We start from the raw sequence: 57,671 nt of genomic DNA on the forward strand, positions 1-57,671 counted from the left end.
GGTTAAGATAATCTCCTTTCCAAAGATCCTCTCGGTCACGAAGAAAGAGGACAGAATCACTGAACAGTTACAGGAGGACATTTTCACTGAACTACCACAGTCAGCAGCCCTCATTTGACCCCCTCACCGGCGACGCCGACGCCTCCGAGGCGTTCCGGAGTGCGTGGCTCCGATTTCTGACTCTGGTGAAGGAATAGATTTCGTCGGCTGCCTACAGCTTGAACCGGCTCATCCGCTGCATCAGTTCGGAGCCGAGCGCGGACAGAGTTCCCGCCTCCGTATTCAACTGCTGGAAGGCCGCGGCGCTCTCCTGGACCAGTTTGGAAATGGATGTGAGCGCGCCGGCTACCTCGTCGCTGGCCTTGGCCTGCTGATCCGTCGCAACGCGGATCTCCGCTGACAGTTTCGACGCCTGGGCCGTGCCGGACAGAATCTCATCGAGCGCCTTCCCCGCCTGCACCGTGAGCGTGGCCGTTTCATTGGTCACCTTCGATGTCCGCTCGACCGCCGCCAACGTCTTGTTCGCCCCCTCTCCGATGTTCTCGATGATGGACGTGATGTTTCCCGCCTCGGAGGCCGCCTTCTCGGCCAGCTTGCGCACTTCGTCCGCCACCACCGCAAAACCGCTGCCGGCCTCTCCCGCTCTCGCCGCCTCAATGGCCGCGTTGAGCGCCAGCATGTTGGTCTGAGCAGCGATCCCTTCAATCGTCTTCACGATCTCTCCCACGCGCCGGCAGTTCTGGTTGAGCTGCGTCATGTCCTGCACGGCATCACGCACGGCCATCTCGGTCGCCTCCAGTCCGCGCAGGCCTTCCGTCATGACATCCTTGCTCCGGCGCGCCAGTTCCGTGATCTCCTTCATTCGCGTGTCGGCGTGGCCGGAATTCGTGGCGACCTCCTGAACCGCCGTCGCCAATTGCGTCACGGCCGCCGCCACGTCCTCGATCCGCGCCTGATGCTCCTGCACCGTGCCGATGGTTCGGCCCGACACCGCCTTGATCTCGGCAGCCGCCGATTCCGTCTTGCGCACCGTCTCGTCCACGTGGGCCAGCAGTCCGCGCAAGTTCGTCTGCATGGTCGTAAACAGTCGTCCGATGTCCCCCGGAAGCGCGCCGTCCGTCCGGCTGAAATCCCCCTTCGAAAGCGTCTCCGTCTGCCGCGCGAGTTCACCCAGCACCCCGAGCACTTGGTTGAAGGAGCGACGCATCGCCGCGATCTCATCGCGCAGCTTGACCTCCAGCGGCTCCTGGTTGAGCTTCCCCCCCGCGAGGTCGTCCAGCACGCGCGTGACCTTCTGGACGGGTTGACTGATCGTCACCGTAAACACCAGCGCCAGGACCATACTCAACATCACCGCCCCCAGAGCCGCGCCTGATCCGACGAAGGCCGCAAATCGTTTCCGAAGGGTCGCCAGGTGCTTGAGTGAAAAACTCATGCTGACCGCCCCCATGACCTCGCCCTTCTTGACATCGTGACACTCCCCGCAAGACCCCCGGGCCACGATCGGCACCACGTAATCGAACATGTTTCCCCGCCCGTTCTTGACGACCATCGTTTGAGGGGCGCCCGAAGAGAGGGCCTCCCGCTCGATGTCATTCTTCGGCTGCTTCTCCGGACCGTGCGGAACGTCCTCATCCTCGTTCAGGACCTCCGCGTGGATGATCCGCAGCTCCGCAATCGTCGTGGATTCCAGTAGATGTTTGACGATCGATCCCGCACGCTCTCCTTCGTCGGCTTCCATAAGCTGGATGAGACCCTCCGTCACTGCCGTGCCCGTCATTTTCGCGGCGTTCAGCTCCTGCTCCAGCGAGAACTTTCCCTGCACCCACAGGGCGATGACGAGAATCGCCGCCATGACCAGCGCGAAATTGCCGACCAAGGTGACGATGACTCGTTGATTAAGCGACTTGAAGTTGAAAAGGCCGTCCACCCGGCGGACCCAACCGAGCACCATTTCCTTCATGCCTTCACCTCGCCGCCGGACGCCGTTCCTGGCCCGGTTTCAAGAGCTGGAAAAACGCCCCCTGTTCGCTCCGGACCAACTGGTAGAACTCGCAACCCATGCAACTCACCTCTTTCTCGGCAAAACTTCCCTGAACCTTCCCACCGCAAAATGTCCCCGCCACCGCCCAGCAAATCCGGCCGGCAAACTTTCCCCCATTGATGCCTCCACCGGATACGTCGCCGGACGCCGGACACACCCCCATCTCGGGAACCTTCAATCCTCCGGGCTCGCGCCCGCATTTCTTGAACTCCCAGCAGTTCGTCTTGGCCATTTCAGCCTCCTCTCGATTCGATGCGGAAGTCCTACGTTTCCGATGGAACCCTCGAAAACGGCTCTCGGTTCACCCCTTCATCGGCCATGCCCGTTGGGCCTATCGATAGCAGTTGCCACGGCGTCCTGAAATGACCCAAGTCATGAACGATTAGCTGATGTGGATCACCATTCAAACATGTCAGACCGATTCTTTGTTGATCGCACTCATGTTCTAAGGCGGATGTCGGTCTGTACCATGGGACTATGGAACAGATCACCGCGAATCCTCCGGCCACTTCCGTAGCTCCCCTTCCCGAGGCGGGAGCCGGCCGGTTCACCCGCGCCGAGCAGCGCATCCGAAAAGGCCTCTGGATCTATCTCGTTATTCGGTGGGTGATCGCCGGCACCCTCTCACTCATTCCCATCATCATCGTCCCCTTCGGCCTCTCCATGGGCAACGGCTTCCTGGTGGCCGCCTTCGCGTGCATTACGCTGAGCAATGTCCTCGTGCACTGGCAGTTCCGCCGGCTGATTCAGACGCCCAAACTCCTGCTCCTGTCCTTCATCTTCGATTCGGTCCTCGCGGAAATCGTGATCCACGTGGGAGGCGGCGACGCCTATGGCCTCCGTTACTTCGGTCTGATCGTAGTTCTCTTCGCAACCACATTGCTCCCCCCCCGCTTCTCGCTGGTCTCGGTCGGCTCGTTCCTACTGAGTCACGTCGCTCTCGAAACCTTGGAGTTCCTCGGTGGGTTGCCTCCCGGCCAAGGCATGAATGCGTCCGCCTTCACCCCCCTTGAGCGCCTGTTCTACGGAATCGTGCCCGACGCGTTTATCGTATGGGCGGTCTGGTGGGGCGTGGCGATGGTCACGGATCAGCTCACAAGGGAAATTCGATCCGGAGAAGAACGCGCGGACGAACTGGATGTGCTCGTCCGCTCCGCCACCGAGCGCATCGAACAGACCCAAAAGGCGCTGATACAGTCCGAGAAACTCTCGGCACTCGGACAGGTCATCTCCGGCGTGACGCACGAGCTCAACAACCCGCTCACCGGCGTCATCGGGTACGCTCAACTCCTGAAGGAGTCCGCATCGAGTCCCGATCAGCGGGCGATTCTGGACAAGCTCCTGCGCGAAGCCGAACGCTCGAAAAGGATCGTGAACAATCTTCTGGTCCACACCCGGCACTATCAGTCCGAGAAAGTCCCGATCGACCTGAATGCATTCGTGCGCGAGGTGCGGGAACTTCGCGAATACCAAGCGGGACTCCAGAACATTCGCTTCGAATGCGAATTGGATCCAAATCTTCCCAAGACGATGGGAGAGCCGGACCACCTCCGCCAAGCCCTCATCAACATCGTGCTCAATGCAGAACAGGCGTTGCAAGATAGACTGGAATCCGGCCGGAAAATTCGAATTTCCTCGCAGGTTGAACCGCCATCTTTGCCCGGAGCGAACGGGTTCGCACATGGACGAATCCGGATTGCCATCTGGAACAACGGCCCGGCGATCCCGCCCAATGTTTTGTCTCGTCTGTTCGAACCGTTCTTCACCACGAAACCCCCGGGCAAGGGGACGGGGCTCGGCCTCTACCTGGTGCACAATATTCTTGTCGATCACGGAGGATCCATTCGCGTTGAGAGTGATCCATCGCGGGGCACGACCTTCACTCTGGATCTACCTGTTATCCCGTCGCCGGCACCCGTTGCGGCTACGATACCGGTCCCCCCTCATGTCGAGACTCCGGCCCCAAAGCCGCCCAAGCTTGTCCTAGTGGTGGATGATGAGGACTTCATCCTTGACCTCCTGTCCCAGGCGCTGAAGTCGGACGGGCACCGCGTCCTTACCGCCCGAGATGGAGTCGAGGCGCTCGATGTGCTGAAGACCGCCGAGCCAGGCGTCATCTTGATGGACTTCCGAATGCCGCGTATGGACGGTGAGTCACTAGTGGGCGAAATCGAACGCTGTTATCCGGCCCTGATGAACCGTATGGTCATCATGTCCGGGAGCAGCGGACTCGGAGGGCTCGATCGCCTCCTCCGAGAGAAACCCCATCTGCGGCACATCCAGAAACCGTTCGACCTGAGGGCGGTGAAGGCATTGATCGGCTCGATGTAACCTATTGTCACCACGCTTATTGTTTGACTTGGGTCATACATGATTGATTGACTCGGGTGCACACTGCTCCTGAATGGCCACGAGGAGGCGTTTCACAGGAGCTGGAAAGGCCGCACCGGACGGGGATTCAACGCCGAAGTTATGCGACCTGTGCAAGGTGCGCACCCCATGTATCATCGGAAAACTTTCTGCGCTCCCGGATGCCCAGAAGAACTACTCGTTGCCCGGAGTGCCTCAGACCTTCCGCAAGCGGCAGATCATCTTTCAGACCGGCTCCAAGCCGTACGGCCTCTACGTCGTTTGTTCCGGCCGGGTGAAGGTGTACAAGAACACTCCGTCGGGTCGGCTCCTCACCACGCGTATCGCATCGACGGGCGAACTTCTCGGTTATCGAGCCTTCTTCGCCGATGAGACCTACGCGGCCAACGCCGAGACTCTGGAGGATACCAGCCTGCGTTTTCTGGACAGGGAAGTCGTTCGTAAGCTGATCCTGACGCAACCCCCGCTGGTTGAAGAAATCCTCCGCAAGGTCTGCCTGGAACTTCGCTATTCCGAGGACACGCAAGTAGAGCTCCTATACAAGCCGGCGCATGATCGGCTCCGTGGACTCCTGGTCCATCTGGGAAAAATCTATTCGTCCGACCTGGATCAGAAGGAAGTGGTCATTCCGCTCACCCGGGATGAAATCGCCGATCTGGCCGGTCTCACCTCGGAAACCACCATCCGACTTCTCCGAGAATTCCAACAGCAGGCCATTGTCGGTACCTCCGGCTACGGCCGACTTACCGTCCACCTCCAAGCCCTCCGCCAGGAAGCCGCGTAGCACCCCGCCCCGAATCGATATCCAACCGCATCCGCCTCGTTACCTCCACTCTCGACCCCTGGTAGGCGCACCCTTTACGGGTGCGTCCTCGGCAAAGCGCAACCTGAAGCTGACGGCTACCGCAACGATTGGGCACGGGTTCGTCTTTTTCCCTGATCTGGATCATAGTAGACATCCATGCGCCGCATCAGACTCCGGGGAAAAGGAGAGAGCCATGAAACGCAGAATTGTGAGCACAATGTTGACTGTCACGGTCGTATTATTGGGAGGGATTGCGACTGCGCGAGGCGATGCAAAGGTATCTCTCCAATATCGGCCGCGGATCGAGAACAAGGGGGCCGGGTACCGAACGCCGAAGACCGAAGGATCTTCCGGCTATCTCGAAGCCTCGCATCGGGCCCGTCTCGGAATCAAGGCCACCCACCCGGATGTTCCAAATGTCAGCGGCGCCGCCGAGATCCAGGACGTACGATTTTTCGGCGAGGAATCGGACACGCTCGCCGATTACACCGCCGACACCTTCGATCTCCATCAGGGATTCGTGGATGCGTTCGATGAAATCCGCCACATCGGGATCCGCGTCGGACGGCAGGAACTCAACTATGATGAGCACCGGCTGTTGGGTAACGTCGACTGGACGCAGCAAGGCCGATCCCACGACGCAGCGGTCCTTCGCTGGGAATCCGGTGCGTACGCCGCCCATCTCGGAGGTGCGAAACACCTGAGCGCCGCTCGACTCCAAGGGGGAACGTACAAGAAAGCCTATCCCTCTTACACGAACTACAACGAACTCCTCTTCCTGTGGGCGAAAGCGCCCGCCGGACCTGTCTCTGCGAGCTACTACGCGGTGTTTGACACGCCGCCGAAAATCTCGACTCGATTCACCACAGGTCCGCGCCTCGAATCCTCGGCGGGCGGTATCCAGTCGCGCGCCGAAGCCTACTACCAAATCACGAAACAGCGCGACATGGACCGGGCAAGCGGCTACCTGGTCGGCCTGTCCGCGGGGAAGTCCTTTTCGGCCGGTCCCACCGGTTACTCCACCACGGCGGCTTACGACTTCAGCTCGCCCGATTTCGGCAGCCTATACCCCACCGCCCACAAATGGTTCGGCACGATGGATCTGTTCCTCGCATTCCCCGCCGACACCAACAGCAAAGGCTTGCACGATCCCGCGCTGAAACTGTCGGCGACGGGCACCGACTGGAAATTGCTCCTCGACCTGCACTATTTCATGCTGGCTGAAGATGTGAACGGCGAAAAGAATCTCGGCCCGGAAGTGGACATCACACTGCCGGTGAAGTTCAACAACGTCCTGACGCTCACGGCCGGCGTGAGTGCCTTCTTCCCCGGTCCTGGCATGGAAAACCTGAAAGGAACGACACCGGAGGGTGGGACCTTCACACCGGCAAGTCTCGAAACCGGGTACTGGTCGTTCCTTATGTTGGACGCGAAGTTCTGAAAGCGCCGTGGTTCGACTCGCTCACCACGAGCGGTTTTCCAGGTTGCATCAGGGTCTGAACCGCTCAACCTGAGCTTGTCGAAGGGGGAGCGAGGGGAAAGGAATTCCGCGGGAATTCGGGCGAGTCTTCGTGTAGACTCCGCGCCATGCACTGGCTCTACGAGGCCTCCGTGTGGCTCCACATCGTCGCGGCAGCCGTGTGGCTCGGCGGGATGGTCTTCGTCGGCGCCGTAGTGGTTCCCGTCTCTCGCAAGCCCGACTTCCAGAAATCGGCCGCGTCCCTCGTGCACCACACCGGGATCCAGTTCCGGCCGGTCGGATGGATCTGCCTCGGCCTCATCGCCTTCACAGGCCTTTTCAATCTGTGGTACCGAGGCGTTCGCGCGGAGGACCTTGTGAGCCTCAACTTCTGGCGCATGCCGTTCTCACAGGCACTCGCTTACAAGCTCATTTTGTTCTATGTCATCCTCGTGATCAGCGCGGTGCATGACTTCTATCTCGGCCCGAAAGCCACCGCGTCCTGGATGGCAGACCCCAATTCCCCGAAAACGGCAAAGTATAGGAATCTGGCTTCCAAGCTCGGCCAAATCGGACTCCTGATCTCGCTCGCCATCGTGGCCTTCGCCGTGATGATGGTCCGCGGACTGCCGTGGTGATGGGGAGCAGGAAAGGTAGGCGCAGCCTTCAGGCTGCGTCCGGTTCGCGGGCTGAAGCCCCATGCCACGGAGGGTATGGGACCATGATATGTCGCCGCACCACGGATGGTGCGGCATGGAACATGGCCCGCGGCTACCGCCGCATGGGTCCAAGCGCCAAGAATCTCGTCTTCGCCAACGCCCTCCTGATTTTCTTCCTCGCCTGCACGAGCAAGAAAAAAGAATGCCCTCTCCCCGAACCGGCGCCCATCGCCACCGCCCCCGTCGGCGATCTCGGCGACGGCACGTACAAACTTTACACGGGTCGCCGGATCACTCCGATCGGCCGACACCTGGAAGTCGGGACATTCCCCCAAAACCTTGCGCTTTCCCCATCAGGAAAACTCCTCGCCATCAGCCACAGCGGCGAAAGCGACGAGAAAAATGAGGAGAAGGAGAAGCAGACGGTCTGGATCGTTGACGCGGCCACCATGACCACCCTGAAGATTATTCAAGCCGATGCCTTCTTCTACGGCCTCGCGTTCAGTCCCGATTCGAAGCTGCTCTACGCTTCCGGTGGTGGAGGCAACACGGTTCACGTGTACGACGTGACCTCGCCGACCTACCGCGAGGTCAATCCCTTGAAGGTGGAGGACTATCCCAGCGGCGTGGCCGCAACTCCCGACGGGAAACTCCTCCTCGTGGCCCGGCTTCACGAACACACACTGTCCGTCTTCAAGACCGGCACCTACGAGAAGCTCGCGGACCTGCCGACACAGGCGTATCCCTACGGAGTAGCCGTAACGCCGGACAGCACGAAGGCGTTCGTCTCCAACTGGGGTGACTCCTCGATCTCGGCGTTCGACCTGACCTCGCTGAAACCCCTCGGGCGCATCGAGGTTGGAAAGAATCCCGAAGGGCTCGCCGTTTCCCCGGATGGGAAGAGCCTCGTCTCCTCCAACGCCGACGCGGATTCCCTCAGTTTCATCGATACCGCCACGCTCGAAGTCACCCGCACTCTCTCCCTGAGGGCCCGTGCCGAGGACGCCCCCGGCGTCATGCCCGTGGATCTCACGTTTTCACCCGATGGCAGTCGGCTGCTCGTCGCGTGCAGCGGAGACAACATGATCGCCGTCGTCGATGTCGCCGATGGGAAAATCATCGGCAAGATCCCTTCCGGCGCCTATCCCACTTCGGTACGAACCGATGGAAAATCGCTCTACATTCTCAACGGCAAGGCGTTCGGAGCGCGACCCAATCTCAAGAACGAATTCATCACCTCCATCGTGTGGGGACATCTATCCAGCGTGGACATGCCGTCGGAAGCGGATCTCCCCTCGCTCACGGCCAAGGTGGACGAGAACAACGAAGATCGGCTGAAGCACTTCTTCGGGCTCGGTCCGGAATGCCAGGCGACTAACGGCCCGGTGCCCATCCGCCATGGTGATAAGTCCGCACAAATCAAACACGTGGTCTACGTAGTCCGCGAAAACAAGACGTATGACTCTCTGCTCGGGGATCTGGGCGGCGAGGCGCGGGGAGAGCCCAGCTTCGCCTTGTTCGGTGAAAAGATCACGCCGAACCTCCACTCGCTGGCCCGCCGCTACGCCAACCTCGACAATTGCTACTACGAGTCCGAGCAGTCCCTCCAAGGTCACATCTGGATCTCCGGGGGATGGACCAACGATTTCGCCGAACGAAACTGGACCGCCATGTGGGCGCAGAAAGGCGTGGGGCAGTTCTTCCTGCCCAACACCGAACCGGCGGCGCGCGGCGGCGAGCCGCTGTTCTATGACAATCTCATCAAGCACGACGTCTCGTTCCGGGTTTACGGAGACCCCACGGGGATTCTCACGGGACTGTTCGACACCTTCAGGAACAACATCGATTTCAAGTACCCCACGTGGTCCATCCAGATCCGTGATCAGGACAAGATCAAGGAGTTTTTCCGCGAATTGGATCTCGGCATCTTCCCTTCATTCGTATCGATCTGGCTTCCGAACGATCATACGCGCGGCACTTCTGCGGGGGCCCCAACGCCCGAGACGATGATTTCGGACAACGACTACGCCACCGGCCTCCTCATCGAGAAGCTGAGCAAGAGCCCCTACTGGAAAGAGACGGTCGTTTTCATCTTCGAAGACGATCCCCAGGGAGTGCCGGACCACATCGATGCCCACCGCGGCCCCTGTCTCGTCGTCGGTCCTCAGGTGAAGCGTGGCTACACATCCCACGTCCACTATTCGTTCCCTTCCTTCCACCGGACCGTGGAACTGATTCTTGGGATGCAGCCGCTCAGCCGATTCGATGCCCTTGCGGCGCCGATCCTCGACGTGTTCACCCAATCGCCTGAAAATTCAGAACCGTTCACTCCCGTCGCGCCGGACGTCCCCGTGAGGTACAACGCGCCCGACGCCTACGGCGCGGCGGAATCGGCGAAAATGGATTTCTCCACGGCGGACCAGGCACCCGGGCTTGGCCGTGTTCTGTGGCACCACATGAAAGGTCCGAAAGTTCCGTTCCCCTCCGCCTATGCGGATGAGGACGATGATTGATGGAGGTATCACCATGAAGAACGTCGTTGCCCTACTTGCGGTTGTTTTCTCCTTGGCCTCGTCGGGAAGTCCGGCGGGCGCATCGGAAGATTCCCCCTATCTCTATCACCCAGGAGAGACCCTCGGCCGCGGTGCCGCAGTCTTGGAAAGCGAAACCGCCATCGGGACCCGTGAGTCTCGTCCCTTCGGCGAAGAGGGTGTCGAGCAAGGCGTCCGGGTCCGATACGGCGCGTTGACTCCTCTCACTCTCGAAGCATGGGGCGCTACATTGTTCAACGGCTCAGGCCTCGATCATGCGGCGTGGGCCGTGGAATCCCGCCTCCGCCTGCTGGACCAAGGCCAGGCGCCAATGAGTCTCCAGCTCGGCGCCGGATGGCTTCAAGACTTTCAGGGGGTGTCCGTTCCACGGCTCCGGCTCACCGGAAGCCGATCCCTGGACGGACTGGACCTTCGCGCCACCTCGCTTGCGGAGATTCCCACGGGAGTCGCCGGGAGAGATGCCGTGGACCTCATCATCGGCGTGGCCGGTTCGACGGCAATGGCTTCCCACCTGCGGCTCGGGGCTGAAATCCTGGGAGAGGACTTGGAGGGCCTCTGGGACGAAGAGGAGGCCGAAGGAGGAGCCAAACTTCTCGCGGGACCGACCGTGGACTCAGCCCTTTCGCCACGGCTCGCCCTCAAGTTGAATGCCTCGGCCTACTATCCGGTGACCCGCAATACACCAACCCGCGTGCAACCGGGCATCGATGCCTCTTCCGGCCCCGGCTTTCTCGGCCGACTTGCCGTCAGCTATGCTTTCTGACGAGATGGCTTCGCAGTCGGCCCAAGGACCGACCCGCTCGCAATGACAACGCGGCTGTCATTGCGAAGGATATCCTCGCCGACAGGCGGGGATCCCGTGGCCATCTTCCCCCGTGGATCCCGCCCCTCTTTTGGCATCGTTTTCACCTGCCTGGTTGCAGTCGCGTTTCTCTCTTGCGAATCTACTGAATCTCCGAGGCCCTCGATCGACCGCGGCCTGCAATACCTCGCCGAAAACCTCCCCCAGTATGCGGACGAAGAATTCGGCGCGGTCATCGCGGAGAACCCTTCCGCCACCGAGGCCCGACTAGGGCTCGGTCTTTCCCGCGTTCAGGGTATCTTCCACCTCGTCGATTGGGTCCTATCCATCGCCGGCCAGAACGGAACGTACCCCAAGTCTGCTCCCCCGCTCCTGCTCTCTCCTGAACGGCCCGCCCCGGTTCAGGATGAAAATGTTTTCGTCCACGACCTCCTCGACAAGGTCCTCTCGGACATTCTCAAGCTTACGCAGGAAGCCAATGAGGGATTCGCGGCGGCATCCGGCTCCCCGACCTTCAAGCTCGTGATTCCAGCCGCCCCGCTCACAATCCGGGAGCGCACAGTGATGGATCTCGGTGGCACATGGACGTCCAACGACGCCCGACTCCTAAGCTCCCTCGGTCATTTCGTCGAGGCAACCCTCTACCTGCTCCTGTCCCAGGACACCCAATCCGACTACTTCGGAATATTTGCCCACGCCAAGCCGCTCCTGCTGAGCGGTGGCCTCGATCCGGGGGATCTCACCGGAGGAACGGGGACGGCGACCCTGATGAATGTCTTGGCCTTCGCCCTTACCCATCCGCAGTACCCCAACTTTTTCCGTCCGAGCACGCTCGACCTCGACGGCAACGGCAAAGCGGACGGTCAGGAGTTTCCCCAAAGAGCGCGGTCCCTCTACGCCTCGGCCTACAGCGACCTGTCCGCCGCTCTCGATGCCGTTCGCCAATCGCCCGGCGCCGAAAGCGCATGCCGTTTCAGAAGTTCATCTGGAAAATCGGGGAAGATCGAGTGCGGGAACGCCGAGAAACCCCTCTCCATCCCGATATCCAGTTCATTTGCCGCCTCGGTCGCGAGTCTGACAGGCCATCTCCAGAAACACGATCCCGCGGTCCTGTCCCTGAAGAACGATTTCGTATCCCCCTTGGCGGTTCTTGTTTCGGCGATCCTTCAATCCGGCCTCATCGACATACCGACGCTCTCCGCTCTAGGCTCCAATCCGGATCTCATCGAAGCCGCCATCCGGGGATTCGTTGCCATCGACATCGGGCTGGACTTCTACACGTTCTTCGACACGCCGTTCGCGCTGCGAGACGTCTTCCCCGCTGTGAGGACCGATCTTGAGGCGCGCGAGATGAATTTCTTATTTGAGTGGGAATGCGCCGGCGTCAATCAGCTCGCCGCCCCGTTGGGGAGCACCAGCGCGTATCCCAAGGGTGGACTCACTTGCCCGGAAGACGCCGCCTTGGTCGACTCCGCGCACTTCACCGATACCCTTTTCGCTTCCCTCGGAATTTCCTCCATCAACAAGGACGATACCGCCAGTCGATTTCCCTACATACCCTTCAAGGACTCCACGTTCAACGGCCTCCTCTACCTGGAGAAGGACGGCCAACTCCAGAAATCCACCCTCCAGTCCCTCAACGACCTCATCACCACCCTCGGCGGCCTCCTCTCCTCCGCGCTGTAGATCGCCTCAGCGGCTCTGGACTCAGTTTGAAAACGCGCTGGACCGGTAGCCGCAGGCTTCAGCCTGCGTCCGAGGACGCACCCATAAAGGGTGCGACTCCCAAGACATCCCTCCCCGCAACGATGGGGTTTTCAAACAGAGCCTAGGACAGCAATCCGTTCAGCCGGTCCTGAATGACCGCGTCAGCGCACTCAAGCCCGCTCTGCGCGGCGAGTTCCGTGCCGATGCCGCGACCGCCCGCGCCGTCGCCGCAGAAATAGAGTCCTCGGATCGGTGTCCGCACGGGTGGTCGGCGCTTCCCAACCTGACCCACTCTCTGACCTGTACTGATCGCCGGGCCGTACTGCTTGCCAATCCATCGCTCGATGAACCGAACGTCGAACGTCTGGACCCACTCGATGTGCGGCACGATCTCCGGCGCCATCGCCTTGATCGTCTCCACCATGTTGGCCGTCCATTCCTTCGGACCGTTCTCCAGTGTCACGTCCGTGGTCGGCGCCACCGCACACGCCGTAATGAGTTGCTTGCCTTTCGGTCCCAGCTGCGGGTCGAAGTTGGTCGGGATCGGAGCGTATATGGGCGTGGCCGCAGGCAACTGCCCTTTCTGCACCTGGCCGTACACACGTTTGAGATCGTCCACCTTCATCGTGCGAATCGTCATCTCGTCGCTCCATCCTCCAATCAGACACCCGGCCTTCAACACGGGACGGTCCAGGATGATCTTGGCCTGCACGGCGATGGAGCTCCCTCGAATCTCCTTTACACGACGAACGTACTCACGTGGAAAATGTTTCTCTCCCGCCAGGCCGAGAACGCTCGTCCGCAGGCTTGAAGTGCTGATCACGATGGGCGCGCAGAAGTCCCGACCGTCCCGTGCGACGACTCCCGTGACCCGGCCGTGAGAATTCAGCCTGATCCTCTCAACCCCGCAGTGAGTCACGACTTCAGCCCCGTGTCCCCTCGCCGCTTCCAGGAGCGCGCGGGGAACCGCCACCGATCCGCCGATCGGATAGCTGAGGCGGTTGTCCCACACCATCCGCTGAAAGCACCAGATCCCTTCTCCCGCGCTGACCTCTTCCAGCGGGAGCACAAAATAGAGCCCCAATAGGAAACCGAAGGCGGCGACGAGGCGCGGATCGCGCGTGTAGCGCAGGACGAAATCCATCATCGGTACATCGTCCAAAGCCTCGATCTCGTGCGGCCGCAGCCGCATCACGGCGGTGAAGAAGCGAACGATCGGCGGCACTTCCCACGGTTTCAGCCTCACCTGATACGCCGCGCGGAGGAGCGCCGCGGGCCAGCGGTGGGGGTCCCTGGGAAACGTGAGATCCAGCCCCGGCCCACGGGCCAGGACCATTTCCCGCGTTTGGACGAACCGAACCCTCTTCTTCACACCGGCGCGGCGCTGAGCCTCGCCCAACGGACCCCGATGGCCGCGGGAAAAGAGATGGGTACCGATATCGATGTGAAACCCCCGCTTCTCATAGTAGCTGCAACTGCCGCCGATCCGCGGATTTTTCTCAAGGATCAATACACGGAGGCCGGCCGCCGCGAGCGCCGATCCGACGGCGCAACCGCCGAGGCCCGTCCCAATGACGATGGCATCGTACTTCGAAGGGCTGTTTCTCATCGAGGCCCGAGATCCTTGAGGATCATTTCCGCCACGTTGAATCCGGAATCCACCGCCTGCGTCGTCCCAATCCCGCGGCCACCCGCATCGCACCCTACAAAATAAAGCCCCTTGAGCGGCGATCGCGGATTCGGCTTGGAGCGCCCGCACTGCCCGATGATCTGCCCCAGCCCGATGCACTCGCCCCCCTGACCGGCGAGGACCGCATCGCGCGTCGTGGCCGAAACCTGAGCTGCGCCAAAACTCTGACTGCGGATGACATGCTTTCTCAGATGCGGCCACAAACGGTCCGCCATCTCCTCCGCCTTGGCGATGGCCACCCGGCTCATCGGTGATCGGGGATCCGGGGACGATAGAACTCCAATCAAGGCCACTTGACGTATTCGCCCTGACACAAGCGACGGATCGTAAAGCGAAGGGACCGTTACGAACAGAAGCGGATTCCTCGGCCAGTTTCCCCGTTCCGCTTCCGCAAACCGATTCGTATCCCACCCACTCTCGGGCGAGAACACCACCGTCATGGGAACTTTGAATACCGGCGTGTCAAGATCATACCGGATCCCCACAAACGCCCATGAAGGAGCAAGCTCCTTGATCCGCTCAACGTAATCCTCCAGGAAGGCCGGCTCGCCGGCAAGCCGGAGCACGGTGGGCTGGATGCCCGCGTTGGATACCACCACGGGCGCGTGGAACTCACCGCCGCTGGTGGACACCCCGTACGCCGCGCCATCCCGCCTCAGGATGCGCTCGACCCGCGTCCCCCCCAACCACTGCCCTTCCCGGGCCTGGATAAACCGCGCCGCCTCTTCCGCAATCACTCCGTATCCTCCGCGGTGATAACGGCCCGCCCCGCCCTTTGAAATCTCACGCAGCGTCCGAATCGCCTCCGAGGCCGGCAGCCGATCCACCGGAACCACGAAAAACAAGTTCATCAGGCTCGCCATCCAGTCGAAGATCGGTTGCGGAAGGCGGAAGCGTTTCATCCAATCCAGCATCGGAACTCCATCGAAACGATCCAACATGATCGGCGGCATCGCGCTCGAAACGGCGTTCATGGCCATTATTCCGCCGAGTTGCCACGCGCGAACCCCCAGCCTCGAAGCCATCCGGATCATCTCCAAAGGGTTGCGGATGGGCCGGGCGGGAACGACCAAACTCCGCCGTTTCCCGTCAGGCGCCAAATACACAAACTCCGCCGCCGGATCGGGGGCGAGGAGAACGGACGGGTCCAAGCCGATCAAGCTCAGGAGATCATGAAAACGCGAATGGAGAGAGGGTCCGCCCGCAATCGGCCAAAGCTCGTGGACAACACCTCCGCGAACAACCCGCATGGCTTTTCCACCCGGCCTGGAGTTCTTCTCGATCACGAGGACACGCCTTCCCCGGCTTGCCAGAACAGCCCCCACCGTCACACCGCCATAGCCCGCGCCGATGACAATGGCATCGAAACGATGCGGTCCGGAGCCAGGCTCAAGCCGCAAGCGAGCGGTCATCAGTTCAGAAAAGCTTGCCTCTTGTTGTCGCGCGATCTGAGCAGCGAGGCCACCGGATCGACGGGGAGAAGTCGGCCCATTCGGTTGATCATCCGTGCCACACCCTGCAATTCGCGTTGATCGAGGTCCACTGAAAGCTTCTCCGGTCTCCCGATCTCCTTCAGGACGGCCTCCGCCGCCAGCCAGCCCGTTCGGCACGCGTTTTCCATGCACGAAGGCAGTCCCGTCTGGATCCAGTCGCCCGCGAGGAAGAGATTTCGTACCGGCGAGACGGTTCCCGGCCGCCGCTGCTCCATGCCGGGGTACGGGCAGTGGATGGCCATCGGAATGTGGTTGACCACCGAATGGAGAACCTTCGCCTGGGCCGCCTCGGGGAGATACTCGGCCAGCTCGCTCACCGCCTCCGCCACGATCTCCTCATCCGACATGTGCATCGCGCGGTCGCAATAAATACAGTTCGTCATGATCACGGAATTACGCTCCTCCCAGCCTCGGTTGATGTTGGACATGTCGTAGAAATCGCAGTTGAGATCGTTCGGGTTGAAGGCGCGCGCCCAGAACTTTCTCTTCGTCAGCTTCCGGTCGAACCAGATGTACGTGCTGTAGTACGGGGAAGCGTGGAAATGGACCAGCTCATGGAAGGTCCTGCGCGAACGAATCCACTCGCGAGGCGAGACCTGCCGAAGAGCCATCGGGGTAAGGGCTGAAATGATGTACTGGGCCCGAATCTGCCGCCCATCCTCGAGAAGCGCGCCCGTGGCCGAGGAGGCCGTTCCCGTGAAAGCCTTCACTTCGGCTCCCTTGAGAACCCGGATGCCCGACTTTTTCATGAGCGACTCCGACTGCGGGACATAGAGATCGCTCAGCCCGGTGTCGGCGAATCCGATGTCGAGGTCCGCTACACCGATCAGCCCGCAGTAGAAGCGGAGGAGAGCGCCCGCGGAGCAGAGATCGATCGGAACGTTCATGATCGCCATGCACGCGAAGGACCAGAACCGTTGGATGGCGTACTCCGAAACGCCGAAGCTGCGGAGAAAGGCAGAGGCGTTGATATTGTCGAGCTTCCGCACGTCGTCCTCCTGGAGATGGAGAGCGTAGAGCGAAACGGGAACCATCGTCATCACGTCGGACATCGGCATCGACTTGTCCGCGAGGAGACTCCATGTGAAATGGAATGGCGCGGGGAGGCGTCGGTCGGCGACCATGCTGATCTCCTTCCGACCATCCACCATCGTGATGAAATGCCCCGGCTCCTGCCAGACCACGCGGTCACGCGTTCCGCACAGATCCATCATCCGAAACATGTTGGGATACTTGTTCATGAAGATGTGCGGGCCGATGTGGACAGGGTCGCCCGTCTTCTTGTCGTTCCAACTGCGAGCGCGACCCCCGAGATGCGGCTCCTTCTCGACGAGGGTGATCTTGAGACCCGAATTCTTGAGCCCAAGAGCTGCCGTGATCCCGGCAAGCCCGCCGCCGACGATGAGGACATCCGTGCCTGTCGGCCGGCTGTTTTCCTTCGCCATGTTTACCTCCTTGCCAATATGCGGAGCTTCAAATCATGCTGTCCAACTGTTTAGTTAACTCATTCTCAAACCCAAGTCAAATGCATAGTCAAGGATAGCCCACATCAAACTCATGCGGAGAGCAACAGGCTACGCCTCCGCGCCACCGATGCCCCTCTCCGATGGACCGGGAACTAGTGCCCGGCGAGGCCCGGTATGAGTCTTTCAATCAACTTCGGAACTTGGCTGCGATCTTTTGAGGACTGTCCCGTCGACCGTTTGCTCCTCCATGAAACAAGTTTCACGATGCACCAGTATTCGAAATCGAAGAAGCCAAAAAACGTCGGGCTGGCGGTCCTGATCCCTTTCTTCCATCGCCACTCGATAATCATTTCGAAGGGCAGGATGAACAGCCGCCACCAACCGGGGAAATTCTGATGCGTCTTGTGGAACCGATTGTGATGGAAGCCGGCAACGAAATAGATGTTGTTGATCCACCTGGGGAGCTTGGGGTTGTAGGCGGCGGACATCTTCGTCCACTCCCCCATGGAATTCGGCAGGGGCCATCCGTTCTCTTTCGCGCGCTCGAACGCAATCGTTCCCGGCAGCGGCATGAGCACGTAGACCGTCGCGCGGCTTCTTCCTCTCGGATGGAGGGCGCGAATTTCATCGGATACTCGCAGGGTGTCCATGATCTGGGATGGAGTCTCGCCGGGATTCCCGATGATCCAGGTGTACACGCCCTCGATTCCATGCTTGGCCAGAAGCCTCGCCGCCACATAGTGGGCTTCAACCTTCTCGTTTTTTCGCATCGTCTTGAGGGTTTCGTCATTCCCCGATTCGGCGCCGATATGTATTCGCAGACAGCCCGTCTCGGCCAGTTTGGCGACCCGTTCCTCATTCTTGAGCTGATCGGAGCGGAGATGCAGATGGTACTTGACGCCTTTCCTCTTTAGATGCTCGGCGTATCGCCAATCCTTCAGGAACCAGGAGGAATTTTCGTCTTCGAGTTCAATGAAATCGAACGACTGGACGTTGTAGATATCATCCAAATCCTTCTCCCATATCTCGTACGGAATGTACCGGTACACCGACCTGGTTTTCCCGGTCTCCGGGTCCCACTGCGTGTATTGACCGCCAACCGAACAGAACTCGCATGAGGTGGGAGACCAGTTGCAGCCACGGGAACTTTGAAGGATGACTTCGTTTCGTCTTGCCGCCTCCCGAAACAGACGCTCTGTCTTCGGAGACATGACCGGCACGTACTCCTCCTTCAGGTTGAGCGCCAAACCCCTGCGATTCACCAGGATTCGGCCCCCTTCGTATTCATAGACCCCGTTCGGATCGTGAATCTCGATGATTTCCTTTTGCTGCCCGATGGGCCTCAATCGAAGTCCCGGCCTGTAGGAATCCTTGATTCCAAACCGTTCATCTTCCTCGGGTGATGGTTGATACCCCGCGCTTTCCCGTTTGTACGCGACGCCATCGATGTCTTTGTATCCCTTCCCGGCTTCGATGGCATGCAGAAGCTTTGGAAACCGCGCCTCCCCCTCTCCGATAACACAAAAGTCCACGTAGCTCTCTCGCATCGATTGGAGCGGTTGGAACGTGACGTGTACCCCTCCCCAGACAATGGGTTTCTCGGGAAACCTTTCCTTGCATCGGCCGGCGATCCGGATGGACTCACCGAGCTGAAATCCGGAGAGCGAGCTGAGGGCAACAACATCGGCCCTGCCCATGAGCTCCCACATCTGCTTCTCGCTGTCCAGGCGAGCATCCCAGAAATCCACCTCGTGACCGGCAATTTCCGCGGCGCGCCCCGGATAAATGATCGACAAAGCACAGTTCTTTTGGGGTGAGATCGGAGACGGCAATGGATAGATCATCGCCACTTTCAAGGACATTCGAATCCTCCCTTTCTTGCGTGCTCGATTACCAACAGTGAATCTCCGCCATTCTACGTCTTTCGAGTCATGATGGAAAGTGAGGGTGCCCCGCGCGCCGCCTGGCCGGGCGGGACCCCGAAAGCCCCTACAACACCCTCCAGATTCCCCGCCCCGGAAGATAGCACTCCTCCTGAACAAATTCGTCTTTCGCCGTGATCAAGAATCCCTCGGGGACATTCTCCCAATGCCGCAGATCGGGTCTCACCGCACTTTCCAGAACTTCCGGCGCCTTGGACATGATCGCCGAACCACCCTTCACGGAAACCTCGCATAGAGCGGCCGTTCCCCTGAGCTGGATATCATCCCCGCTGTCCAGCCCTACCGCTCCTTGGGCCGCACCCTGAAGGGACGCAATCGCGAGCCCCAGCGCCACGCCGCTTCCGCATCCGCCTACCATCACCGCCGAGCCCGCTGCAACGGTGGTAATGCTGTACGCCATCCCTATCGGCAACCGGATCCAACTCTTGGCAAACATGAGGGGGTGGTACCGGTGCTGGTGCCGCATCGCAATCTTGTTGAACCAAGCGGTTGTCGAAATTCTCACGCCTGTCGGCGATGCACACTCGGTCACAAACTCCTTGTTCGTCCACACCTTGAGGTACCCTTGCTTCGGATGGATAAACTGGAGATCCCACAGGACCTCCGGGAATTGCCCAAAGGCGAAGATCTTCCAATCGGATGTCGCATTCGGATGCAGGTCGATTTTCTCCACGCGCCCCGCGGCGTATGCACGAATGGTGTCCCCCACTTGATCGAACTCCCCCAGCCGGCTCCAGTCCACCCGCGCTTCCTCCGCATCCCCGTGTTTTTCCCACATGATCGCCTGGAGAAGAATGTTCACCGGATCTTCCCCTCGCGTGTAGAGAACCGCGCGCATCTCATCATTCATCCGGCGCAGCTCGACTTGTGAATCCTCGAACTCGTTCTTCTTCATGTAGCTCGCAGAAATCAGAAAAGACAGATAGGCTCTCTCGTAGCTTTCGAGCACATAGCCGGTCGCCATGTCCTCCGGGATGAAAATACTCGCCACCTCTCTCGACCAGAAATGCGTCTTGTGCGTGTACTTCCGCAGGGCCTTGCTTCCGTATTTGATCACCAAGTCGTAACACTGCGATCGATAGGCCGTCGAGATGAGATTCAACGCTTGAATCGGCCGGCGAAAGCTCAGACGGTCCTGAACATCCTCACATGAATAGACATCGGGGAGATCGTCGTCCGGCTCGACGTAGGGCACACAGCCGGCGAAGAGGAGCAAGAAGGCCCCCACACCGGAAAACCGCATCCTCTACCTCGCGGGGGCGGGGGGGGGGACCGACGGAAGCCGCTTCTGGTAGGGCATGCCGAGAATCTGCTTCATGATTTTCACCATGCGCCACAGAAGCCAGTTCTTGATGAACGGGAATACCGTTGCGGGCGCGAAATACGGATTTTTCGTTCCGCCGATCCCGGCAATGTAAAGCGCCTGCTCGGCGACCGATACGGGACATCCATACGCCCGCATGACCTGCTGTTTTCTCCGGAACAGGAGATTCCGGAATACCACCGCCATCTTGATGAAAATGTCCGTGAACTTTGCGTGGTACGGGTCCTTGTGCCGACGGTCCTTGTAAACGGAGCCGACTTCCACATCCTTTCCGGCAATCCTCCCCTTCCAGTTCGCGCAGTCGCCGATGAATACAACCTTCTCGCCCGGCTTCGCGTCGATCGGCCCCTTATAGGCGCCGAACACCACGTGAAATGGTTTCATCTTGGCGTCCGCCTTCTCGTCCAACTGCCGGATAATCTCGATCGCCTCCTCCATCGCACCGGGACAGCCCCCCCAACAGTAACTCGTCCTTTCCGGCTCGGGCGGCGGCCCTGCATACGCCCGAATCCGCGTACCCTCGAAATACTTCTCCACGCGCACGAGCCCCACTTTGAACCCCTTGGCTCGCGCACGGGCTTGGTCCAGGGTGACATCGCCCTCGACCGAAATCTCCTCTAACGCGATCGGTCCGAATCCACGCTCCGACACAATACGAATGTGATCCACCGTTTTCGGTTCGAGCCCGATGATTCGGCAGCACACGGCATCGACCGCCACGCTGTTGTTCCCCATGATGATCAGTTTGAGATCGAAGGGGATGGGCGTAAGCATCCGTCCCTGCCCGGCGATGATCGCGTCGATAGCGATGAATTTCGGCTGAATGATCGCCTGAAGGTCCGCAATCTTCTCGTCAAGCCGATGGTCGTGGTCGATCAGGCGATGGCGGTCGTCTTGAATCCCGATGTAGTTTTTCAGCGAGAACGTCACGGTCGTCCACGGGTGGGCCTTGAATTTGGGGCAGTTCACCAGGAAATCGCATTTCGCGATCGGCTCCGGCGTAAAGACGTAGTCCCGCATCCGCCCGGCATGGGTGTACCGCACCTCCGCTTGCGGCACTTCGTCGAAATGGTACACCTTCGCCCGGTGCTTCCTGGCGATCGGATAATACCCGGCCTGCGAAAAAGCCATTCGCGTCGGCATTGTAATTCCACACCGCTCCCCCACGGCCAGCTCCGCCATCTCTCCACCGTCCCGATCTCGAAGGGCGCCGAGAACGCCGTCGATGAATTCAGGCCGCGTGAAGGCGTGCGGGAAGATCTCCTTGTGCGCGATGACGACGTTCGGCTTGATCAGCGTCCGGCCGCGCGGCCTGAGATCCAAAGCCTCCAACCCCTCTCGAACGATGGCGTGAATCCGATCCGCGTCGTAAGATTCGCAGTGGCGGAGAATCACCCGGGGTTTTTCATTCGGCGCGGCCATGGTGAGTAGGGTATCATGCCGCGTGGATGCTTGAAAGAACGCGTTGGATCACCGGACCCCTGGCCTTGTTCGATCTCGGCCTGGGGGGGATCGCCGTCCTCTGGCCGGACGTATACGCGAGCCTCATGCACGGGCCCCTTCACCCTGACGCGTTCGCGCTCATCCACAGAACCGGCGTCCTTTGGCTCTTCTTTTCGCTCTGCGAGTTCGCCGCGTTCCTGAGGTGCGAAAGATGGCCGGCCACGATCCTCGCCGTTGCAATTCTTCGCCTGATGGACGTCCCGGCGGACACTGTCTACTTCGTGACCTCCACCACGCTCACCTTCCTGGGCCGATCCTCGCTCCTCATCGCGCCGTTCTTCAATCTCGCCGTCGGCGCCTATCTTTTCTCGGCTTGGAAACGCCGACCCACGGCGGCTGCGCCTGGACGCAACCGCCGCCCCGAATCCCGCTGATCCATGGACATTCACCAGCTCCGAACATTTCTCGCGGTTCTGGAACACGCCAGCTTTTCCGGTGCGGCGGAAGCCATCCACCTGACGCAATCCACCGTCAGTTTCCACATCAAGTCGCTGGAAACCGAGGTCGGAACGCGGTTGATTGATCGCCGCCGCGGAAAAGCGCGTCCCACCGCTGCCGGCCGCACCCTCCAGGAATACGCCGGCAAGATCGTCTCCCTCCGTGGGGAAGCCATGGCCCGAATGCAATCCGAGCAGCGCGGTGAAGTAGGAACCGTCACCGTCTCGGCCTCCACCATCCCGGGCGAATACCTTCTCCCCCCCTTTCTCGCCTCGTTCAACCGACTCCATCCAAAGGTCCAAATCGACCTCCGGATTTCGGATTCTCAGCAGGCCCTCCAGGAACTCCTCGGCGAGAAATGTGATGTCGCCCTGCTTGGATCGAGGCCGCCGGCCGCCCGGGTGACCTCCGAGCCCTTCGCCCCGGATGACCTCATCCTCGTTGCGCCTGCTCCCAACCCGTTCACCCCCTGGCCCCGCGTCACCCATGCCGAACTCATGCACGTTCCGCTGATTCTTCGGGAAACCGGCTCCGGAACTCAACGAGCCACCCTCGAATTCTTCAGGAAGGCTCATCTCGACCCGGGCCGATTCACCCACGCGCTCCGCGTGGGCAGCACCCAGGCCGCCAGGCAGAGCGTGATCGCGGGCGCCGGCATGACGTTCATTTCGCGATGCGCCGTAGAGACCGACCTACGGGCCGGCGTTCTCACTCGCATCGCGTGTCCCAGGACCCCCATCCGGCGGCACATCTTCCTCGCCCGGTTGAAGAACGCGACTCTGTCTCTGCCGGCCCGGGCACTCATCGATTTCCTCCGATCACACATTCGATAGTTGACATCGATAATATCGATATTACTTTCTTGACGGCGGATCTCCATCAAAGATCAAATACTCCCCATGTCTACTCGATGGACGACCCCCCGCCCCTGGACCCGCCCTTCGGGGGCTGGATGGCGGGTTGGGCTTGGGTTCCTCGCGGCCTTTTCCTTTGCGGCCGCGTCTGCCCGGGAGCCGGAAATCGAAACGCGCTTGGCCCCCCGGTCGCGCACATTCGAATTCCGTTACGAGGTCACCCTTCCCGCGCCGGCGGCAGGCACGGCCAAGCTGGAGGCATGGTTGCCTCTTCCCATGGAGGACGATTTCCAGAAGGTTGAGAAAATCCGAATCGAGGGGGCGGCGGCCGTCGTCGGACGCGACCCCAAGTACGGCAATTCCATGGCCTATATCCGTTTCGATTCAAAGAACGGCGCCGCATCCCCCGTCCAAGTCACCCTAACCGCCGACATCACCCGCCTCGAACAAAGGCCCCGTCGAGCCGAGCAAGATGGGGCCGGGCCGACCGCGGTTCCTGCGCTCTTTTTGCAACCTTCGGAAAAGATGGTTCTGACCGATCCCATCCGAGCCCTGGCGCGCAAGGTGACGCGAGGGAAGGCGTCGGACCTCGAAAAAGTGCGGGCGCTGTACGAATACGTCGCCGCCTTCATGCGATACGACAAGTCCGGCAAGGGCTGGGGCGAAGGCGATGTAAGATTCTGCCTCCGGGAAGCGCGCGGAAACTGCTCCGATTTCCATTCCCTCTTCGGTTCCCTCGCCCTAGCCCTCGGGATCCCCGTCCGATTCTCCATCGGCTTCCCCCTGCCGCCGGACAAACCGGAAGGCGTCATCGGCGGCTACCATTGCTGGGCCGAGGCCTACGTCGCCGGGACGGGCTGGCTTCCGGTGGACATCTCGGAGGCGGACAAACATCCGGAGAAACACGATTACTACTTCGGGGCACTGGACGAAAACCGGGTCAGATTCTCCGAAGGACGCGACATTCCCCTCGAACCACCTCCGGCCTCGGCCAAGGCGCTGAACTTCTTCATCTATCCCCACGTGGAGGCGGACGGCCGGCCGGTGAAGGACGTCACCACGCGGTTCTCCTTCCGGAATCTCTAGCGACGGGGCCGTAGCTGGGCTACCTCCCGACTGCAAATCGGGCAGCGGTTGACTTCAACGTCGCCGGGTGGGTTCGACTCCCATTCCCCGTCTGCACGTTCGATCCCGACCCCCACGATGGGGGAAGTGCCGCGGGAGGGCAGGATGCCCGGAGCGGCCCATCCCCCGTCTCCGCCGATTTACGCTTCTCCCTATTATCTGTAACATCTGATATATCTGATTACACAGATATATCAAAGGCCATGTTCCATGCCGCGCCGTCCATGGCGCGGCGACCGATCATGGCCCCTTACCATCCTATGAAAGGGGAGGTGTTCGATGAAACGGACACGATCGAAAACCGAAGGCGCGTGCTGCGCGCCGGGAACCGACATCACGGGTTGTTGCAAAGTGGAGGCCGTCGTCCCCATCGATGAGCGGGGACAAATGGTCCTCCCCAAAGAGGTCCGGGACAAAGCCGGGATCAAAGCGGGCGACAAGCTCGCCGTCATCAGTTGCGGGACCGGCAGTCCCATCGGCTGCCTCTGCGTCGTGCGGGCGGACGCCATGGGCGGGATCCTGAAATCCTTCCTCGGCCCCCTGCTCAAGGATCTGGTGTAGTCATGACGGCACCGGCCATGACGCACGGGATGATCGAGGCCCAAGCGCCGCCCCAGACCATCCGCAGGGTCTACAACTTCTGGAGCCTTTTCTACGGCACGCTGGCGGCCCCTCTCGAACGAAAGCCGCGGCTGCGAGGTCTGGACCTCGCAGCCGTCAAGCCCCGGGAAAAGATCCTCGAAGTCGCCGTGGGGCCCGGCGCCACGTTCTTGGAGATCCTCAAGCGTGTCGATCAATCCACAGTTGTATCCGGCGTGGATCTCTCTCCTCGGATGCTTGACACCACTCGGCGGGCGGCCACACGCGCGGGCTACGACAACGTCGACCTGCAATTGGCCGACGCACGCCGGCTCCCCTTCGCCGACGGGTCGTTCGATGTCCTGTACAACAGCTACATGCTGGACTTGATCCCGCTGGATGAACTTGGGGGCATCCTTTCCGAGTTCAAGAGGGTGCTGCGGCCGGGCGGTCGAATGGTCCTGGTCAACATGAGCAAGTCGAGCGGAGAAGACCGGACCTTCTGGGAGCGCCTCTATCTTGCCGCCCCGAAGAGCTGGGTACCCTATCTGTTCGGTGGATGCCGTCCCGTTCTCATGGAGGGTCCGTTGAAACACACGGGATTCCGCGAGGTGAAACGTGAATTCATCGCGGGACCGCTTCCCTCGGAAATCGTAGGCGCAAGAAAACCGGCGTCTTGAAGGGGTAAAAAAAAAGCGCGCGGGCCCCCTGCGAGGATACGGGGGAGCGAGGGGACCCGCGCTATGTGGGCTTCATTCCTATTGAGGTCGCCCGCTTTGAACCAGCCTCAATAGGGGCAACATACAATATCCCAATTACCTTGTCTAGTGCCTGTGAAAATGGCCGCCGAAATGTTACACCCATTCGGGGCGGTGTGTTTTCAGCCGACCGAGCCTCAGAACTGAATTTGCTTGACCCCATATCTCATCCTCGGGAACTACTTTGGACTAATCGGGTCCACTTGTCAAGCCCCCTTTCGATGGAATTGTTCCCCTGGAATGGTATAAGGGGGGCGGTCCCGAAAGGAGGGCCGTACACACAATTCCGCTGGATATCTTCATTAACCTGCTGGTCGGGTCAGCTTTCGCATTCGCCTGCGGCAGAGAGGGAATCAAGGACGGGTCGATTCGTTCCGCCGCCCTGCTCCGCGCCGTTGGGGTGGTCTTGGTCACGTTCGTTCCCTTCGCGGCCTACTACGTCGCCCGTTACCCCGACTGGAGCTGGATGTATCTTTTCCCCAGCGACACCCTTCCGGCCTACCTCACCTATGGGATGTTGTTCGCCTATGTGGCGGCGGTGTGGGTGGGATTTCAAATGAGCGCAGCGTTGCTCAAAAAAGGGTCGATTCTGCCTGCCCGGCTGAACATGGTGGGAGATGCACTATTCTTGGTTGTCATCACCGGCTGGGGTTGGCACCGGCTTCTATACGCCGGAACGTACGCCGACTACCAAGCCGGCACCGCGCCCATGATTTTTCGCACGCCGCTCTTCTGGGCGGTTATCGCGCTCGGCGCGGTCTTCCTTCCCGCGCTGGGGTTAATGCTCCGCCGGACTCGATCGAACCGGCCCGCCACCAGCTAGCCATCGATCAATCACCGCGGACGATTCGCGCTCTCACGTGGACTACGATTTCGCGATCGTCGGAAGCGGCTTCGGCGGGAGCGTCGCCGCGCTGCGCCTTGCGGAAAAAGGCTACTCCGTCGCCGTCATCGAACAGGGGCGCAACGTCGGCCCCGCCGAGATCGAGGCTGGGCGGACCCATCCCAGGAAACTTCTCTGGTCCCCCCGCTTCGGCCTTGATGGATACTTCTCGGTCAACCTCTTCCGCCATGTCGGCATTGTAGGCGGCGTAGGAGTGGGTGGCGGAAGCCTCGTGTACGCCGCGGTTCTCCTGGAACCGAAACCCGATTTCTTTCGAGATCCCGCCTGGAACGGCCTGGGCATCGATTGGCAGAAAGATCTCTCCCCACACTACGCCACCGCCAAGCGAATGCTCGGCCGGACGACCAATCCCCGTCTCGGCGAGATGGACGACTATCTGCGGCGAACGGCTCGATCCATGGGCGCGGAGGCATCGTTCGGACCTGTCCCGCTGGGCATCCATTTCGGCGAAGGGATCGAAGAAAGGCCGGATCCCTACTTCGGTGGAGAAGGCCCGCCCCGCAGACCCTGCCGCTTCTGCGGGGGGTGTATCTCAGGATGCCCCTACAACTCCAAGAACAGCCTCGACAAGAACTATCTTCATCTCGCACAGGCTCAGGGGGCGGTGATCATCCCCGAACGCAAAGTCATGTCGATCTCGCCCCGCGAGGGAGGCGGCTACTCCCTTGCGCTTGCAGGCCTCTCCCGTCACCATTCCACAGAATCACCGGTTGTGGCCCGCCAGGTCGTGCTCGCCGCCGGAGTCCTCGGCACACTCGAACTGCTCCTCCGGTCTCGGGACGAGCACCGGGCTCTGCCGAATCTCTCGGCCCAGCTCGGCACTGTGGTTCGAACGAACAGCGAAGCCATCGTTGGAATCCTCTCCAACGATCCCGACAAAGACCTCACCGAAGGCGTGACTGTATCGTCCCACTTCTTCCCGGACGACCACACGCACATCACGCAGAACCGGTTCCCCCCCGAGGACAAGATGTCCCGATGGCAGATGGGGCCGATGGTGGACGACCCGGTCCCCTGGCGGCGGAGCCTGCGCACGCTGGCCCAGTTTGTGATCCACCCCAAGCGATCGACGATCGCGTGGCGGGCAACACACTACGGGCGTCGAGTCAGCGTCCTTACGGTCATGCAGCACATGGACAACCAGATCGCGTTTCGGCTCGGCCGGTCCTGGATTCCGCCGTTCCGAAAGGGTCTCCGATCTCAGGGGGTGGAAGGCAAACGCGCACCCTCCTACCTCCCCGTCGCCAATCGCGCGGCCCGATCGTTCGCCGAGCACGCAGGAGGCACACCCCTCAACGTTATTCTGGAGAATGTGGCGAATCTCTCCGTAACAGCGCATATTCTGGGGGGCTGCCACATGGGAAAATCGGTCGCCGACGGCGTAATCGACGCGTCGCACCAAGTGTTCGGCTATCCCGGTCTGTACGTGGTGGATGGTTCCGCGGTTTCAGCCAACGTGGGGGTGAATCCCAGCCTCACCATCACGGCGATGGCCGAGCGTTGGGCCGGCCTCATCCCGCCCAAGTCCTGAGGCTGCCTTGATTCTGACGGAGGCCCTGCGCGCAAGACGGAGGGCGTCGTGGCCGCGACCGGCCCTCGATGCGTTCATTCAGAGGAAGGTTTCCGAAATTCTCGATTTCGCAAGAAGTCACTCACGCTATTACTCGCAACTCTACAAAGATGGGCCCCTGGGTGCGCCGTTGCATTCGTTGCCGTCGGTTCGCAAAAAGGACCTGATGGAGCACTTCGAAGAAGTGGTGACCGATTCCCGGGTTCGAGTGGAGGAAGTCCGGCGTTGGATTGCCGATCCAAAGCTGATCGGCCGCCTTTACCTCGACCGATACGTGGTGCTCAATACCTCCGGGACCACCGGTTCCGTCGGGATCTTCCTGTTCGACCACGCGAGTTGGACAACCATCCGCGCCGTGGCCTATGCCCGCGCGCCTCAGTCGCTCCCCAAAGCAGCCTTCTTCGCGCGGGCCTTCACGGGGGGAAACCGTATCGCCACGTTGTGCGCCACGCGGGGGCATTTTGCCCTCCGTACGATCTTCGATACGCGCCCCCCGTGGTGGGAAAAGCTCCTCGTCAGGCGCAAGGCGATTGAAATCACCGATCCCCTCCCCGCTCTCGTGCAACAACTCAATGATTTCCAACCCCACTATCTCAGCGGCTATTCCAGCATCCTCTCCGCGCTGGCCGCCGAGCAGGCCGAAGGCCGCTTGTCGATCCAGCCGGAGGCGGTCGGCGGCGGCGCAGAACCTCTCACCTCTGAAATGAGACGCCGAATCGGGCAGGCCTTCGGAGCGCGGGTCTTCGACCTCTATGGGGCCACGGAAGCGATGGCCATCGCGGTGGAAGGAGACTGCGGGGCACTTCACCTCACCGAAGATTTCTGTGTGCTCGAGCCGGCAGACGCGGACGGAAAACCCAGTCCCGAAGGCGAGTGGAGCGACAAGGTGTTCGTCACCAACTTCGCGAACCGCATCATGCCGATCATCCGCTACGAGCTGACCGATTCGGTCCGCGTGGTGCCCGGGGCCTGTTCCTGCGGGTCGCCGTTCAGGCGGATCGAGCTGCGGGGGAGAGCCGACGACACACTAACACTCAAAGGACCCGCCGGCATCGTCCGCGTGCCTCCCATCGCATTGATCGCGCTCCTCCTGGACGTCCCGGGAATCCGCCAATCGCAGATGGTCCAGGATTCTCCAACGCACATTCAAGTATTGATCGTCCCGGAGCCTTCAGCCGATTGGGGACGCCTCCAGAGCTCCCTCTCCACGATCCTCCGCCGGTACTTTTTGCAGTCGGGTGCCGGTGATGACCTCAGGCTGGACACGGTTCGTGCCGACACGATTGCCCGACTCCCCGGCGGCAAGATCCGGCAAGTCTGGAACCGCTCCAGTTCAGTTCTCTAAAACTCTCTGATTCGCCTCATAAGGCGAACCCCGTTTGAGGCCCGAACGGGCTCCCGCTGCCAGGGCCAAATGCATCATGGTCCTCTAACGGGGCGAATAGGGTGAAGGCCCTATTCCCCTCAAGCCTTCTGGGGTATTATCCTACCGGGGGAGATTGGGGCTCATGGGGGAGTCGTATCAGAATGACACAACCGTCGATGCCGACGTTAAGCCGGACAAAAGCGGTGTGCTTTTTCGCAATCTTGCCCGCCTGGCCGCCGATGCAATAATTCTTGCGAACGAGGACGGCGCGATTACCTTCTGGAATCAGGCCGCCGCCGCGATTTTCGGCTTCCAAGAAAACGAGATCATGGGCCGACCCCTCACGACCATCATGCCCGGACGCTATCGGGAACGCCATGTCCAAGGGCTGGCGCGCCACCGATCCACCGGCGAATCCCTCTACTTTGGCGCCGTACACGAATACCACGGCCTCCGGAAGGACGGTGCGGAATTCCCCGCTGAAATCGCCGTGTCCACTTGGCGCCACGACGGGGAAACCGTTTTCGCGGCCATTGTTCGAGACACCTCTCAAAGGAATGAGGCCGACCGGATCGCCCAGGAGAGCCGCGAGCGATACCGAAGCCTCGTCGATGCCTGCGCCGACGCGGTCTCCCTGATGGACCCCGCCTTCCGGATCCTGATCTGCAACGAGCAAAAGGTCCGGCTCTATGGATACGACCACGCGGGCGAGATCATCGGCATGAACGCCCTTGACTTGGTCGCCCCCGCGGATCGCGCCGGCGCGAACAAGATCGCCGAGCAGCTCGCGAGGAACGGTTTGGTCCGCAACTGTGAACTCACGATGGTTCGCAAGAACGGCAGCGTCTTCCCCGCGGAGCTCAGCGCGTCCCAGGTGACAGGCGCCGATGGCCGCCCCTCGGGGTTCACCGCGATCGTGCGGGATGTTTCGGATCGCAAGGCATCGGAGGACAGGCTTCGCGCCGGCGAACAGCACTACCAAAAGCTTTTCCATCAGTCGCGCGATATGGAGCGATCGATCCGCTCGCTCTCCCAGAGGGCCATCCACGCCCAGGAGGAAGAACGCCGGCGGATCAGCCGGGATCTGCACGACGAAGTCGGCCAGTCCCTGACCGCCATTACGGTCCTCCTGGAGTCGTCGAAGAAATCCTGTCGGTGCCCCGCGGCATCCAAGAGGCATCTCCTGGAAGCGCAAGATCTCGTGGAACAGTCCGTGGGGAACCTGCGGCGCGTGTGCCACGAACTGCACCCGGACATCTTGGAGCACCTGGGGCTCATCCCCGCCCTCCGCTGGTATGCCAAGAAGTTTGCCGAGAGGACATCCATCAAAGTTCAGTTTCGTGTGACCGGTGACCCGGGGCGCCTGAACCATAAACAACGATTGATGGTCTACCGTATCGTGCAGGAGGGCCTCACCAACACGTTGAAACACGCGAGCGCCAAACACGTGACTATCGAAATGGGTGGACGACCCGGCACGATTACCCTGGCCATCCATGACGACGGGAAAGGGTTCAGTGTAGGCCGCGGACTCAATCCTGCCCGGGATCGCGAGGGGGTCGGCGGGCAGGGTCTTCTCGGAATCCAGGAACGGGTGCGTCTGGCAGGAGGGGGATTCGAGGTCCAGTCGGCGCGGGGCAAGGGGACAACGATTCGGGTGAACATCGCCGTTCCCATGGCGCAACCGAAGCGCAAACGGTTGTCAAAGAAGAAGCCGCCATGAAGCAAATCACGGTTCTTCTGGCGGACGATCACACCATTGTACGACAGGGCCTCCGCGCACTCCTCCAGGCCGAACCGGATATCGACGTGGTCGGCGAGGCCGAAGACGGCCGGAGTGCCTTCAGGAGGGTGCAAGAGATTCAACCGGACGTGGTGGTCATGGATATCGCGATGCGCAAACTGGGCGGCATCGAGGCCGTTCGAAGAATACGGCGGCAGTCCCCCCGGATCAAGATCCTGATCCTATCCATGTATGCCGATGATGAATACGTGCGACAGGCGACGGAGGCCGGGGCCTCCGGGTACCTCGTCAAGGGCTCGCCCGCCGCCGAACTCGTGACCGCGATTCGGGAAGTCGTCAAGGGAAACGTTTTCTTCAGCCCGGCCATTTCGAGCCTCCTCGTGGAGGATCTGATCAACCATTCACACGAAGGCACGGATGATCCCACGCATCGGAAATTGACCCCCCGGGAGCGCGAGGTGCTCCAACTTATCGCGGAAGGTCTCAGCAACAAGGAGATCGCCAAGGAACTCTCGATCAGCGTGAAGACCGTGGAGAAGCACCGCCAGCGCATCATGGACAAGCTCAACATTCATTCGGTGGTTGGCCTCACAAGGCACGCGATCCAGGTGGGAATCATCCGCGTCTGACTCCCACCAGGATCTGGGGTCTCTCCCCGGGCCTTCAGTGGGTATCTACCCTATTGCGGAACCGGTTCCCCTGATCTATGGAGAAGGTTAGGAGTCAAACCGGGGTCGCAGGGTCAGTTGAGGGATGTGAGGTGCGAAGTGGCAGAGATGACGGGGCTGAGCAGTCATTCCGATTCCCATCCTCCCGTGCCGGGTCGTATCAGGAGTTCTCAGGGCGAACTTTTCCGATTGAGAGACGACGAATGGGTCTTCCGAGCGATGGTCCGCACGGCGTGGGTGGGATTCCTTGGTGAGATGGCCAACGGTCTGGAGAACATGCGCGAGCGAGCGCACAGCGGCCACGAGATTTACCACTCGGACGAGTAGCTCTCGCCTTTCCTACTGGAGCCTGAGCACCGGCCGGCGGGTGCTGGCTAGTTCTTCCAGGAGATCCGCCGCGCTCCGTGGGGCATCGTACCGTTTCATGCTCTCCGCCACCTGACCTGCGCGGTCCTTGTATCCGGGATTGCTCAACACCTGCCGTATCGCTTCGGCCAGCTTTGTGGAGGTGAGTCCTTTGCGCCGGAGCACAATTCCCAAGCCCCTGTCCTGAACCCGCCGCGCGTTGTCCGGTTGGTCCCAGTTGAACGGCACCACCACCTGTGGGACGCCCGCGACGACTGCCCCAAGGGTGCTCGAGTTCCCACCATGATGGACGATCACGTCCACCTTCGGAAGAAGCTTGCTGTTAGGAACGAAGCGGCGCACATGCACATTCGGCGGAATCGCACCCAATTCCTCAGGCTGCCAAGCAAACCCGATGGTGACCACTCCCGATCCAGGAATCGATCCCAAGGCATCGAGCCCCGTGCGAAAGAAGTCTTTTCGGATCTGGCTGACCGACGTACCCTGAGTAAAATAGACGACCGGCTTTCGCAAATCGTCGGGAACCGCTTCCCCATCAAGAAGGCCGTCCCACAACGAAGGACCGACCATGTGGAACTGCCCCGGCAGATCCGTGCGAGGAAACTCAAACTCGAAGCCCGTGTAGCAGATGCAGAGCCAGGGCGAGATGAAGCTCTCCAGCATCGCCCGCTTCTGGGACGGCAAGCCGAACTTCACTCTGGCGCGGTTGAGCTCCCGGTTCCACTTGCCCCCCATGGCGACGATGAGGTCCCAGAAACGACGATAGAAAAATCGGGTGGCTCCGTTCCTGGCCGGTCCCCAGCCCAGCGTCGGGGGGATGGCCTCCGGACCTGGGATGAAATTCATGAAGAGCACGAGCGATGCCCACGGGATGTTGTGTTTCTCGCAGGCCAAGGGAAGAACGGTCATCATGTCGGTTGCAACGATATCGGGTTTCACCGCCGGCAGCATCGCATCCACCTCTTCGAGGATCCGATCCATCCACTTGAGGTAGATGCCTTCGACCATGAACCGCGTCTGCTTCAGGCCGTCCAACCGTGTCATCTCAGGGTAGTTCCGGCCGATGCTGTCCTTGATGCCCATCACCGGCCCTGCGGTGACAAAGGGAAAGTTAAGGCCGCGCAATTGAGACTCGATCTCCGGATCGCCCGCATAGATCACTTCGTGGCCTCGTCGGCGCATTTCAAGAGCCAGTGGCACGGTCGGGGTGAAGTGCCCGGTGGCGCTGGTCACTCCGATCAAAAGGCGCATGGGACGGCACGCTACCACCGCTCCGGGATGTCGAGCAAGCTTGACCCCAAGCCGATCCCCGGTGCACCTAATCGGTGACAGTATACTCTATTGGATCGAATTAGAGTATACTGTCACCGATTAGGTTGGGCGAACGGATCCGGCAAATCCGTTTGACAGGCCGAGTTCTCAGGCGGAGAATGCGGATTACATGATTGGGGGGAGTCGCCGGCATCGAGGGATCGACGTTCAAACATGGATCCGGTCTGCGCTCTTGCGGGCGCTCGTTTGCTTCATCGCATGCTTGTCGACTTCCTGCGGATCGTCCGAGAGCGAATCAACCGTCCCGGCGCCTTCGACCGGCGGGGCCGGAAGCCCCACGCCATCCGACGGCACCCGCGGCGGCGTCCGCGGGGACGAAATCGGCTTGAGCGGCAAGATCGAAACGTCCTTCGACGCGAGCGGGTCCGCAGCCACCGCCGCCGGCCCCTCCCCGGAAGCCGCCGGAGCAACCGCCACCGTCATCCAGCCGCCTGCCCCGGAGTTCAAGATCGCCTCCGCCCGCGGGAGCAGCCTTTTCGTCTTCGTCATCAGCCCGGAGAGCGACAATATCATCCGGATCGAGGCCGATTCTCTTGGCGTCAGCACAATCCACGTCGAGGGCAAGCCCGAAGAAATCGAAGTCACGCCGGACAACAAAACCGCCGTCGTCCTCTCCCCCTCCGCAAATACGGTGTCCCTGATCGACGTAGAATCCGCGGCAGTCACCCCGATCAAAGTCCGCCCGGGCCTCAATCGCATGGTCCTCTCCCCCGGCGGACGGTTTGCCATCGCCTTCTTCGATTTCGCCAAAACCGGGGGCAAGATCGCCGTCTCCGGGATCAAGACGTTCAACGAAATCTCCATCGTGGACGTGCAAAAGAAGTCCGTTTCGAGCATGGCCATCGGCTTCAATCCGAAAAGAATTACGTTCAGCAAGGATTCGCAGCAGGCCTTCGCCATCACGGATTTCAATATCGCCATTGTCACCCTCGAAACATCGTCGGTCCGATCGGTGGACTTCAGCACGGACCCCCTCGTTACGATTCAGCCCTTGCAGGTGGAAGTGAACTCGACCGGAACGTATGCGTTCATCCTCCCCCGGGACAAGAACCAGGTTCGCGCGATGGACCTCGCAACGGGAGCGGTCACCATCATCGTGCCGGAACCCAAACCGGCGGGCATCCGCCTCTCGCCCGATGACAGCATCGTCCTGGTGACCCACCCGACCACTCTCTCCACCTTCTCCCAGATTGACGCTGCGCCACCGTTCACGTTGACCAAATTCGTTGTCCCCGGCCAGATCTCCATCGACACATTCGAATTTGCACCGGACGGGAAAAAGGCCGTCCTCTTCGGCCAGTCCACCAACACGGAGCTTCTCAGCGTTTACAACACCAAGGCCGGCACCTCGGAAACTTATCCCACGGTCAAACCCGTCCGGTCGGTACGCTTCTCGCCGAACTCGCGATACGCGGTGCTCACGACATCCGGCGGCGACGGAAAGCCCAACAGCGACATCGACGACTATTTCGATCGCGTTCCCGCCTTCATATCACTCGACCTGGACACGGTAGCCCAGAATGCGGTGCAGCTCGAATCCAATGTGCAGGACATATCCTTCGATACGGCAGGCCGTTTTGCCGAGATCTCGCTCACGGGGATCAAATCCGTCGTCGTGCTGAACCTGGAACGCCAAGTGGCCGACTCCGTCTTACTCCCGAATGTGCCGAAGATCATCGGAACCCTGCCAAACCGGGTGATGGGGTTCTCCGTCTTCGCGCATGAACTGGGGCAAGTCTCCTTCATCAATTTCGATTCGAGGGCCGTGCTCACCGTGACGGGCTTCGAACTCAACTCCCGGATCAAGCCCATGCCGTGAAAAATACCGGGGCTCGGATCTACACCCACCTCGTTGCCGCCGCGCTGGTCGCTTCCTGTGGCTCGGCATCTTGGAACCCCACGCTGGGCCAGTTCAGCCTCACTCCGGCGGGCGGAGGCGCGCTCATTTCCAATACCGCCTGGGACCACGTCGTGTTTGCTTCACCGGAGCGCACCAGGAAGTTCCCGTTGTCCCTCAAAACACTCGGCTGGGTCAGTTTCAGCAGCCCGTCGACCCGATATGCCGCGTGGATTTCCCCCCACGCATCCACTCTCTATTTGTTTGACGCCGAGAGCCTGACCCTGACGGCCATTCCCTCCCGCCCGCTTCAAACCACCGCCGTGTTCTCACCCGATGAACGTTGGGTGCTGGCCTATGTCGATCCCGTCCGCCTGCCGGCCGATATCACAATCGAGGGGGCGGTCGGTTTTGCCGATGTAACGCTGGTTCAACTTGAAACCGGCGACCACCGCACGTTCAGCATCGGCGAAAATCCAAACCTCGTCACGTTCTCGCAGGATGGAAACTATTTTGTATTCGCCACCGCTTCACGGCTGGTTCGGTGGGACGTACACGAACTGGTCGAGCCGAACGAAATGACATCGGTCGACGTTCCCATCCGTCTGACCGCCTCCTCCGTCATCCTCCCCACGGCCATGGCCCTAAGCCCGGACAACCAGACCGGCTTTCTCGCCGTGAAAGGCCGTTCCGACCTCTTCATCATTGAATTCGACAAACCCAACGTGCGCATCGAATCGCTCGGCTCGGAGCCGTCAGGCATCTTTGTCGCGGTAGACCAAACATCGGCCCGGAAATTCGCCGTTATTCAGGACAAACCGGGATCGAACCGATGGTTCCGCTTGAATCTCGACTCCTTCGAGTTGGTCGGCTTCAATACGGCCGTCTTCCCCAAGACATTTCGATTTTCAGCGGACGGTACGTCCTTCCTGATCGTGCCTCCCGATTCGAACAGCGTCCTCTCACGCGTCACGATCAGAGATGGCACGGAAACCGTGGCCACGCTTGTCAAGAACATCACGGACGCGGCGATCTCCGCCAACGGCGAGTTCGGCTTCGCCCTCCACAACCAGCAAGGCTCCGGCACGGGGGACACCCAGGGCGTCTGGAAATCGCGCCTGGCCGTGAGCATCATCAACTTCGATACGCCCACGCAAGTCGCCACGCCCCTCCTGGTTGAAAAAGCGACGACGTCGGCTTTCCTCACGCCGAGCGGTGGAGGCATCAGCCTGTTCCTCTCGGGTGTGCCGCGGGCCGTCCACCTCCCTTTCAACCCCGGCACGCCCACCACCCTGCAATTGCCCTTCGTTCCCGAGACGACCACCCGACTGCCGGACGGGCAACTGGTGTTTCTCACAAGCGCGTCACCGGGCGCCGTCGGATTCGTCAACCCCGAAACCGGAGAGACTCGTGTCGTGCACGGGATCGAACTGGTTGGAGTCCTCGACCCATGAAACGTTGGATCGGCATTTTCTGCGCGGCGGCGCTAACCGTTTGGGCGGGACGAACCCCGGCGCAAGCTCAATCTCTCCTCTCGGCCGAAGGGACTCTCGTGCTGCAACGCGTTTCCGACCAAGGCTACCTGGCGTTCGACAACGACCGGTACCTCAGCGCCTATGGTGCGCGACTCAATGTTGCCCTACCCGGCCTCCCGAAGGACCTGAAGCTGAACCTGGAATACGCTCGCGCCGATCAAAGGGGATCCCTCTTCGGTTCAATCCAAACCCGGATCCGTATGCATCAGGCCGACGCGGGGCTTCAGTATTCGCTGCGATGGACGCAATTTCTCCCGGAAACCCCCGAGTGGTTGGCGCCCGTCCATCGCCTCGGAAGGATTCTCGAACTCTCTGCGCTGGCCGACGCCCAACTCGCCCGCGCGGAAGCAACATTTTCCGGGAACATCTCGCGATTTGAAGGGTCCGATCTTGGCGTGGCTTTCCGGCTTGCGGCAGGACCCTCGCTCGTCCTTCCCAAGGATCTCGTTCCTCTTTCCGTCAGCGCGCTCCTGCGCTATCACGCCGGTTACCGAAGCCAGAGCGACTTGAAACTGGGCCGGCCCGGAACCCTCTCCATCGGTGGTCTCTTCCACTCCCTCAGCCTCGGGATTTACTACTGACTCTCCCATCCCCGCGAACGCAGTCAGCCATGGCCAGCCCCCTCTCAGCCGATTCAGCATCACGAGCCTTGCGAAAGCACGCGAGTCGCCGGAAATCCATCGTGCTGCAAAGCTTCTTCAAAACAGCCCCCGGCGAGTATGGCGAGGGAGATGTGTTCCTCGGTGTCACGGTACCGGGCACGCGTTCCGTCGCGAAGCCATTCCGCGATCTTCCGCTCGCCGAAATCCGGAAACTCCTCCGCTCGAAGATTCACGAGGAACGGCTTCTCGCCCTCTTGATCCTCGTCGATCAATTCGCCCGAGCGGAAGCGCCGCTCCGCGAGAAGCTCTTTGATTTCTATGTCGCGAATCTCTCCCGCGTGAACAATTGGGATCTCGTAGATCTTTCCGCCGAGAGAATCATCGGTCCATGGCTCGCGGGAAGGAGCAAAACCCTTCTCTACACACTCGCCCGATCGCCTCGGCTCTGGGACAGGCGCGTGGCGATCCTATCCACGTTTCACTTCATCCGGAACCGCGATTTCAAAGACACACTCAAACTTGCGGAGGTGCTGCTCCGCGACAAAGAAGATCTCATGCACAAGGCGGTCGGCTGGATGCTCCGTGAGGTCGGAAACCGCAATCTCCCCACACTCGAACGATTTCTCCGCAGATACGCCCCCCGCATGCCCCGCACCATGCTCCGCTACGCCATCGAAAAGCTCCCCCCTTCCAAGCGGAAGCGCTACATGTCTATGCGGACCCCACATAATCGGTGACAGTATACTCTAATAGGAGTCATTAGAGTATACTGTCACCGATTATGCTGGAGGTTTCTCAGAATACTCGGATTCCGGATGTAGCCGTTTCTCGCAAACCAGACAAGAGAATCACGGATAGCGGTTTCGAGAGGGGTTTGAGGAAGGCCGAGTTCGCGAACGGCCTTGGAGCAATCGGCACGAAGCCCCATCGCGTTGACTTTCACTCCCGCGGGCGTGATGCGCGGCGGTTTGCGGGTCACATACTCGCTCATGATAAGGTCAAGGTGCGCCGCGGCCATTGCCACCGTCCGCGGAATCCGAATCACCGGCTTTCGAACTCCCGTGATGTTCATGACGATCTCCGAAAATTCGCTGAGGCTCAGGTTCTTCGATCCAAGTAGATAGCTCTCGCCCTTCCTCCCCTTCTTTGCCGCGAGAATGTGTCCCGCCGCTATGTCCCGTACGTCGCCCCAATTCGTATTGTTCTCAATGAGCGGGACGAAAGGCATCTCCACGGTCGCCAGAATCAGTTTACCCGTCGGCGTCGGACCCACGTCGCCGGGTCCCACCGGTCCCGTGGGGGCAACAATGGAGACGTCAAGACCGTTCTTTGCAAATTCCCTCGCCACGAGGGTTCCCTCGTATTTGGAGATGGCGTACGCCTCTCCGGTGGCCGCGTAGGCAAAAGGGCTGTCTTCCGTCGCATCCTCGTCGATCCCCTGCCCACCGAACGCCGCTATCGAGCTGGTGTAGACAACCTTCTTTGCTCCCGCTTCACCCGCCGCGCGAAGGACGTTGCGGGCACCCTCCACGTTCACCTTACGCATGAGTTCCGGTTTCGGAAGCCAAAGGGCATAGATCGCGGCGAGATGGAAAACCCAATCGCATCCCCGCACCGCATTCGCGACCGCGGCCGGATCGGTGATGTCCCCCACAATCCGCTCGACGTCCATGCCCGCGATATTCCGCAAGTCCTCCTTGAGCAGATGGAGCACGCGCACATCTACTCCCTCGGCAAGAAGCAGGCGCACCACGTGCGAGCCGATGAACCCCCCACCACCGGTTACGAGTGCTCTCACAAAACCTTCACCCCCACCTTCTCCCTTCTCACTGAAGAACTTCCGTCATGGCGAGCGACCGAAGGGAGCGCGGCAATCCCAGACCCAGATTGCTTCGTCGCTGACGCTCCTCGCAATGACATCTGCGGTGCAGCCCGCGTTTGGAAGAATTCCCTACGCATTCACCAACATCAGCTTCCTGTAGTAGAAATGGAACACGCCCCACCGGCTGATCCCGAGAGCGTAGATCACCATGATCGCAACGGCTCCCCCCAGAATCCATCCCAACCAATGGATGAGGAGGCTCGACACAATCGCCGCGCCGAGCGAAGCGAGAAACATCGCGCCGGAGACAATCCGGATCACGCGCCCCTGACTCATCCGCGCCGCCCGGGCCTGATCCACGGAGGAATCGAGCTTGTAGCCGGACCTCTGCCACTTCGCCATCCAGCCGAAGAGCAGCGGCATCATGATGACGCCCATCACGGCCAGCGTGATCGCCACGTCCGACGTGAACCAGTCCGTCACGTTCGACCCCTGCCAATTCAGGAATTTCTCGTGATTGGACGAGAAGAACCGTTTGTAACCTGCCCCGTCCCATCCGTGCACGAGGATGAAGAACATGCAGAAGTACCCCGCGATGAGTTGGAGGAACGCCGCGTAGAGTTTCCGCTTCATGATGAGCGTATACGCCACGAAGAATCCAAGAATACCCTGCGTCACGTTCGTGGTGGTGAACAGGGTGACAAGCCAAGCGGGGAGGTCATCCCGGCTCCTCGCGACCTGCATCGTTTCCCAATCGGGAAACGCCCAGAGCAAATAGGCACCGGACGGAACGAAGAACACCGCAAGAAAAAACAAGGTCTTCATGAAAAATGCGTTCCGGAACGGCGTGCCGTTGTTTTCCTCCCGTTCTTTCAACAGTTGTCGCGAGGCGGCAACGGCGAACCCCGCGCCGAGCGCGTAGGACCAAAAGACGTCTACCTGGACCATGTCAACCTCCTTCGATTGTGTTATGCGGCGATTTTCGCATTGACTTGGGGATCGTAGCAGTCGACCGGGTGAACTCCCGCTCGGGCGATACATTCATTGCAGAATGAGCACGCCTGGATCGGCCTGCCGTCGCGAATCTTCTCCGGCAGCGCGGGGTCCGCAATCAGCGCCCGACCCATACTGACCATGTCGCACTCGCCGTTGCCGATCGCCCGCTCCATGGCGTCACCGTGCTGAAAACCGCCTACGCAGAGGATGGGGACATTCAACTTCTGTTTGAACACGCGGCTGTATTTCAGGTTGAAGCCTTCGTAATACGCGAACATCCGGTTCGCGAAGGGGACCAGCAGCGGGGCGCCGACCCTGAACAACGCCGGGAGATGCCGTCCCAGTCCTTCACGGACCAGCGAACGCAGCGGCGCCTTGCCGCGGATCATGGGCTGACCGGATTGGTAGTGCCCACACGTCACTTCAATCCCATCGACCCCCTCCTCCTGCATGATTCGGGCCACTTCGAGCGACTCCTCCAGCGTGAAGACCTTCCGGTATGGCAAACAATCCTCGGCGTTCAGCTTGAGGATGAGCGCGAAGCCCGGGCCGGCGCGCTTCCGCGTTTCCCGGCACGTTTCGAGAAGAAGCCTCATCCTGTTTTCCAGACTGCCTCCGTACTCGTCCGTGCGGCGATTCGTATACGGGGAGAGGAACTGCGAAATCAGATAGCCGTGCCCCGCGTGGATCTGAACGCCGTCAAAACCCGCCTCTCGCGCCCGTCGGGCGCCCTCGGCAAAATCCGCCACGATGCCCCGGATCTCATCGGTCCGCAGCGGGCGCGGTTTCGTGCGCATGAGCAACTCGCGGACGTCGCTTGCGGACACGGCCTCCTTGAGACCGACCGCGCTGGGAAACACCTGCCTTCCGCAGTGATTGACCTGCATGAGGGAGCGGACGTCGTGTTTCCGGAGCAAATCGGTGAATCGACGCCAGCCCGGAATGCGCTCATCGCGGTCGATTCCGCCCTGTTTCGGCGTGGATTGCCCTTCCCGGCCGGCATAGACGTTCCCCGTAATAATCAGCCCCACGCCCCCTTTTACGAGCGGCTCATACCACTCCAGATAGGAATCGGTCACCTCCCCGGCGTCGGATGCCCTCGTCTCGGAGGTGGCCGTCTTCGCGACCCGGTTCTTGACTCGCATCGGCCCGATCGATACCGGCTCAAACAATTTCGACATGCCGCTACACCTCCATCTCCCAGAGCAGACAATCGCGCTTCGGCCACGGCGGCCTCGCGACGTCGAACGGGTAGAACTCCCCGCCAATGATCTTCCCACCCGCGCAAGCCAGATCATGGAGGTGGTGGCAGTCCACACCGTTCGCCGAGATCCGGCCCAGCACATCAACTTTCGCCGAGGCCGGATCGATGCGGACAAGATCGACTTTCCCCACGCCCGTGGCCGCGTACACTTCCCCCTTTGCCCCAACGCACAGACCGCTCGCCCGCGTCGAGGCATGCCCGGACGGCAGCAACCGCAATGTTCGCCGTTCGAGATCCACCACGAACAGCCGCGCGCGGTTTCTCGTCCCACCCACCAGGTAATGCGGCGGAGCGAAAACCAAGCCGTCGATCCCGGGAGCCGCGCTCTCTCCGACGAAGCCGTCTTCCAAGGAGCCAAGACGCTCCGACCGACCCGACGAATCCATCAGGAATGCGTCGCCTCTCGTATCGGATAGGAGAACATCGCCCTGCGGCCCCGCGCACGCCTGGTGGACGAAGCCCTTCAAAGATGGAATCGACCCCGCGCTCCGCCCCTGATCATCGATGAACAGAATCCCATCCGGCGAGAGGCGGACGAATCGTTTTCTCGGGGCATCCCACGAGAGATCAATTTGCAGAAAAGGGTACTTGCCGACCAGTTCCCACTGGCCCGCGGCATCGCGCTTGATCAGGCAGGCCGACATGAAACGTCGACCGAACCATCTCGCCGATGCGAAGAGGGTGAGGAAGGAACGAGTGGAAAATGGGCCACGGTGCGCACGAGCCATGTACAGACCCCCACCCATCATCCTCGTCGCCGCCACGTAGGTCTCCCCATCCGGCGTTTCCACGATGGATCGGTGAATGTAAATGGCGCCTTTTAGAAGGCCGCCGGCGGCGTCGTGTTCGAATGATCCAGAGTTGGGATCGAACCGCCAAAGATGTCGAGGTGTATTGGAGAGGGAAACCCAAACGTGGCCGGATTTCGAGGCGGCCACGCCGCCGATCATCGCCCGCTTCTCAGGGAGGGGATGCGCTTTGACCTTCACGACCTTTTCCCCTCACCTTCCTTCTTCGGCATGACCACTTTGTAGGAGAGCGATCCGTCCGCAACGAGTTTCCCGTCCGGCGTTCGAACCTCGACATACAGAAAAATGATGCTGCGGCCTCGTCGCCGCACCTCCGCCTCGGCGATGCAGTCCTGCCGGATCACGGCGTCCATGAAATGCGTATGGAGATCGATGGTGAGCAGCCGCTCCGGCGGTTCGGGCAGTCCCGAGATGATGGCCATGACGACCACCGTGTCGATCAGGCTGACGATCGCTCCCCCGTGCATGATGCCCGCCGGCTGATTCAGTTCCGGACGATAAGGGAGCCGCATTCGCGCATAGTCGCGCCGCACCTCCTCCGTCTTGAGGCCGAGAAACGCCGGGAACGGGGCCAACCCCATTCGTTCCTTGATCACCGCCTCTACCTCAGAGGGCAGAGCTTCGTGTTCGGCTGCGCTAATCCGCATGCTTCGACTCCTTCTTCCGACCTGCCCCCGCCGCTCCTCTGAGCACGTTGTAGACGCCCTGCCCGGTGTAGTGTGGGTTCATGCCGCCACTCCTTCGAACATCAGCGGGATGACGGCCCGCATCCATTCCTGCGCCGCGCGCGGTCGGTCCGCCGAAACCGCAATGCGCCTCACGGCCTCGAAGATGATGGCGTTCAGCGCCAGCGCCGTCGTCTTCGTATCAAGGCCGGACTTCAAGAACCCCTTCTCCTTCCCGTTCCGCAAATACCGCTCCGTGAATTCGCCGAAGAGGTCCATCGCGTTCTGAATTTTCCGGTTCAGCGACTCATCGATTCCCAGCGCCTCATAGAAGATCAGTTTGGACAGATAAGGATCCTCCATGAAAAGCGTAAACAGCTTGCCCCCAAGGCGTTCGACCTGGGCGCGGTACTCCGACACCGTGTTTGTAGCCGACGGATCTTCGCTCGCCACCACTTTCGCAATTCTTTGAATGACCTCTTCGATGACGTGATTGAAAATATCGAGCTTGTTCCGGAAGTAACGGTAGAACGTGCCGTGCCCCATTCGCAGTTTCGACGCGATGGTCGCGATGTTCGCCGCGTGATAGCCCTTCTCCGCGAAAATCTTTTCCGCCGCCGAGAGGATCTGAGTCCTTCTTTTATCCACTATTTCATTTCTCATAATAGTACCTTACACGATAATGATACGTCATTCTACACATAGACAGGTTGCTGTCAAGCAGAATGTTTCAGGACCGCGCCTCAGTTGACACCATACACCGAACATAATACCCTCACACCATGGCAGGGAGGGCACCCACCAAGGCGAAGCCTGCCGGAAAACCGGCGGAGGCCCCGCTCAAGTCCTTCACCACCACCTACCGCGCCCCACGTCCATCCAAAAAGAAAGAAGCGGAGTCAAAGATCCCCCGCTTCTGGCCCGTCCTCGCCTACCTCGGCTCCGCCGTCATTTTTCTTTCGGTCTACGCCAAGACACTCTCGAAGATTCGCTAGACCAGCCTTCGCACCCTCCACAGGTGGCAGATCGTTTACTTCCCGCCCGAAGCGATCTACACTCACAACGTGGGAAAACCTATCCGGGAAGTTGTCATCAGTACCCCTGATCGCAAGAAGAGGTCGGTTCCCGCACTGTTCGATTCAGGCGCCTTCCACACGATCCTGCGTTCGGATTGCCTGCCCTCGCCCGAGGCGCTCATCCGCTACCGCCCGGCTCGCAAGCTGGGCACAGCTCGGAAAGGCGCACGGGTCACCATCCTCGGCACCACTTATCTCGTGATTCAGATCGGCGACAAAATGATCGAAACAAGCGCCCTAGTTTCACCGGACCTCAGTCGCGAAATGGTCATCGGAGCCGAAGCGATGCAGGCGTGGGATATTTCCATCCGAAACTCGAACGGCAAGAGATCCATTTTCGTCCGCCACGACATGCGCGACCCGGACATCACCGAAGTCGCGTAGCCCCCGCCTCGATCAATAGCACTTCCTCCAATCGTCGCCTTTCGAGGCCCACGAGGGGCCCGGGTCGAGAAAGCATACGGACATTCGACCCAGGCTGTGCATTATGGGTCTGAATTTGAACGCCCACCGTTCTCCGGCCTGCCATGGCTGGTAATTGCCGTTGGCCATCATGACTCGACCCTTTTCATCTACCGCGATCGAAGCCACACTCGAACTCGCGAAGTCATCCGGCTCGATGTAGCCCACGGCAACATCATCTCCTGAATCCACGGAAGTGCCCTTGTGGTCCAGGTAAACGAGGACTCCGACTCTATTCTCGTTCCCATCCAGGACTTCGCCGCCATAAGAACCTGTGCCGATCAGCAGTTCGTGATCGGACAACACCTGGATTGCGGTGATCCAATCCGACACGTCTTTCCTCCCCGGAAAATACGAGGAGGGACGGATGTGGGACCATCGGTCGTCCTCGCTGACAAAAGGCGTGCCCGCCGGATCGAGCACAAAGATTCCGACGTCCGACCCCACCCACACGACTCCCTTGGAATCCACGGAAATGCGCGTGAGCAGATCCGTGCTGAGCAGTGAATTTCCCGGGTTGAACGAATAGGATTCCTCGACCCTCAAACCGCCGGTCGACGACCGCCCGAGCCTCAGCGCGGCGAACCCATCCACTCCACCCGCCGGATCCTTCTTCTCGTCTGTCGAGGCGACCCAAACCGTGCCGTCCGGCCCGACATCGGCATCGACCACATCCGGATCGCTGGGGTGTTCAACGTGCGAGGACCTGTCTTCTGCCGTCACCGCCGGATCGCCGTATTCAAGGAGGGTCGCCCCCTGCTGAAAACCGCCGATCAGCATGGCTCCGGGCGCGTAGGGACGGATGGACGCAATCGGCAAGACGATATTGCCACCCCTCAGGAGCTTCCTACCGGCAGCGTCGATCGCCGCGTAGCCCTGAGCCAGAGTCCCGACCCACACGGAATCCTGCTCCCCGGCGGTAAGCACCGTAACGGACTCTCCCAGCGAGACTTCCGAGAACAACCCCCCGCCGCTGCTCGCCATCAGATCCCTCAGTGAAAACTCTTTTCGCGTCCCCCAATCGAGCTGTCCGAATTCCGGCATGGGCACACGCGCAACCCCGCGCGTCGCCGTTCCCATCCAAACGTCGCTCTTGGAACCAAAGATCGCGGCCGTCACGGGGAAATAGGTGCCTACCTTGATATCCAGCGGAAAAACCGCATCAGACGCCTGTTCCCGGAACTCCAATCGCAGGAGGTGTGCTCCCGTCGGAAACCGGTCGCCATTCACATCCATGCCGAGAAACATCACCGTTCGCACCCCGGCCTTAGCCCGGTCCGGACGAATCCATACGCGCATGTCCAGCCCGGATAGCCCCACCGATTCCTCTCCCGCGGACACCGCCCAGCCGTCCTCAATCGGAACGGGACTGAACGGCAACTCGCGACCGTCAAGGAACATCCCGACCGATTCCACTCCGCTGGGCCAAATCGCGAGGTCCACTCCCGTTCTCCTCCACATGGGAAACCCGATCTCATTGGGACATGACACGCACCAATGCAGATCGGGAGTCCGGACGCCCACAAAGAGACCCGCCTCATCGATCCGGCTTGATTCTCGTTCTCCACCGCTGACGTAGAAGGGTTCCGCCGACGGCTCCGTTGAGGCGCGGTTCGAGCAAGACCCTTGCAACAGCAGAGTAAGCGCGACCGCTGAATGCACCCAGACTCCGCGCTGCCGTTGACCACCTCTCCCCACGCCGGCCACTCTACCATGCGAATGCCCTGCGTGACAGGGAACTGCGTATCGGCGATAATCGATCCATGACGCGAGCCGAAGAGAATCCTCTCAGGACCCTTCCGCAGGTTGAGACGCTAGCCAATGAAGTGCTGGAGTCCTACCCGGCGCTGCTGAAGAGCGTGGCCGTGGATGTGGCCCGTGAGGTGATCGAAGACGCGCGCACACAACTCCGAAAGGGGCGCAACGGGCTGACGGAAGGCGTATTGCTCCGTCGAGCCGGGGACCACGTTCGCAATCTTCTCTCCGGCGGGCTCCGGCCCGTGATCAACGCCACCGGAATCATCATTCATACGAATTTGGGCCGGGCGCCGCTTTCTGCAGAAGCCGTCCAGGAGGTCGTGCAGACCGCCGGGAGTTACTCGAACCTGGAATTCGATCTCACGCGCGGTGAACGCGGGGAACGCATCAACGCGGTCCGCTCTCTACTGCATGCCGTGTGCGGAGGCGAGGATTCGCTTGTCGTCAACAACAATGCGGCGGCCGTCCTCCTCGTTCTCGCAGCGCTGGCCAAAGGAAAAGAAGTCGTCGTCTCGCGCGGCGAACTCGTCGAGATCGGTGGCTCCTTCAGAGTTCCGGAAGTCATGGAGCAAAGCGGGGCAATCCTTCGTGAGGTCGGCACAACCAACAAGACCCGATTGAAAGACTACGAACAAGCAATCTCCCCGGCTACGGCCCTCATGATGAAAGCCCACCGGAGCAATTTTCAGGTGGTCGGCTTCACGGAGGAGACTTCGCTTGAGGAACTGGTCGAGCTGGGCCGCAAGAAGAATGTTCCGGTCTACATGGACCTCGGGAGTGGTGCAGTCCAGCCCTTCACCTTTCCGGGCGTCTCCCGGCGGGAACCGCTGGTCCGTGAGATCGTTTCACAGGGCACGGATCTCGTGAGCTTCAGCGGCGACAAGATGCTAGGCGGCCCCCAAGCCGGCATCATCATCGGCACGTCCAAGCTGATCCAACAAATCGCTCACCACCCGCTGTACCGAGCGCTCCGACCCGACAAAATGACCCTCGCCGCATTGGCCGGCACCCTCCGGCTCTGCCTCACGGGCGGGGAGGCCGCATCCCAAATTCCTGTCACCGCCATGTTGAACGCTCCTTTGGACGAGCTCCGCCGTCACGCCGAGCAGGTCCGACGAACGGTTCTCAAATCGCGGAAAGACTTGGACTTGGAAATCGTCGAAGACACTTCCTATGCCGGCGGGGGCGCCCTCCCGATGGAGGCTCTCCCGACCCTTGCCTTGCACCTCAAGCACCCCTCGCTCTCGCCCAATTCAATCTCCGATGCACTTCGGATATCCGATCCCCCCGTGATCGGCCGGATCTCGGATAACCGCTTTCTCCTCGACCTCCGGACCGTGTTCCCACGGGAGATTCCCGATCTCGCGCGGGCAATCATCGCGCTTTCGTAGTAGCATCCCTCCCCATGGCCGTGCCCCCTCCTGACAAATCTGAAATCTCAAATCTCAAATCCCAGTCCGGACCTGCCGGGGTCACCCTCGATACCATCGTGTCCCTCTGCAAACGCCGCGGATTCGTTTTCCAATCCAGTGAAATATACGGCGGGATCGGGAGCACGTGGGATTGGGGACCGCTCGGCGTCGAGTTCAAACGCAACATCAAAGATGCGTGGTGGAAAGCCATGGTGCATGATCGCGACGACATGGAGGGGATCGACGCCGCTATCATCATGAATCCGAAAGTCTGGGAAGCCAGCGGCCACATCGCGGGTTTTCACGATCCCATGGTCGAGTGCAAGGCATGCCATCACCGATTTCGAGAGGATCATCTCAAGGAAAAGGGGAAATGCCCGGATTGTGGCGGCGAAGTCACCCCCCCCCGTCAGTTCAGCCTCATGTTCAAGACCAACGTGGGACCCGTGGAGGACACCTCGGCCATCGCCTACCTCCGCCCTGAAACGGCCCAGGGAATTTTCGTCAATTTTGACAACGTGCTCACCACCTCGCGCCGCAAGCTCCCTTTCGGCATCGCCCAGATCGGCAAGGCCTTCCGCAATGAAATCACCCCCGGCAATTTTGTTTTCCGCTCGCGCGAATTCGAGCAAATGGAGATCGAATTCTTCGTCCGTCCCGGCACGGATGAGGATTGGCACCGAAGATGGGTGGAGGACCGGCTCCGATGGTATACCGACCTCGGCATCCGTCCCGAAAGCCTTCGCAAGCGCGAGCACGGCAAGGACGAGCTGGCCCACTACGCCAAAGCCTGCGTGGACCTTGAATTCGAGTTTCCCATGGGCTGGTCCGAACTCGAGGGCATTGCCAACCGGACGGACTTCGATCTCAAGCAACACACGAAGTTTTCGGGCAAGACCCTCAGCTTCTTCGATGAAGAAAAGAAGGACCACGTGGTCCCCTTCGTGATCGAACCGAGCGCAGGGGTTGACCGGAGCGCCCTCGCCTTCCTCGTCCATGCCTACACGGAAGAAAAAGTGAAGGATGAAAAGCGCGTCTCGCTCAAGCTCCACCCCACCCTCGCACCCATCCAGGCCGCGATCCTTCCTCTCCTCCGGAATCGGCCGGACGTGGTCGAGACGGCCCGGAAACTCTACACCGATCTGAAGCGCCGCATTCGAGCACGGTATGACGACACCGGCTCCATCGGCCGCCTCTATCGGCGGCAGGACGAAATCGGCACACCCTTTTGCATCACCGTGGATGTGCAGACCCTCACCGACCAGAAAGTCACCGTGCGGGACCGCGACACCATGTTACAAGATCGCATCGGATTGGACTCGGTCGGTTCCTACTTGGAAACGAAACTCGGCGTCCCAAAAGTCTGATCCATCCTCATGAGCAAGACCTGGATTCTCCCCATCGCAGGGCTGCTCGCCCTCGTCATCGCGGTCGTGGCGCTTGTCGCCCGGTTCACCAGCCAATCCCTCGAGCCGCCCGCTTCGGTCTCCTCCTTGCCCGAAGACACTTCCCCCCCCCCTGCGAACCCTCCACCCGCGACTCTCACTCCGCCGCAACCCGTCGCTCCCCCGGCTCCCCCTCCGACGCGCACGGAGATCAGGTTGGAGGACCTGGAAAATTTCAAAACACTCTCCGCCTCTCCTTTCCCCTCCAAGTCGGAATGGCCGGACTTCGTGGCCAGGGCAGAAGCCGTTGCAAAGGAACATTTGGAAAAGACCGGGGACCTGTCCCGACCGATCGACCTCGCCCCGCTCAAGGAAGCCGAAAAACAGGGATTGCCCGCCGCGGCCGCCATGCGCGCCGCGTTCCAGGCCCGGAAAATCAAGGCCCAACAGGACTACGATGAGTTCACGAAAAAAGTGGATGAGGTCTACCAAAGCTGGGGTGACAAGAAACCCGAAGTCCCCCAGGAAACGATGGCGGCGTTGGTTACCGACCTCGTCAACCACCGCGCCCGGCTTCTGTTCATCGACGACCGTTTGAGCCGTCTTCAGTAAGTTGGAGAGGCTCTCCCTCGCCTTCCATCCGGTGCTGCCCGCGTGGGGCCTGTGGCTCGCAGCCGGCGTTCTCGCCGCCGCCCTCGCCGTCTACGGGTGGTATCTGCTCCCCATCCTGAAGACACCCAAAACACTCGCGCTCCTCGCCCTCCGCCTCCTCTTCCTCACGGGCCTCTTCGGGCTCCTGCTTCGCCCTTCCGTCGTTTTTTCCAGGATGAAGCCGGTTCAAGGCACGCTCATTCTCGCGGTGGACCGCTCCCTCAGCATGCTCCTCTCCCCACCCGGCTCCCCATCGCCGCCCGCCCCGGTGCGCGTCAACTCCGGGAAGGAGGCTCCCAGGCCGGGCGCCACGTCGCGGTGGGCCTGGGCATGGTCGCGCCTATCGAGCCCGGCCTTTCGGGAACGACTTTCACAATACCGCGTGCGCGTTCTTTCTTTTGGCGCGTCCACAACAGAGGTGGAAGCCCTCACGTCGGACGCCTTGGCGCCCCGCGAGGAAACCACCGACTTCAGCGATCTGGCGACCACGCTGGACCGATGGACCCGCCAGGAACCGGTCTCAGGCATCCTCATCGTAAGCGACGGCATCGACCACTCCGGCTTCCGGCAACGGCTCGATCAGACCGGTCCCTCCTCCCTCGCCCTCCTCAAACAGGAAGTCCCCATCACCGCCTTGGGATTCGGCACCTCCAAGCGCGTGCGGGATCTCGCCGTTGAATCCGTCGAAAACAGCGAATACGCCTTCGTCCGCTCCACCGTGCGCGTGAAGGCCGTGCTTCGCGTCCGCGGCTACGATTTCAAGGAACTCCCCGTCACGCTCAAACGCGAAGGAGAGTTGTACTCGGCCCAGTCCGCGCGGGTGGATCGAAAGACCGGCCTCGCCACGGCGGAGTTCGACATCCAGCCGTTCCAGGTGGGCGAGTCCATCTATTCCGTGTCCGTTCCCATCCAGGAGGGAGAGATGCTCACGGAGAACAATGAGCGGCACTTCGTCCTCCGGGTGCTGCGAGACAAAACCCGGATGCTGCTCATCAGCGGCCGCCCCTCCTGGGAACTCCGCTTCTTCCGGGAGATGGTGAAGCGACACCCACATTTCGACCTCGTCAATTTCAACATTCTCCGAACGCCGAGCGACATCTTCGCCGTACCGGAAAAAGAACTCAGCCTGATACCCTTCCCCGGCGACGATCTCTTCTTCAAAGACATCCAGGATTTCGATCTCCTGGTCTTCCTGGATTTCACCCACGAAACACTCCCCAATTTCGCGCCGTACATCCGGCCCGAAGCGCTCGTGAAGATCCGCGACCAGGTGAATCAGCACGGCATGGGTGTGCTCGTCATCGGAGGCGAACAGACCTTCTCCGGCTCGGCTCTGCGCAATTCCCCGCTCGAAGAGATCATGCCCGTCCAGATGCCCATGATGAACCGGGGGTTCGACTCCGAGGAGTTCCGCCCGATGATCACCGAGGCCGGCCGGAGCCATTTCATCACGACGGACAGGGAAGGCGCATCGATTCCTTGGAACTCCCTCCCCCCGCTCTCGGGCAGCGCCTTGATCGGCCCGCCGAAGGCCGGGGCTATCACGCTGCTGGCCCACCCCCGGGCCCGCGCGGGAGGACAGCCCGTCCCGGTGGCCGCCGTATGGGAAAAAGGAAAAGGACGGGTGATGTTGCTGTCCACCGACTCCTCGTGGAGGTGGGCCTTCTCCGATCCGTCCTCCGCGGAGGCGGTTTCCGCCTATCACCAATTCTGGTATCGAGCCATCCGCTGGCTCACGCGCGATCCTGAAACGAACCGCATCACCGTCACTTCGGAGCGATCCGCCAAGGGCGGCTACTCCGTTTCCGCCCGCGTGGTGGACGATCAATACCGGAAAGCCCGCGGGGTGAACGTTACGATGACGCTCCGCGATCCCCGCGGCCCCAAACTGGAACAAGCGGCCCGCGAAATCTCGGAAGGTCAGTACGAGTCTGAATTCCAAACGCCCGCCATGGGCCTCTACTCCATCGAGGTTCACGGCGCGAAAGGGGATGCTTCGCTGGGGGATGCCAAGGCCGTGTTCACGGACCCCGCCGCTTTCGCGGAAGCCTTCGACTACGTCCCGGACCAGCCGCTCATGGAGCGCCTCGCCGACCTCTCCGGAGGATCCTGGGTCGACCTCACCCGCACCGACCCCGCCGAAATCGATTGGCCGCCTCCCGAGAAACAAGTGGAAGAAGGTTCACGCGAAAAACCCCTCTGGAACACCGCCGTGATGCTCCTGATCCTGTTCGCCGCCGCCGCCTCCGAGTGGACCCTCCGCCGCCGCTGGGGCCTGATGTAGCATTCTCGGTGACAGTATACTCTAATTGGACCGAATAAAGTATACTGTCACCGATTATATAGGCTCACGCCGCTCCCCTCGCGCGAAGGACCTCCTCCACCCATTCGTTGGGAACTTTCTCCGACACCGCCGCCTTTCCGATTCGCTCCAAGAGCACGAATCGCCGTGCCGCCCCGGAAAACTTCTTGTCGAACTTCATGTGATGCAGAATCGGCCCTAGCGCCGGAGGAAGCATCCCATCGCCACCCTTGAGTTCAGGCAATCGTACCGGCAAATGGAACCTCCGCAGCGCGTTTTCCGTGCGTTCCACGGCCATCGCTTCCACCAAGCCCATCCGCCTGGAAAGATCCGCCGCGCACGCCATTCCAACGCTGATGGCCTCGCCGTGCGTGATGACATCGTAGCCCGCCGCCGCCTCGATGGCGTGACCGATGGTGTGACCGAAGTTCAGTCTTGCGCGGATCCCCTTCACGGCCACCTGGTCGTACGGGTCCAAGCCCACCACCTCCGCCTTAATCTTTACGCAGCGGAATACCGTTTCCACCAGAGTGTCCGCGTCCAGCGCCAGCAACGACTCGGCTTTCCCCTCGAGAAATCCGAGAAACTCCGCGTCGGCAATGAGGGCATACTTCACCACCTCGGCGAGACCCGATGAAACCTGCCGCGGGCTCAAGGATTTCAGAAAGGCCACATCGCTGAGGACGAAGGCCGGCTGATAGAAAAGCCCCACAAGATTCTTCCCTTCCCTCAGATTGATCGCCACCTTCCCGCCAATGGAAGAATCAACCTGGCTGAGGAGCGTCGTCGGCAGAATTCCGTAGGGAACACCCCTCCGCAGGGTTCCCGCCACGAATCCGGCCAAGTCCCCCAGCGCCCCGCCGCCCAGCGCAAGGATCCCTGCCTCGCCCGACCGCCCCGTTTTCGCAATCTGTTCCAGCACACGGACGTAGGTGTCCGACGATTTCGCCGCATCTCCTTCGGGCACAAAGCAGGGTGCCGCCGACCGCCCCGCCTCGCTGAGTGCCCGGCCCACCGCGGGAAAAATCGTCCGGTGAAGCGCCTCCGTCGTGATCAGGACAACGTGTTTGGGAAACCGCACCGAATCGAGTACAGACCGGAGCTGTCCGAGAATGTTGTACCCCACGTGCACGGGATATTCGATCGTCGGCGAATGGATTCGAACTTCCGTCTGCAGCATCATGCCATCATAGCCGAATCTGCCGCCGATGCGGAGCGGACGGAGCCGCGAGACTCAAACCCGGGATATCGGCGGCCGCCCCCCGAGCACGGCCACCACGTTTTGGACCGCTTCCATGGACATGCGGGCTCGCGTCTCGATCGTGGCGCTGCCCACGTGAGGCAGAAGCACGGCGTTGGGTATTCGCCGCAGCTCGCGTCCGACCGCCGGTTCGAATTCGTACACGTCGAGTCCCGCACCGGCGATCCACTCCTTCCGCAGCGCCTTCACGAGTGCCCGCTCCTCCACGATCGGCCCCCGGCCGACATTGATCAGATACGCGTTCGGCTTCATTGCTCTAAACTCCGGCTCTCGGAATCGATGGCGCGTCTCCGGCGTAAGCGGTGCGAGAATAACCAGAAAATCGCTTTCTCGAACCAATCGCTCGAACGATACGCGCATCGCACGCGTCTCCCGTTCCACACCGCGACCAAGTCGATTCCGATTGTGGTAGACGACTCTCATCCCAAATCCTCGCGCCCGCTTAGCCACTTCGCAACCGATCCGTCCCATCCCCATGATGCCAAGAGTCTTGCCGTGCACGTCGTGTCCGAGCATGTAGAGCGGCGCCCACCCCTTGAACCGGCACTCGCGCATCTCCCGGTCCCCGTCCGGCACCCGCCGGGCACAGCCCAGGATGAGCGCCCACGTCAGGTCCGCCACCGCCTGCTTGAGTGCATCCGGCGTGTTCGTGACGACGATCCCTCGCTCACGGGCAAACGGCAGGTCAACATTGTTGGACCCGCTGGCACAGAGGGAGATCACTTTCAAACGGGCTGCCTTCCCGATCATTTCCCTGTCCATCGAATCGCTGAGCATCGCCACGATGCCGTCTTTGTCCCCAATCGCCTGTTCCAGTTCCCGGCGCGACATGTTCCGGTTGGCACGGTGCAAAGTGATCGTCGCGTAGTTGGCCAGGTAGTCCAGCGCCGGTGCGGCGATCCGCCGAGTGACGAGGACTTTCGCCCTCATGCCCTGATTTCCCGAGAGGGACAAAATGGAGCCATCTTGCATTCCCCACAAAGAGGGCGCCGGGCTTGGCAGATCTGCCTCCCGTGAAGAATCGTCGCGTGACCGAAATACGTCCATCGATCGCGTGGCACGATCTTCATGAGATCCTGCTCAACCTTGCTTGGATCGCTTTCGCGCGAGAACCCCCAACGAAGCGAAAGCCGATGCACATGGGTGTCCACTGTGATGCCTTCGTTCCTCTTGAACCACGTTCCCAGGAGGACGTTGGCCGTTTTCCGCGCCACGCCCGGAAGCGTGATCAAATCCTCCATCGTTTCCGGCACCTTTTCGCCGAATCGCTCGACGATGAGACGGCACGCGCCCTGAATGCTCTTCGCCTTGTTGCGATAGAAGCCGGTCGACCGGATATCTTTCTCGATCTCCGCGATGTCCGCGCGCGCTAACGCCGAAGCATTCGGATATTTCTTGAAGATGATCGGCGTGACGCGGTTGACTCGTTCATCCGTGCACTGCGCAGAAAGAATGGTCGCGATCAGAAGTTCGAGTGCGTTCGAGTGGTCCAACGAACAGGTCGCCTTCGGAAAGGTCTCGCGGAGCACACCGAACACCTTCTCGTAGGGCGCCATCTTCCCGTTTGGGAGCTTCGCGATTTTCTTTGCATTCATGGAGGGCCGGATTCTATCATTTTCGATGAACGTTTCAGCCCACTCTTGCTCTTACTCAATTCACTGTGCCGTCACAATAGTGAATTAAATACTTAGCTGAAAGAAAACGCTTGACAACCTTGGCGCGAAACTGTTGAATATGTGACATAGGACACATGATTCAGACTGCGAACAGCAAGAACGGAGGCCCCATGCGAATAACTCGAAACATCGCCTTTGCCGTTGCCGGTTTTTCCCTCGGATCGCTCCTCCTGATGGGCTGCGAACAAACACCCACAGGCCCGGGAGTGGCTGAGGACCAAACGCCGGTCACGGAAGCGGCAACTGAGACCGCACAAAATACTCAGACCCCATCAGCGGCGACGGAATCCCAGCCCGCAAATCCTCCGTCTTATGCAGCCATCCCAACGGACGGCAGCGGCGCAACCGCTTCCGCGGCTCAGCCTCCTTCTTCCGATCCGGTGGCCGCCTCCGCCGAGGCAAATTCAGGCTCGACTACACCGGCCGCAGCGACCCAGGGCGCCGGGACCGCTCCAACCGCGGAACAGGCTCCGGGCATCCAGAGCAGCACGTCCGCGATCGAAGCAACCATGTCGGTCCTCCAGCAGTCGAACAATTTCTGGTCCTCGAGCCGGCCCTCGCTGGCTCCACGGCGCGACATCCTTAGCGATGTCACCAACGGGTTCAACGACGCCCTCAACACCGCCGCGAACACCATCGGCGGTCTGGCGGGTGCTCCCACCTGTCCCACGGTCACCCGAACGGTCGACCTGAACGGCATCACCGTCAAGATCGACTACGGCACCGGCTGCCAAGATCCGCTCACCGGCAAGACTCTCAGTGGCACGGTGACCATGGTGAAGGCGCTCACCAAAGTGACAAGCACGTTCGCCGGCCTTTCCGACGGAACGCGCACTTTGGATGGCAAGAGCGAGATGGCCCTGAGCGGCACATCCCTCACCCTTTCGGGCAACAGCAACCTGAAAGGTCCCAAGGGCATCACCTCCACAAACCTCAATGAAGTGTTCGCGTATTCCGATATGGGAACGGCCACCAACTTCCTCGATGACCGGCTCACCGGGAACGGCACGAGCAGCATCGTGGCGCCGAACGGAATGACGGCCACGACAGCGCTCAAGAACTTGGTCTACGAACCGATCACCTGCCCGCTCGAACCCAAGAGCGGATCCGTGGAGGCCACCGCGGGGCCGGTAAAGGCCACCATGCCCGTGGGAGACGACGGCTCCGCGCCGTGGCCCCTCTGGTGCGATGGCTGCGGTTCAGTCTACGTCAACGGCCTCAAGATCGGCAAAGTCTGCTGGGTCGGCGGCGTGAGCTTCGAACCCTCCATTCCCATCCCGGGGCTGTAACCCGGTTCCCCGTATCTTGCGCCGAAGCGCCCCCCTCGGGGCGCTTCTTCTTTTCATGCCTTGTTCGACGCCCTTACGGCCAGAATGGTCAAGTACCTTGTTCCATCCCACGATCTCCAGTAAGATGAGGACGTGGGAGCAACGTACGCGGCAGTCACCCTCAGATCGAACGGCAGACAAGCGGCCAAGCGCCTTCTCGTGGATACGGGTGCCACGTATTCGTGGGTGGAGGCGGCACTACTTCGCAAGCTGGGCGTGAAACCCGAACGTGAGATGAACTTCGAAACCATCGAGGGCAAACTCATCAAGAAGCAAATCGGTTTTATCGATGTGGAGTGCCTGGGGCTCAGCGCGCCTACCGTTGTTGTGTTTGCCACGGGAAAGGACGCGGAAGTGCTCGGCTTGCACGCCCTTGAGGGATTGGCGCTCGAAGTAGACCCGGTCCATCGAATCCTCAAGAAATCGAAAGCCGTCATGGCGCTGCTCTCCAGCAGCCCACCACACACCGCCTGAGCGCGGTTAGCCGGCCCCTACCGGCGAGGGGATTTCTTCTTGTCTTGACCCGGAGGGGTGGAAGGGGGGCCTTGGGGCGAGGCCGGAGGCGCCGATGGAGGGGACGCGTTGCCCGGATCTTCAAGGATGCGGATCTTGTCGTCGCCCCAGTACATCTTGTCGCCCGAGGGGGTGGAGACAAAGACTTTCATGAAACCATCGAGTTCCCAGCCGCGGATGTCTTTCAGGAGGTCGATGACGAGCGATCTTGGAAACTTCGCCTCCCATTTCCCGCCTCCCTCCTCCCATTTCACGCTGTCCGCCGCAATCGTCCCCTGGAATTTGGTCTGAGATGCGACTAGATCGGCTCCCTGCGGCGCGGAAAGATACGCCGTGATCCATTTGCCTTCGCTCTTGAAATTGAGCGTATCGGGATCAACGTCCAGCCCCACCTTCACCGGCTCCTTCTCGGTCGTCTGAATAATCAAGGTGTTCGACCACACCTTGCCTGTCCAAACTTTGGCCCGCTCGTCCATGGTTTTGAAAGGATTCTCCTTCTCCATGCTCTCGAGTGGCCACTGTAAGCGGTAGGTGTCAGCAGACAGTCTGAGCAGCCCGACTTCCATGCAATGCTCCGTATTTCTACAGGGAACATCCTGAGTTTGGCTTCCCGCGTAGACCCATCCCTCCTGAACAGCCATCGACCGCCGATAGGTTTGCCCGGGTCCGAGCAGATGAAAACCGGACATTTTCCTGTAGAGCACCTGACCAAGACCATACGGCTCTATGCGCTGACCGATCGAATCATTGATGTGGAATTCCCCTACCACACTCCGGAACAGATCTGGAAGATTCG

At 60.7% G+C, this 57,671-nt stretch carries 50 protein-coding genes and 1 tRNA gene (1 of these 51 running past the window's edge); 31 read left to right on the plus strand and 20 right to left on the minus strand.

Annotation, left to right across the window (positions count from 1 at the left end):
• Positions 1-211: 211 nt before the first annotated feature.
• Both HYT87_13690 and HYT87_13695 read right to left on the minus strand, forming a co-directional pair.
• The gene (locus tag HYT87_13690) at positions 212-1,963 is read right to left on the minus strand and encodes a HAMP domain-containing protein (protein MBI2060815.1); all 1,752 of its coding nucleotides are present in this window, start codon (positions 1,961-1,963) and stop codon (positions 212-214) included.
• A 4-nt stretch (positions 1,964-1,967) separates the two neighbouring features.
• Positions 1,968-2,276 (minus strand): hypothetical protein, encoded by a 309-nt coding sequence (locus HYT87_13695; GenBank protein MBI2060816.1) that lies wholly within the window; start codon positions 2,274-2,276, stop codon positions 1,968-1,970.
• 245 nt (positions 2,277-2,521) lie between these two features.
• Between HYT87_13695 and HYT87_13700 the strand changes: the two genes are divergently transcribed.
• The 7 genes from HYT87_13700 (at position 2,522) to HYT87_13730 (ending at position 12,377) form a co-directional block, all read left to right on the plus strand.
• Positions 2,522-4,375: a response regulator gene (locus HYT87_13700; GenBank protein MBI2060817.1), complete on the plus strand. Its 1,854-nt coding sequence runs from the start codon at positions 2,522-2,524 to the stop codon at positions 4,373-4,375.
• A gap of 157 nt (positions 4,376-4,532) precedes the next feature.
• Positions 4,533-5,198 (plus strand): Crp/Fnr family transcriptional regulator, encoded by a 666-nt coding sequence (locus tag HYT87_13705; GenBank protein ID MBI2060818.1) that lies wholly within the window; start codon positions 4,533-4,535, stop codon positions 5,196-5,198.
• 214 nt (positions 5,199-5,412) lie between these two features.
• On the plus strand, positions 5,413-6,660 hold the full coding sequence (locus HYT87_13710) for an alginate export family protein (GenBank protein MBI2060819.1): 1,248 nt from the start codon (positions 5,413-5,415) through the stop codon (positions 6,658-6,660).
• Between the two features lie 146 nt (positions 6,661-6,806).
• Positions 6,807-7,316 carry a DUF4149 domain-containing protein gene (locus tag HYT87_13715; GenBank protein MBI2060820.1) on the plus strand — a complete coding sequence of 170 codons (510 nt, stop codon included), beginning with the start codon at positions 6,807-6,809 and terminating at the stop codon, positions 7,314-7,316.
• A gap of 83 nt (positions 7,317-7,399) precedes the next feature.
• The gene (locus HYT87_13720) at positions 7,400-9,850 is read left to right on the plus strand and encodes a bifunctional YncE family protein/alkaline phosphatase family protein (protein ID MBI2060821.1); all 2,451 of its coding nucleotides are present in this window, start codon (positions 7,400-7,402) and stop codon (positions 9,848-9,850) included.
• Positions 9,851-9,863: 13 nt separating this feature from the next.
• A complete protein-coding gene (locus HYT87_13725) occupies positions 9,864-10,652 on the plus strand; it encodes a hypothetical protein (protein MBI2060822.1) in 789 nt (262 codons plus the stop codon).
• Between the two features lie 96 nt (positions 10,653-10,748).
• The gene (locus HYT87_13730) at positions 10,749-12,377 is read left to right on the plus strand and encodes a hypothetical protein (GenBank protein ID MBI2060823.1); all 1,629 of its coding nucleotides are present in this window, start codon (positions 10,749-10,751) and stop codon (positions 12,375-12,377) included.
• 142 nt (positions 12,378-12,519) lie between these two features.
• Here the strand turns inward: HYT87_13730 and HYT87_13735 are convergent, their stop codons facing one another.
• The 6 genes from HYT87_13735 to HYT87_13760 all read right to left on the minus strand — a co-directional run bounded on the left by HYT87_13735 (position 12,520) and on the right by HYT87_13760 (position 21,736).
• Positions 12,520-14,007 carry an NAD(P)/FAD-dependent oxidoreductase gene (locus HYT87_13735; GenBank protein MBI2060824.1) on the minus strand — a complete coding sequence of 496 codons (1,488 nt, stop codon included), beginning with the start codon at positions 14,005-14,007 and terminating at the stop codon, positions 12,520-12,522.
• Complete coding sequence (locus tag HYT87_13740) at positions 14,004-15,500, minus strand: NAD(P)/FAD-dependent oxidoreductase (protein ID MBI2060825.1); 1,497 nt, start codon at positions 15,498-15,500, stop codon at positions 14,004-14,006. Before HYT87_13740 ends, HYT87_13735 begins: the two co-directional genes overlap by 4 nt.
• A complete protein-coding gene (locus tag HYT87_13745; protein MBI2060826.1) occupies positions 15,500-17,026 on the minus strand; it encodes an FAD-dependent oxidoreductase in 1,527 nt (508 codons plus the stop codon). Before HYT87_13745 ends, HYT87_13740 begins: the two co-directional genes overlap by 1 nt.
• A gap of 173 nt (positions 17,027-17,199) precedes the next feature.
• The gene (locus HYT87_13750) at positions 17,200-18,909 is read right to left on the minus strand and encodes a B12-binding domain-containing radical SAM protein (GenBank protein ID MBI2060827.1); all 1,710 of its coding nucleotides are present in this window, start codon (positions 18,907-18,909) and stop codon (positions 17,200-17,202) included.
• Between the two features lie 127 nt (positions 18,910-19,036).
• Entirely contained in the window at positions 19,037-20,233 is a 1,197-nt protein-coding gene (locus tag HYT87_13755; GenBank protein MBI2060828.1) for a hypothetical protein, read from the minus strand.
• Positions 20,234-20,236: 3 nt separating this feature from the next.
• Positions 20,237-21,736 carry a DUF362 domain-containing protein gene (locus HYT87_13760; protein ID MBI2060829.1) on the minus strand — a complete coding sequence of 500 codons (1,500 nt, stop codon included), beginning with the start codon at positions 21,734-21,736 and terminating at the stop codon, positions 20,237-20,239.
• A gap of 26 nt (positions 21,737-21,762) precedes the next feature.
• On the opposite strand from HYT87_13760, the gene HYT87_13765 reads away from it, so the two are divergent.
• The 12 genes from HYT87_13765 to HYT87_13820 all read left to right on the plus strand — a co-directional run bounded on the left by HYT87_13765 (position 21,763) and on the right by HYT87_13820 (position 32,150).
• A complete protein-coding gene (locus tag HYT87_13765; GenBank protein MBI2060830.1) occupies positions 21,763-22,191 on the plus strand; it encodes a hypothetical protein in 429 nt (142 codons plus the stop codon).
• Positions 22,192-22,194: 3 nt separating this feature from the next.
• Positions 22,195-23,088 carry a LysR family transcriptional regulator gene (locus HYT87_13770; GenBank protein ID MBI2060831.1) on the plus strand — a complete coding sequence of 298 codons (894 nt, stop codon included), beginning with the start codon at positions 22,195-22,197 and terminating at the stop codon, positions 23,086-23,088.
• Positions 23,089-23,286: 198 nt separating this feature from the next.
• Positions 23,287-24,195, plus strand: a complete 909-nt coding sequence (locus HYT87_13775) for a transglutaminase domain-containing protein (protein ID MBI2060832.1) — start codon at positions 23,287-23,289, stop codon at positions 24,193-24,195.
• Between the two features lies 1 nt (position 24,196).
• Positions 24,197-24,288: transfer RNA gene (locus HYT87_13780), tRNA-OTHER, on the plus strand.
• Positions 24,289-24,513: 225 nt separating this feature from the next.
• Entirely contained in the window at positions 24,514-24,795 is a 282-nt protein-coding gene (locus HYT87_13785; GenBank protein MBI2060833.1) for an AbrB/MazE/SpoVT family DNA-binding domain-containing protein, read from the plus strand.
• Positions 24,796-24,797: 2 nt separating this feature from the next.
• Positions 24,798-25,493: a class I SAM-dependent methyltransferase gene (locus HYT87_13790; protein MBI2060834.1), complete on the plus strand. Its 696-nt coding sequence runs from the start codon at positions 24,798-24,800 to the stop codon at positions 25,491-25,493.
• A gap of 478 nt (positions 25,494-25,971) precedes the next feature.
• A complete protein-coding gene (locus HYT87_13795) occupies positions 25,972-26,394 on the plus strand; it encodes a hypothetical protein (GenBank protein MBI2060835.1) in 423 nt (140 codons plus the stop codon).
• A 37-nt stretch (positions 26,395-26,431) separates the two neighbouring features.
• Positions 26,432-28,006, plus strand: a complete 1,575-nt coding sequence (locus HYT87_13800; GenBank protein MBI2060836.1) for a GMC family oxidoreductase — start codon at positions 26,432-26,434, stop codon at positions 28,004-28,006.
• A gap of 7 nt (positions 28,007-28,013) precedes the next feature.
• Positions 28,014-29,390, plus strand: coding sequence for a phenylacetate--CoA ligase family protein (locus HYT87_13805; GenBank protein ID MBI2060837.1), 1,377 nt, complete (start codon positions 28,014-28,016; stop codon positions 29,388-29,390).
• A gap of 163 nt (positions 29,391-29,553) precedes the next feature.
• Positions 29,554-31,134, plus strand: coding sequence for a PAS domain S-box protein (locus HYT87_13810; GenBank protein MBI2060838.1), 1,581 nt, complete (start codon positions 29,554-29,556; stop codon positions 31,132-31,134).
• Positions 31,131-31,784 carry a response regulator transcription factor gene (locus HYT87_13815; GenBank protein MBI2060839.1) on the plus strand — a complete coding sequence of 218 codons (654 nt, stop codon included), beginning with the start codon at positions 31,131-31,133 and terminating at the stop codon, positions 31,782-31,784. The genes HYT87_13810 and HYT87_13815 overlap by 4 nt, the downstream gene beginning before the upstream one ends.
• Before the next feature lie 138 nt (positions 31,785-31,922).
• Entirely contained in the window at positions 31,923-32,150 is a 228-nt protein-coding gene (locus HYT87_13820; GenBank protein ID MBI2060840.1) for a hypothetical protein, read from the plus strand.
• Between the two features lie 12 nt (positions 32,151-32,162).
• Here HYT87_13820 and HYT87_13825 read toward each other — a convergent pair whose 3' ends face one another.
• Complete coding sequence (locus HYT87_13825; GenBank protein ID MBI2060841.1) at positions 32,163-33,440, minus strand: hypothetical protein; 1,278 nt, start codon at positions 33,438-33,440, stop codon at positions 32,163-32,165.
• Positions 33,441-33,630: 190 nt separating this feature from the next.
• Here HYT87_13825 and HYT87_13830 point away from each other — a divergent pair, with 190 nt between their 5' ends.
• Genes HYT87_13830 through HYT87_13845 form a run of 4 tightly spaced genes read left to right on the plus strand, consistent with a single transcriptional unit; the run spans position 33,631 to position 38,232 of the window.
• Complete coding sequence (locus tag HYT87_13830) at positions 33,631-35,340, plus strand: hypothetical protein (protein MBI2060842.1); 1,710 nt, start codon at positions 33,631-33,633, stop codon at positions 35,338-35,340.
• Complete coding sequence (locus HYT87_13835; protein ID MBI2060843.1) at positions 35,337-36,812, plus strand: hypothetical protein; 1,476 nt, start codon at positions 35,337-35,339, stop codon at positions 36,810-36,812. Before HYT87_13830 ends, HYT87_13835 begins: the two co-directional genes overlap by 4 nt.
• On the plus strand, positions 36,809-37,474 hold the full coding sequence (locus tag HYT87_13840; GenBank protein MBI2060844.1) for a hypothetical protein: 666 nt from the start codon (positions 36,809-36,811) through the stop codon (positions 37,472-37,474). The genes HYT87_13835 and HYT87_13840 overlap by 4 nt, the downstream gene beginning before the upstream one ends.
• Positions 37,475-37,503: 29 nt before the next feature.
• Positions 37,504-38,232, plus strand: coding sequence for a DNA alkylation repair protein (locus HYT87_13845; protein ID MBI2060845.1), 729 nt, complete (start codon positions 37,504-37,506; stop codon positions 38,230-38,232).
• Between the two features lie 35 nt (positions 38,233-38,267).
• Here the strand turns inward: HYT87_13845 and HYT87_13850 are convergent, their stop codons facing one another.
• The 6 genes from HYT87_13850 to HYT87_13875 all read right to left on the minus strand — a co-directional run bounded on the left by HYT87_13850 (position 38,268) and on the right by HYT87_13875 (position 43,699).
• On the minus strand, positions 38,268-39,293 hold the full coding sequence (locus tag HYT87_13850) for an NAD-dependent epimerase/dehydratase family protein (protein MBI2060846.1): 1,026 nt from the start codon (positions 39,291-39,293) through the stop codon (positions 38,268-38,270).
• A 153-nt stretch (positions 39,294-39,446) separates the two neighbouring features.
• Positions 39,447-40,265 (minus strand): hypothetical protein, encoded by an 819-nt coding sequence (locus HYT87_13855; protein MBI2060847.1) that lies wholly within the window; start codon positions 40,263-40,265, stop codon positions 39,447-39,449.
• Positions 40,266-40,285: 20 nt separating this feature from the next.
• Positions 40,286-41,494, minus strand: coding sequence for an NADH:flavin oxidoreductase (locus HYT87_13860; protein ID MBI2060848.1), 1,209 nt, complete (start codon positions 41,492-41,494; stop codon positions 40,286-40,288).
• 4 nt (positions 41,495-41,498) lie between these two features.
• Positions 41,499-42,566 (minus strand): hypothetical protein, encoded by a 1,068-nt coding sequence (locus tag HYT87_13865; GenBank protein ID MBI2060849.1) that lies wholly within the window; start codon positions 42,564-42,566, stop codon positions 41,499-41,501.
• Positions 42,563-43,033, minus strand: a complete 471-nt coding sequence (locus tag HYT87_13870; GenBank protein ID MBI2060850.1) for a PaaI family thioesterase — start codon at positions 43,031-43,033, stop codon at positions 42,563-42,565. The genes HYT87_13865 and HYT87_13870 overlap by 4 nt, the downstream gene beginning before the upstream one ends.
• A 78-nt stretch (positions 43,034-43,111) precedes the next feature.
• Positions 43,112-43,699, minus strand: a complete 588-nt coding sequence (locus HYT87_13875) for a TetR/AcrR family transcriptional regulator (protein MBI2060851.1) — start codon at positions 43,697-43,699, stop codon at positions 43,112-43,114.
• A 134-nt stretch (positions 43,700-43,833) separates the two neighbouring features.
• Here HYT87_13875 and HYT87_13880 point away from each other — a divergent pair, with 134 nt between their 5' ends.
• Together HYT87_13880 and HYT87_13885 are read left to right on the plus strand one after the other, a co-directional pair.
• Complete coding sequence (locus HYT87_13880) at positions 43,834-44,046, plus strand: hypothetical protein (GenBank protein MBI2060852.1); 213 nt, start codon at positions 43,834-43,836, stop codon at positions 44,044-44,046.
• 69 nt (positions 44,047-44,115) lie between these two features.
• Positions 44,116-44,511: a hypothetical protein gene (locus HYT87_13885; protein ID MBI2060853.1), complete on the plus strand. Its 396-nt coding sequence runs from the start codon at positions 44,116-44,118 to the stop codon at positions 44,509-44,511.
• A gap of 12 nt (positions 44,512-44,523) precedes the next feature.
• Here the strand turns inward: HYT87_13885 and HYT87_13890 are convergent, their stop codons facing one another.
• Positions 44,524-46,050, minus strand: a complete 1,527-nt coding sequence (locus tag HYT87_13890) for a hypothetical protein (GenBank protein ID MBI2060854.1) — start codon at positions 46,048-46,050, stop codon at positions 44,524-44,526.
• Between the two features lie 302 nt (positions 46,051-46,352).
• Here HYT87_13890 and HYT87_13895 point away from each other — a divergent pair, with 302 nt between their 5' ends.
• Genes HYT87_13895 through HYT87_13910 form a run of 4 tightly spaced genes read left to right on the plus strand, consistent with a single transcriptional unit; the run spans position 46,353 to position 52,079 of the window.
• A complete protein-coding gene (locus HYT87_13895; GenBank protein ID MBI2060855.1) occupies positions 46,353-47,738 on the plus strand; it encodes an L-seryl-tRNA(Sec) selenium transferase in 1,386 nt (461 codons plus the stop codon).
• Between the two features lie 14 nt (positions 47,739-47,752).
• On the plus strand, positions 47,753-49,126 hold the full coding sequence (locus HYT87_13900) for a glycine--tRNA ligase (protein MBI2060856.1): 1,374 nt from the start codon (positions 47,753-47,755) through the stop codon (positions 49,124-49,126).
• A gap of 9 nt (positions 49,127-49,135) precedes the next feature.
• Positions 49,136-49,756 (plus strand): hypothetical protein, encoded by a 621-nt coding sequence (locus tag HYT87_13905; GenBank protein ID MBI2060857.1) that lies wholly within the window; start codon positions 49,136-49,138, stop codon positions 49,754-49,756.
• A 1-nt stretch (position 49,757) separates the two neighbouring features.
• A complete protein-coding gene (locus HYT87_13910) occupies positions 49,758-52,079 on the plus strand; it encodes a hypothetical protein (GenBank protein MBI2060858.1) in 2,322 nt (773 codons plus the stop codon).
• Positions 52,080-52,143: 64 nt separating this feature from the next.
• Here the strand turns inward: HYT87_13910 and aroB are convergent, their stop codons facing one another.
• The 3 genes from aroB to nth are packed head-to-tail and all read right to left on the minus strand — an operon-like array spanning position 52,144 to position 54,914.
• Positions 52,144-53,277, minus strand: a complete 1,134-nt coding sequence (aroB, locus tag HYT87_13915) for a 3-dehydroquinate synthase (protein MBI2060859.1) — start codon at positions 53,275-53,277, stop codon at positions 52,144-52,146.
• 54 nt (positions 53,278-53,331) lie between these two features.
• A complete protein-coding gene (locus HYT87_13920; GenBank protein MBI2060860.1) occupies positions 53,332-54,288 on the minus strand; it encodes a D-glycerate dehydrogenase in 957 nt (318 codons plus the stop codon).
• Positions 54,285-54,914, minus strand: a complete 630-nt coding sequence (gene nth, locus HYT87_13925) for an endonuclease III (GenBank protein ID MBI2060861.1) — start codon at positions 54,912-54,914, stop codon at positions 54,285-54,287. The genes HYT87_13920 and nth overlap by 4 nt, the downstream gene beginning before the upstream one ends.
• Positions 54,915-55,144: 230 nt before the next feature.
• Between nth and HYT87_13930 the strand changes: the two genes are divergently transcribed.
• Together HYT87_13930 and HYT87_13935 are read left to right on the plus strand one after the other, a co-directional pair.
• The gene (locus HYT87_13930) at positions 55,145-56,323 is read left to right on the plus strand and encodes a hypothetical protein (protein MBI2060862.1); all 1,179 of its coding nucleotides are present in this window, start codon (positions 55,145-55,147) and stop codon (positions 56,321-56,323) included.
• Positions 56,324-56,455: 132 nt separating this feature from the next.
• On the plus strand, positions 56,456-56,836 hold the full coding sequence (locus tag HYT87_13935; protein ID MBI2060863.1) for a retroviral-like aspartic protease family protein: 381 nt from the start codon (positions 56,456-56,458) through the stop codon (positions 56,834-56,836).
• 17 nt (positions 56,837-56,853) lie between these two features.
• Here HYT87_13935 and HYT87_13940 read toward each other — a convergent pair whose 3' ends face one another.
• A protein-coding gene (locus tag HYT87_13940) for a hypothetical protein (protein ID MBI2060864.1) crosses the window boundary here: on the minus strand, positions 56,854-57,671 show its 3' portion. 175 nt of this gene lie beyond the right edge of the window; the window shows 818 of its 993 coding nt (coding positions 176-993); its start codon lies off the right edge, out of view; the stop codon is at positions 56,854-56,856.

This window comes from Nitrospirota bacterium (assembly GCA_016180645.1).
Classification (GTDB): domain Bacteria; phylum JACPQY01; class JACPQY01; order JACPQY01; family JACPQY01; genus JACPAV01.

Excerpts from the sequence above, each read along its gene's own strand:
- HYT87_13690 (MBI2060815.1), bottom strand. The coding sequence starts at position 1,963 with ATGAAGGAAATGGTGCTCGGTTGGGTCCGCCGGGTGGACGGCCTTTTC.
- HYT87_13695 (MBI2060816.1), bottom strand. The coding sequence starts at position 2,276 with ATGGCCAAGACGAACTGCTGGGAGTTCAAGAAATGCGGGCGCGAGCCC.
- HYT87_13700 (MBI2060817.1), top strand. The coding sequence starts at position 2,522 with ATGGAACAGATCACCGCGAATCCTCCGGCCACTTCCGTAGCTCCCCTT.
- HYT87_13710 (MBI2060819.1), top strand. The coding sequence starts at position 5,413 with ATGAAACGCAGAATTGTGAGCACAATGTTGACTGTCACGGTCGTATTA.
- HYT87_13715 (MBI2060820.1), top strand. The coding sequence starts at position 6,807 with ATGCACTGGCTCTACGAGGCCTCCGTGTGGCTCCACATCGTCGCGGCA.
- HYT87_13720 (MBI2060821.1), top strand. The coding sequence starts at position 7,400 with ATGATATGTCGCCGCACCACGGATGGTGCGGCATGGAACATGGCCCGC.
- HYT87_13725 (MBI2060822.1), top strand. The coding sequence starts at position 9,864 with ATGAAGAACGTCGTTGCCCTACTTGCGGTTGTTTTCTCCTTGGCCTCG.
- HYT87_13735 (MBI2060824.1), bottom strand. The coding sequence starts at position 14,007 with ATGAGAAACAGCCCTTCGAAGTACGATGCCATCGTCATTGGGACGGGC.
- HYT87_13740 (MBI2060825.1), bottom strand. The coding sequence starts at position 15,500 with ATGACCGCTCGCTTGCGGCTTGAGCCTGGCTCCGGACCGCATCGTTTC.
- HYT87_13745 (MBI2060826.1), bottom strand. The coding sequence starts at position 17,026 with ATGGCGAAGGAAAACAGCCGGCCGACAGGCACGGATGTCCTCATCGTC.
- HYT87_13750 (MBI2060827.1), bottom strand. The coding sequence starts at position 18,909 with ATGTCCTTGAAAGTGGCGATGATCTATCCATTGCCGTCTCCGATCTCA.
- HYT87_13755 (MBI2060828.1), bottom strand. The coding sequence starts at position 20,233 with ATGCGGTTTTCCGGTGTGGGGGCCTTCTTGCTCCTCTTCGCCGGCTGT.
- HYT87_13760 (MBI2060829.1), bottom strand. The coding sequence starts at position 21,736 with ATGGCCGCGCCGAATGAAAAACCCCGGGTGATTCTCCGCCACTGCGAA.
- HYT87_13765 (MBI2060830.1), top strand. The coding sequence starts at position 21,763 with ATGCTTGAAAGAACGCGTTGGATCACCGGACCCCTGGCCTTGTTCGAT.
- HYT87_13770 (MBI2060831.1), top strand. The coding sequence starts at position 22,195 with ATGGACATTCACCAGCTCCGAACATTTCTCGCGGTTCTGGAACACGCC.
- HYT87_13785 (MBI2060833.1), top strand. The coding sequence starts at position 24,514 with ATGAAACGGACACGATCGAAAACCGAAGGCGCGTGCTGCGCGCCGGGA.
- HYT87_13790 (MBI2060834.1), top strand. The coding sequence starts at position 24,798 with ATGACGGCACCGGCCATGACGCACGGGATGATCGAGGCCCAAGCGCCG.
- HYT87_13810 (MBI2060838.1), top strand. The coding sequence starts at position 29,554 with ATGGGGGAGTCGTATCAGAATGACACAACCGTCGATGCCGACGTTAAG.
- HYT87_13815 (MBI2060839.1), top strand. The coding sequence starts at position 31,131 with ATGAAGCAAATCACGGTTCTTCTGGCGGACGATCACACCATTGTACGA.
- HYT87_13825 (MBI2060841.1), bottom strand. The coding sequence starts at position 33,440 with ATGCGCCTTTTGATCGGAGTGACCAGCGCCACCGGGCACTTCACCCCG.
- HYT87_13830 (MBI2060842.1), top strand. The coding sequence starts at position 33,631 with ATGATTGGGGGGAGTCGCCGGCATCGAGGGATCGACGTTCAAACATGG.
- HYT87_13840 (MBI2060844.1), top strand. The coding sequence starts at position 36,809 with ATGAAACGTTGGATCGGCATTTTCTGCGCGGCGGCGCTAACCGTTTGG.
- HYT87_13845 (MBI2060845.1), top strand. The coding sequence starts at position 37,504 with ATGGCCAGCCCCCTCTCAGCCGATTCAGCATCACGAGCCTTGCGAAAG.
- HYT87_13855 (MBI2060847.1), bottom strand. The coding sequence starts at position 40,265 with ATGGTCCAGGTAGACGTCTTTTGGTCCTACGCGCTCGGCGCGGGGTTC.
- HYT87_13860 (MBI2060848.1), bottom strand. The coding sequence starts at position 41,494 with ATGTCGAAATTGTTTGAGCCGGTATCGATCGGGCCGATGCGAGTCAAG.
- HYT87_13870 (MBI2060850.1), bottom strand. The coding sequence starts at position 43,033 with ATGCGGATTAGCGCAGCCGAACACGAAGCTCTGCCCTCTGAGGTAGAG.
- HYT87_13880 (MBI2060852.1), top strand. The coding sequence starts at position 43,834 with ATGGCAGGGAGGGCACCCACCAAGGCGAAGCCTGCCGGAAAACCGGCG.
- HYT87_13890 (MBI2060854.1), bottom strand. The coding sequence starts at position 46,050 with ATGTGGAGGAGAACGGGAGTGGACCTCGCGATTTGGCCCAGCGGAGTG.
- HYT87_13895 (MBI2060855.1), top strand. The coding sequence starts at position 46,353 with ATGACGCGAGCCGAAGAGAATCCTCTCAGGACCCTTCCGCAGGTTGAG.
- HYT87_13900 (MBI2060856.1), top strand. The coding sequence starts at position 47,753 with ATGGCCGTGCCCCCTCCTGACAAATCTGAAATCTCAAATCTCAAATCC.
- HYT87_13905 (MBI2060857.1), top strand. The coding sequence starts at position 49,136 with ATGAGCAAGACCTGGATTCTCCCCATCGCAGGGCTGCTCGCCCTCGTC.
- aroB (MBI2060859.1), bottom strand. The coding sequence starts at position 53,277 with ATGCTGCAGACGGAAGTTCGAATCCATTCGCCGACGATCGAATATCCC.
- HYT87_13920 (MBI2060860.1), bottom strand. The coding sequence starts at position 54,288 with ATGAGGGCGAAAGTCCTCGTCACTCGGCGGATCGCCGCACCGGCGCTG.
- nth (MBI2060861.1), bottom strand. The coding sequence starts at position 54,914 with ATGGCGCCCTACGAGAAGGTGTTCGGTGTGCTCCGCGAGACCTTTCCG.
- HYT87_13930 (MBI2060862.1), top strand. The coding sequence starts at position 55,145 with ATGCGAATAACTCGAAACATCGCCTTTGCCGTTGCCGGTTTTTCCCTC.